At 47.2% G+C, this 57,671-nt stretch carries 55 protein-coding genes (1 of these 55 running past the window's edge); 38 read left to right on the top strand and 17 right to left on the bottom strand.

The window, feature by feature from the left end; translation table 11 throughout:
- A protein-coding gene (locus A3849_RS13710; RefSeq protein ID WP_074111927.1) for an aldo/keto reductase crosses the window boundary here: on the bottom strand, positions 1-623 show its 5' portion. The gene continues 298 nt to the left of window position 1, outside the view; only the first 623 of its 921 coding nucleotides appear in the window; the start codon lies at positions 621-623; its stop codon lies beyond the left edge, outside the window.
- 162 nt (positions 624-785) lie between these two features.
- Here A3849_RS13710 and A3849_RS13705 point away from each other — a divergent pair, with 162 nt between their 5' ends.
- Complete coding sequence (locus tag A3849_RS13705) at positions 786-1,169, top strand: MerR family transcriptional regulator (RefSeq protein ID WP_074087182.1); 384 nt, start codon at positions 786-788, stop codon at positions 1,167-1,169.
- On the opposite strand, the gene A3849_RS13700 is transcribed toward A3849_RS13705, so the two are convergent.
- Positions 1,159-1,425 (bottom strand): hypothetical protein, encoded by a 267-nt coding sequence (locus tag A3849_RS13700; protein WP_074111926.1) that lies wholly within the window; start codon positions 1,423-1,425, stop codon positions 1,159-1,161. The genes A3849_RS13705 and A3849_RS13700 overlap by 11 nt on opposite strands.
- On the bottom strand, positions 1,418-2,029 hold the full coding sequence (locus A3849_RS13695; RefSeq protein WP_074111925.1) for a hypothetical protein: 612 nt from the start codon (positions 2,027-2,029) through the stop codon (positions 1,418-1,420). Before A3849_RS13695 ends, A3849_RS13700 begins: the two co-directional genes overlap by 8 nt.
- 212 nt (positions 2,030-2,241) lie before the next feature.
- Between A3849_RS13695 and A3849_RS13690 the strand changes: the two genes are divergently transcribed.
- From A3849_RS13690 to A3849_RS13535, 31 genes are all read left to right on the top strand, one after another.
- Positions 2,242-2,760, top strand: a complete 519-nt coding sequence (locus tag A3849_RS13690) for a hypothetical protein (protein WP_074111924.1) — start codon at positions 2,242-2,244, stop codon at positions 2,758-2,760.
- A gap of 208 nt (positions 2,761-2,968) precedes the next feature.
- Positions 2,969-3,412 carry a hypothetical protein gene (locus A3849_RS13685; protein ID WP_074111923.1) on the top strand — a complete coding sequence of 148 codons (444 nt, stop codon included), beginning with the start codon at positions 2,969-2,971 and terminating at the stop codon, positions 3,410-3,412.
- Between the two features lie 115 nt (positions 3,413-3,527).
- On the top strand, positions 3,528-4,370 hold the full coding sequence (locus A3849_RS13680; RefSeq protein WP_074111922.1) for a major tail protein: 843 nt from the start codon (positions 3,528-3,530) through the stop codon (positions 4,368-4,370).
- 84 nt (positions 4,371-4,454) lie between these two features.
- Entirely contained in the window at positions 4,455-4,916 is a 462-nt protein-coding gene (locus tag A3849_RS13675) for a hypothetical protein (protein ID WP_074111921.1), read from the top strand.
- Between the two features lie 167 nt (positions 4,917-5,083).
- Complete coding sequence (locus A3849_RS32880) at positions 5,084-5,254, top strand: hypothetical protein (protein ID WP_178382687.1); 171 nt, start codon at positions 5,084-5,086, stop codon at positions 5,252-5,254.
- A gap of 66 nt (positions 5,255-5,320) precedes the next feature.
- Positions 5,321-9,598, top strand: coding sequence for a hypothetical protein (locus A3849_RS13665; protein WP_074111920.1), 4,278 nt, complete (start codon positions 5,321-5,323; stop codon positions 9,596-9,598).
- 11 nt (positions 9,599-9,609) lie between these two features.
- Positions 9,610-10,251, top strand: a complete 642-nt coding sequence (locus tag A3849_RS13660; RefSeq protein WP_074111919.1) for an S-layer homology domain-containing protein — start codon at positions 9,610-9,612, stop codon at positions 10,249-10,251.
- Between the two features lie 51 nt (positions 10,252-10,302).
- The gene (locus A3849_RS13655; RefSeq protein ID WP_074111918.1) at positions 10,303-11,715 is read left to right on the top strand and encodes a hypothetical protein; all 1,413 of its coding nucleotides are present in this window, start codon (positions 10,303-10,305) and stop codon (positions 11,713-11,715) included.
- 15 nt (positions 11,716-11,730) lie between these two features.
- Positions 11,731-14,829: a M23 family metallopeptidase gene (locus A3849_RS13650; RefSeq protein ID WP_074111917.1), complete on the top strand. Its 3,099-nt coding sequence runs from the start codon at positions 11,731-11,733 to the stop codon at positions 14,827-14,829.
- Positions 14,829-15,248 carry a hypothetical protein gene (locus A3849_RS13645; RefSeq protein WP_074111916.1) on the top strand — a complete coding sequence of 140 codons (420 nt, stop codon included), beginning with the start codon at positions 14,829-14,831 and terminating at the stop codon, positions 15,246-15,248. Before A3849_RS13650 ends, A3849_RS13645 begins: the two co-directional genes overlap by 1 nt.
- A gap of 16 nt (positions 15,249-15,264) precedes the next feature.
- A complete protein-coding gene (locus tag A3849_RS13640) occupies positions 15,265-15,678 on the top strand; it encodes a hypothetical protein (RefSeq protein WP_074111915.1) in 414 nt (137 codons plus the stop codon).
- A gap of 15 nt (positions 15,679-15,693) precedes the next feature.
- Entirely contained in the window at positions 15,694-17,523 is a 1,830-nt protein-coding gene (locus A3849_RS13635) for a hypothetical protein (RefSeq protein ID WP_074111914.1), read from the top strand.
- Positions 17,524-17,590: 67 nt separating this feature from the next.
- A complete protein-coding gene (locus tag A3849_RS13630) occupies positions 17,591-18,670 on the top strand; it encodes a hypothetical protein (RefSeq protein ID WP_074111913.1) in 1,080 nt (359 codons plus the stop codon).
- A gap of 89 nt (positions 18,671-18,759) precedes the next feature.
- Positions 18,760-22,980 (top strand): hypothetical protein, encoded by a 4,221-nt coding sequence (locus A3849_RS13625; RefSeq protein ID WP_074111912.1) that lies wholly within the window; start codon positions 18,760-18,762, stop codon positions 22,978-22,980.
- Positions 22,981-22,991: 11 nt separating this feature from the next.
- Complete coding sequence (locus A3849_RS13620) at positions 22,992-27,545, top strand: hypothetical protein (RefSeq protein ID WP_083613496.1); 4,554 nt, start codon at positions 22,992-22,994, stop codon at positions 27,543-27,545.
- A gap of 13 nt (positions 27,546-27,558) precedes the next feature.
- The gene (locus A3849_RS13615; protein WP_074111911.1) at positions 27,559-28,692 is read left to right on the top strand and encodes a hypothetical protein; all 1,134 of its coding nucleotides are present in this window, start codon (positions 27,559-27,561) and stop codon (positions 28,690-28,692) included.
- A gap of 36 nt (positions 28,693-28,728) precedes the next feature.
- Complete coding sequence (locus A3849_RS13610; protein WP_143191812.1) at positions 28,729-29,433, top strand: hypothetical protein; 705 nt, start codon at positions 28,729-28,731, stop codon at positions 29,431-29,433.
- Positions 29,434-29,444: 11 nt separating this feature from the next.
- Complete coding sequence (locus tag A3849_RS13605) at positions 29,445-30,413, top strand: hypothetical protein (RefSeq protein ID WP_074111909.1); 969 nt, start codon at positions 29,445-29,447, stop codon at positions 30,411-30,413.
- Positions 30,414-30,430: 17 nt separating this feature from the next.
- Positions 30,431-31,240: a hypothetical protein gene (locus tag A3849_RS13600; protein WP_074111908.1), complete on the top strand. Its 810-nt coding sequence runs from the start codon at positions 30,431-30,433 to the stop codon at positions 31,238-31,240.
- Positions 31,241-31,676: 436 nt separating this feature from the next.
- Positions 31,677-32,081, top strand: a complete 405-nt coding sequence (locus A3849_RS13590) for a hypothetical protein (RefSeq protein WP_074111906.1) — start codon at positions 31,677-31,679, stop codon at positions 32,079-32,081.
- The gene (locus A3849_RS13585; protein ID WP_074111905.1) at positions 32,078-32,377 is read left to right on the top strand and encodes a hypothetical protein; all 300 of its coding nucleotides are present in this window, start codon (positions 32,078-32,080) and stop codon (positions 32,375-32,377) included. Before A3849_RS13590 ends, A3849_RS13585 begins: the two co-directional genes overlap by 4 nt.
- A 2-nt stretch (positions 32,378-32,379) precedes the next feature.
- Entirely contained in the window at positions 32,380-32,748 is a 369-nt protein-coding gene (locus tag A3849_RS13580) for a hypothetical protein (protein WP_074111904.1), read from the top strand.
- A gap of 13 nt (positions 32,749-32,761) precedes the next feature.
- Positions 32,762-33,748 (top strand): hypothetical protein, encoded by a 987-nt coding sequence (locus A3849_RS13575; RefSeq protein WP_074111903.1) that lies wholly within the window; start codon positions 32,762-32,764, stop codon positions 33,746-33,748.
- Positions 33,749-33,761: 13 nt separating this feature from the next.
- Positions 33,762-34,787: a hypothetical protein gene (locus A3849_RS13570; RefSeq protein ID WP_074111902.1), complete on the top strand. Its 1,026-nt coding sequence runs from the start codon at positions 33,762-33,764 to the stop codon at positions 34,785-34,787.
- 11 nt (positions 34,788-34,798) lie between these two features.
- Positions 34,799-35,584: a hypothetical protein gene (locus A3849_RS13565; RefSeq protein WP_074111901.1), complete on the top strand. Its 786-nt coding sequence runs from the start codon at positions 34,799-34,801 to the stop codon at positions 35,582-35,584.
- The gene (locus A3849_RS13560) at positions 35,584-36,021 is read left to right on the top strand and encodes a hypothetical protein (protein WP_143191811.1); all 438 of its coding nucleotides are present in this window, start codon (positions 35,584-35,586) and stop codon (positions 36,019-36,021) included. The genes A3849_RS13565 and A3849_RS13560 overlap by 1 nt, the downstream gene beginning before the upstream one ends.
- Before the next feature lie 5 nt (positions 36,022-36,026).
- On the top strand, positions 36,027-36,452 hold the full coding sequence (locus A3849_RS13555; protein WP_074111899.1) for a hypothetical protein: 426 nt from the start codon (positions 36,027-36,029) through the stop codon (positions 36,450-36,452).
- A 137-nt stretch (positions 36,453-36,589) separates the two neighbouring features.
- Complete coding sequence (locus tag A3849_RS13550) at positions 36,590-36,982, top strand: hypothetical protein (protein WP_074111898.1); 393 nt, start codon at positions 36,590-36,592, stop codon at positions 36,980-36,982.
- On the top strand, positions 36,972-37,304 hold the full coding sequence (locus A3849_RS13545; protein ID WP_074083714.1) for a hypothetical protein: 333 nt from the start codon (positions 36,972-36,974) through the stop codon (positions 37,302-37,304). The genes A3849_RS13550 and A3849_RS13545 overlap by 11 nt, the downstream gene beginning before the upstream one ends.
- 1 nt (position 37,305) lies before the next feature.
- Complete coding sequence (locus A3849_RS13540) at positions 37,306-38,043, top strand: peptidoglycan recognition protein family protein (RefSeq protein ID WP_074111897.1); 738 nt, start codon at positions 37,306-37,308, stop codon at positions 38,041-38,043.
- Positions 38,044-38,071: 28 nt separating this feature from the next.
- Positions 38,072-38,347, top strand: coding sequence for a hypothetical protein (locus A3849_RS13535; RefSeq protein WP_074111896.1), 276 nt, complete (start codon positions 38,072-38,074; stop codon positions 38,345-38,347).
- A gap of 87 nt (positions 38,348-38,434) precedes the next feature.
- On the opposite strand, the gene A3849_RS13530 is transcribed toward A3849_RS13535, so the two are convergent.
- From A3849_RS13530 to A3849_RS13500, 7 genes are all read right to left on the bottom strand, one after another.
- Positions 38,435-39,205, bottom strand: coding sequence for a sigma-70 family RNA polymerase sigma factor (locus A3849_RS13530; protein ID WP_256700767.1), 771 nt, complete (start codon positions 39,203-39,205; stop codon positions 38,435-38,437).
- A 197-nt stretch (positions 39,206-39,402) separates the two neighbouring features.
- On the bottom strand, positions 39,403-39,744 hold the full coding sequence (locus A3849_RS13525; protein ID WP_074111894.1) for a hypothetical protein: 342 nt from the start codon (positions 39,742-39,744) through the stop codon (positions 39,403-39,405).
- Positions 39,741-39,956: a hypothetical protein gene (locus A3849_RS13520; RefSeq protein WP_074083719.1), complete on the bottom strand. Its 216-nt coding sequence runs from the start codon at positions 39,954-39,956 to the stop codon at positions 39,741-39,743. Before A3849_RS13520 ends, A3849_RS13525 begins: the two co-directional genes overlap by 4 nt.
- A gap of 145 nt (positions 39,957-40,101) precedes the next feature.
- On the bottom strand, positions 40,102-40,647 hold the full coding sequence (locus A3849_RS13515) for a sigma-70 family RNA polymerase sigma factor (RefSeq protein WP_074111893.1): 546 nt from the start codon (positions 40,645-40,647) through the stop codon (positions 40,102-40,104).
- A 246-nt stretch (positions 40,648-40,893) separates the two neighbouring features.
- Entirely contained in the window at positions 40,894-41,091 is a 198-nt protein-coding gene (locus A3849_RS13510) for a hypothetical protein (RefSeq protein ID WP_074111892.1), read from the bottom strand.
- A gap of 247 nt (positions 41,092-41,338) precedes the next feature.
- A complete protein-coding gene (locus A3849_RS13505) occupies positions 41,339-41,602 on the bottom strand; it encodes a hypothetical protein (protein WP_074111891.1) in 264 nt (87 codons plus the stop codon).
- A 119-nt stretch (positions 41,603-41,721) separates the two neighbouring features.
- Complete coding sequence (locus A3849_RS13500) at positions 41,722-41,991, bottom strand: hypothetical protein (protein ID WP_074083723.1); 270 nt, start codon at positions 41,989-41,991, stop codon at positions 41,722-41,724.
- Positions 41,992-42,618: 627 nt separating this feature from the next.
- On the opposite strand from A3849_RS13500, the gene A3849_RS32425 reads away from it, so the two are divergent.
- Positions 42,619-42,996: a hypothetical protein gene (locus tag A3849_RS32425; RefSeq protein ID WP_143191810.1), complete on the top strand. Its 378-nt coding sequence runs from the start codon at positions 42,619-42,621 to the stop codon at positions 42,994-42,996.
- Between the two features lie 182 nt (positions 42,997-43,178).
- Here A3849_RS32425 and A3849_RS13495 read toward each other — a convergent pair whose 3' ends face one another.
- The 4 genes from A3849_RS13495 to A3849_RS13480 all read right to left on the bottom strand — a co-directional run bounded on the left by A3849_RS13495 (position 43,179) and on the right by A3849_RS13480 (position 46,308).
- Positions 43,179-43,748 carry a YdeI/OmpD-associated family protein gene (locus A3849_RS13495; protein ID WP_074111890.1) on the bottom strand — a complete coding sequence of 190 codons (570 nt, stop codon included), beginning with the start codon at positions 43,746-43,748 and terminating at the stop codon, positions 43,179-43,181.
- A gap of 29 nt (positions 43,749-43,777) precedes the next feature.
- Positions 43,778-44,323 carry a DinB family protein gene (locus tag A3849_RS13490; RefSeq protein ID WP_074111889.1) on the bottom strand — a complete coding sequence of 182 codons (546 nt, stop codon included), beginning with the start codon at positions 44,321-44,323 and terminating at the stop codon, positions 43,778-43,780.
- An 83-nt stretch (positions 44,324-44,406) separates the two neighbouring features.
- On the bottom strand, positions 44,407-45,324 hold the full coding sequence (locus tag A3849_RS13485; protein WP_074111888.1) for a helix-turn-helix transcriptional regulator: 918 nt from the start codon (positions 45,322-45,324) through the stop codon (positions 44,407-44,409).
- A gap of 69 nt (positions 45,325-45,393) precedes the next feature.
- Positions 45,394-46,308 carry an AraC family transcriptional regulator gene (locus A3849_RS13480; protein ID WP_074111887.1) on the bottom strand — a complete coding sequence of 305 codons (915 nt, stop codon included), beginning with the start codon at positions 46,306-46,308 and terminating at the stop codon, positions 45,394-45,396.
- Positions 46,309-46,471: 163 nt separating this feature from the next.
- Here A3849_RS13480 and A3849_RS13475 point away from each other — a divergent pair, with 163 nt between their 5' ends.
- The 4 genes from A3849_RS13475 to A3849_RS13460 all read left to right on the top strand — a co-directional run bounded on the left by A3849_RS13475 (position 46,472) and on the right by A3849_RS13460 (position 51,952).
- A complete protein-coding gene (locus A3849_RS13475) occupies positions 46,472-47,869 on the top strand; it encodes an MATE family efflux transporter (protein ID WP_256700766.1) in 1,398 nt (465 codons plus the stop codon).
- Positions 47,870-48,320: 451 nt separating this feature from the next.
- Positions 48,321-49,187, top strand: a complete 867-nt coding sequence (locus A3849_RS13470) for an ABC transporter permease (RefSeq protein ID WP_256700768.1) — start codon at positions 48,321-48,323, stop codon at positions 49,185-49,187.
- 36 nt (positions 49,188-49,223) lie between these two features.
- Positions 49,224-50,117, top strand: a complete 894-nt coding sequence (locus A3849_RS13465) for a carbohydrate ABC transporter permease (RefSeq protein ID WP_074111886.1) — start codon at positions 49,224-49,226, stop codon at positions 50,115-50,117.
- A 227-nt stretch (positions 50,118-50,344) separates the two neighbouring features.
- Positions 50,345-51,952 carry an extracellular solute-binding protein gene (locus A3849_RS13460; RefSeq protein ID WP_074111885.1) on the top strand — a complete coding sequence of 536 codons (1,608 nt, stop codon included), beginning with the start codon at positions 50,345-50,347 and terminating at the stop codon, positions 51,950-51,952.
- Between the two features lie 307 nt (positions 51,953-52,259).
- Here the strand turns inward: A3849_RS13460 and A3849_RS13455 are convergent, their stop codons facing one another.
- The 3 genes from A3849_RS13455 to A3849_RS13445 form a co-directional block, all read right to left on the bottom strand.
- The gene (locus A3849_RS13455) at positions 52,260-53,780 is read right to left on the bottom strand and encodes a DUF4179 domain-containing protein (RefSeq protein WP_074111884.1); all 1,521 of its coding nucleotides are present in this window, start codon (positions 53,778-53,780) and stop codon (positions 52,260-52,262) included.
- A gap of 20 nt (positions 53,781-53,800) precedes the next feature.
- Positions 53,801-54,310, bottom strand: a complete 510-nt coding sequence (locus tag A3849_RS13450) for a sigma-70 family RNA polymerase sigma factor (RefSeq protein WP_074111883.1) — start codon at positions 54,308-54,310, stop codon at positions 53,801-53,803.
- Between the two features lie 197 nt (positions 54,311-54,507).
- On the bottom strand, positions 54,508-56,739 hold the full coding sequence (locus tag A3849_RS13445; RefSeq protein ID WP_074111882.1) for a helix-turn-helix domain-containing protein: 2,232 nt from the start codon (positions 56,737-56,739) through the stop codon (positions 54,508-54,510).
- Between the two features lie 299 nt (positions 56,740-57,038).
- Between A3849_RS13445 and A3849_RS32420 the strand changes: the two genes are divergently transcribed.
- On the top strand, positions 57,039-57,671 hold a 633-nt coding region (locus tag A3849_RS32420; RefSeq protein ID WP_143191808.1), incomplete at its 3' end, for a response regulator.

Here is a 57,671-nt window from a genome sequence, read left to right as displayed (position 1 = left end):
TGCAGCCGGCTGTACTCCAGGATGCCTCCATCATGTACCACGGAAGCGGAGTTGGTCATATTGACGTTGAAGCCGGAATCAATCATGCCGGAAACCATAATGCTAAGCTGCAGCTGATTGAAGAGCAGTGGCTGTTTGACATTTTTTTTGAGCAGCTCAATCTGCAGCGGGTTCAGGTTGCTGACACCGAAGTGTTTAACCATGCCTTTTTGCTCCAGAACATCGAAGGCTTCAGCCACTTCCTCAGGCTCCATCAGGGTGTCGGGACGGTGCAGCAGAAGTACATCCACATAGTCGGTTTTGAGACGTTTCAGGCTGTTCTCTACGGATGACACAATATGTTCTTTGGAGAAGTCGAAGAAACCTTGCCGAATCCCGCATTTGGTCTGAATCATCAACTTATCGCGCATGCCCGGGCTGCTCGCTACGACTTCGCCAAATACTTCTTCGGCTTTGCCGGCGGCATAAATGTCTGCATGGTCAAAAAAGTCAATGCCTGCATCCAGGGCACTGTGAATATGAACGTCCGCTTCTTTGGCCGACAATTCGGCAATCCGCATACATCCTAATGAAATTTGGGCAACCTCCAGCGTACCGTTACCCACGTTAATTGTTTTTACCATGAATCATTCACTCCTTAAATGTAAGGTACAGTGTAAAGTGTAGACCTTAGAGCTAGGTGTAAGTCAACAGTTTTGTTAGCGCTCTTTTCATAGATTCGTATTGGTGGTAATTTAGATGTAGATCAACTTGCCGGAGCTGAAGCGGCGGAATGGAGCAGAAATATGGGGTACAGCATCAAAACAATAGCACAAAAAAGCGGACTAAGCCAATATACACTGCGTTATTATGAAAGGGAGGGCGTCCTGCCTGTTGTAGCACGGGATGAACACGGAAACCGCTGTTTTCAGGACGAGGATTTGGAGTTGATCTCGCTGATCTGCTGCTTGAAGGACACGGGAATGCCGATAGCCGAAATTAAGCAGTTCATCGCATTATCCCAAGAAGGGACAGGAGCACTGCCCGACCAGCGGAAGCTGCTTCAGGCGCATAAGCTGCAGATCGATGAGAAAATTAAATTTTTTCAGAGCTTTGCGCAAAAGATTGAGCATAAGATTGCTTATTTTGCCTCGCTAGAGAGGGAAGCGGAAGCGAAAATCAGGAAATAATATCTGCGCGCTCAGCGATACGGTACAGTGTGTCATTTTCTAACCCGGTGTGGGGATTTTTACCAGTGTACTCTTCTACAAAACCACGCAAAATGAGATTTTGAAGATTCTCATTGATTTCCGATGTTTTTATGCCCATATTGTTACATTTAAGAGCAGCGAGAATTTGATTGAAATTTCCACTACTATGGGATAGGCCTGCTTTTAGTGCATAATATACCGGATATGAAGAGTCTCCCATCAATGGTCTATTCATGTTCAGCCTCCCTGTCTAAATACTCTACTACTATTACTTGGTGAACAACTTTATTAAGGCGCTCATAGATCAAAGCAGCATCCTCCACAAAAAAACGGGTGAGCTGTTTGGGCATCACAATTTTCAGGCTGAAATTTTTATCATGACTTGTATTGTAAGTATCGATCTTGAATTTCTCCTTTTCCAAAATATCCATATACTGAACTAAGCAATTTTTAAAGTACAGATCGTCATCCTTGCTAGCTGGCAGATCACAGGGCTGGATGTCGAACAGGACCCCGGTAAATTCACTGTCGTTATGGTTATGGTTAAACTGGATAATGTGATGGATAAGATCCCCAATGAGCCAAAGTCGCAATGGATTAGCCCAATCTGGCTTACGGACATACACATTGGGTTTATACTCCAGGTTATGTGCTGTATGAGTAAAACTATTTAGATATTGTGATCGGGAGCTTTGCAGCTGATAGCTATCGGTCTCTATATACACATCAAAAATACGATTGTAAGCCAAGGTTTTCACGAAGAAGGGGCATATATCCAATAGGGCCGTGTTTTTTACACCTAGTCCACGTCCGTCTGCTGTTTTAAATATCAATTCCATAGTGTATAACTCCTTCATAAAATAGACTGAAAAAGAAGGCGGGAAGAGGTCCCGCCTGGTGTGGGCGGCCGGGAGGCCGCTTATAGTGAAACAGTCTTGGGAGGACTGTGGAAAGGGGACGAGGCTTTTACTGCCTCACTATCACATACGCAGCCACTCTCTGATTGTTTAGTACCGATTCGGTATATTCTACAACCAAGAGGTGAATGCGAATGCTTGATAAATTCAAAGAGTTTCTCAGCAGGCAAATAACTGTGGAGATTAAGCATCCAATGACGATAGTTGCTCTATTAGAAGGAGATTATAAGGCTCCTGCGAACAATCGAACCTACACATTAATGGAGAACTTGGCGCGTATGGGGGGAGATCAGGTTGTAATTATTTGTTTGCACCAGGGGGGCGAAAGCGGGGCAGCAGCGCGTGTGAAACCATTCAATAATTTTACGGTTGCCAAAATAGGTTTAGATGTTCGTTCTTTATTTCAAGGACGTATCATTATGTGGACTGATTCATCAAGGTATGCTGACACACTTAGATCTGCTCACCCTAATTTAATTGTGTATGACGATAGAGAGGATCGTCAGGAGGAAGATATGTACGATTTAGCCGATATTGTCTTAAGGTATGATGTGGACCAAGCAGATAACTATATTCCGGCTAATGCAGCAGGTGCAGGAAAAGTGATTAGAATCATACAAAATACACCCAGCAGAAAGCCGCCACGTCAATAATCGTCTTTGCAGCTCGGTTGAAGACTTAAACCCAGTACCGTTACGGTGCTGGGTTTTTAGTTATCTGTGATGAGGAGGAAAAGCGTTGAGCTTTTGCAGTGGACGGAGGGCGGGCTGGTGACATCCATGATTTGTTTCTGTGCGCGGGCATATCTGGGTTTTGGCCTAATCTATTTGAGCAGGGAAAATCCAAATTAGGGAGGTTACTATGGTCACTGACCTTTATGCTGAGATTCATCGGATACTTCGTACAGATTCACAGCTCTTAGAGTTAATGCACATTAATCCGGCAGATGTATTAAGGGTAGAGCAGCGGATTCAAAAGCGATCGCAGCCCTTAAATCTTATTGAAGGCAACCTGCCTTTAATTAGCTTTTATGCGAGCCGGAAGGGCAAAATCAGCCGAGAGAATGATCTGGTATATCATTCGTTCATCAAATTCAATACTTACACGGCTAATAATGTGGATTTGGCGTTGAAGATCTCTAAACGGATTGGTGAATTATTTCGGAATGTCATAAGTCCGTTTGAGAATGTGGAGAACTTCGAAACAACGCTGTATAAGGAACATGAAACGCCAACCCTTATGTCAGATGTGTATTGTTTCACTACGGTACTTCACTTTTCTCTATCTTTGGACGGGGAGTGTTAGGGATTACTGCAGCCCGCCTACTCTATTCAGGAAGAATAAATAAGAGCCTCGGGCTTGCTGATCAGCTCACAGATTAGACAAGCTTGATGTATCCATTAAAGGAGTGAATTTACGAATGGCTAAAAAGATGATTATTAAGGGTGTTGGACAATTTCTTGCAAAGAAATATGCAGCCGATGGTAAAGGTGTTGAGGTGGTATCGCTCGGTACGCTTCAAAATCTGAAAATTGATCTTAACGTAGAGCTGGAAGATGTGTTCGGTTCGGACGGCCTATTCGCGATCGATAATCTTGTGAAGTCAAAATCGATTGAAATTACAGCTACAGACGCAAAATTCGACTTGGCTCAGCTATCCCTAATGATGGGATCTACAGTGAAAGAAGATGTAAATGGTTCTCTCTGGGTACTCAATGAACAGCATGAACTGATTAAAGGAGAGCTTGACCACAGTGCATCTTCCGGACCGGATGTTGCTCTAGCAGAAGTCACATTCGGCAGCACCCTTTATGGCGACGGCAATTTCACTGTGAAGCTGAAGGATGCCAACTCGCTCCTTGAGAAAGTGGCGTACAGCTCAACTGTTGCGCCAACAGACAAACAGTTCATGGTGACTTCCGATGCAGGAAAAACCTATGTGATTCTAAATACATCACATACCAATAAGGATGTTGTACTGAGCTACCAGCGTACAGAGATCATCGATGTGGTAGATATTCTGGTTGACGAGGTTCCTTTCCCGGTTCATATCATTCATCATGGATCATTTTTGCAAAAAGATGGCACGTTCCAAGGCATTGAAACAGAGTTATACCAATGCCGGGCAAAAGGTACGTTCTCTATCGATGCTGCCCGGGCTACTGCATCTACTTCTCAGATCACCCTGCAAGTGCTTGATCCGGAACGTGCGGACCGCAAGCTAGGGAGTATCAAGCGTTATTCGGCAGCCTCGAACGTGTAACTTCTGAAGCTTGCTGCGGATGAACGAGGCCCGGGTCCCCACCCGGGTCTTTGTTTTTTCAATAAAACACAAAGGAGAGGGATTATGAGCAAGTCAGTCCAGGAACTACTGCATGCGAAAGAAATGAATGAGGCTGCACTAAGACGGATTCAAGCAGAGAGCACAGAAGAGGAATTACCAGAAGACAAGGAAATTCGTTTATCAGAACGTGTGTGGTTTGAAGAGGATGAAGAGATCATGTTGCGTAATGGAGAACTGTACCGGATTCCACCAATGACATTTGGGGATACGCGAGAGTTCATGCAATACCTGAAAACGGTCAATGTAGGCGAAATCATTCTTAACTTTGCACCGGGCCAGGAAGCCAAGGAAAAAACACTTCATGATATTTTGGGGCTGGCTTTTCAAATCTATCCGGAAATTGCTTACCGTGATAAAGCGGGGAATCTGGTAGTGGATCATTCATTTATTGACCGTAATGTGGATCTTCGCACGGCTAAGCGTATTCTGGATGTCATGATGGATCTTAATGGACTAAAAAAGTAGAACGGGCTGAGGGAGAAGAGCCGACAGGGGTAGAAGTCCGCGATACAGAGACAGGAGGACCTGTCACATGGAGCGAAGTTTTTTTCTATCTTCATAAGCATTGTAACCTCGATAAGTGGGCAATCAGGAGATACACTTACCCGCAGATTCAGGAGCTCCTGAAGCAGGTGCATAAATATATTCGTTTTGAGGTAGAGATTGTAACCGCGCCTCTCCGGGCAATGTTTGGCGGAGGCAGCGGAGAGGAGAAGCAACCCGAAGGCTACAACGATGAGAACTACCATGAAATTGATGAAAACGGGGTTATGGCGCTGGCGCGTATGTTTGGCGGAGGGTAAAAGTGAAGTCCTGCCTATTCTACTTAGGGTGGGCTTTTTTTTATTTGATAAGGGGAGGGATGAACTATGGCATCTGATCATAATCAGGAGCAAAGTAATTCGTTAGAAGCGGAAATTCTGCTCAAAATGGGTTCTCTTGCAAGACAGACCGCCTCATATGCTGAGCAGGTGGATGCACTCGTTGCTTCTTTGGGCGATATCTCCAAGGAAGCGGGAGCAGTAGATACCGTTGGCCGAAGACTGGAAGCAATGGTTGATAAGATAAAGGGGATGAGTAGCAGCATAGACGGTGTTGAGGCTGCACCAGATGACTCCCCGGCTATTTTTTTGACCCAGAGGATGGAAGCTCTGCAACAAACCCTCACAGATAAGGTCAGAACGCTGCTGGATATTCAATTTACCGAGCTTGCCAAAGCATTGAACGAGCTGCAAGCTGTGCCGGTGAGCTTCGGTAACGCTGCTGCTGACATTCAGCTAGGCGGGTACCCTCAGTCCGGGCGGGATTCCTTGGGACCACAGCGGAAGCCTGAATACATGAGCGGTGAGCTGAACACTGCCGTGAAGATTCTGGCTGACCAAAGTCAAAAATTAATGTCCGCTGTTATGAACGCTATGCAAAATATCCTGGGGGATTCTTATGACAATGGTGCATCTCTGCTGCTCTCTATGGGATATGAAGCCAATAAAGCGTTTGAATATCAAATGGCACAGGCAGCTATAAACCTTAAGACGAAGGGCGGGGGGCTTCCGAATTCACCAGAGAAGCCGGTTCAAAATATGGCACTTGCCTATGGACTGCCTGTGGAAGATGCCGCTGTGGCCTACCGGTATGCGACTACGGCTGCAACTGATCCGCTTGAAGCACAGCAGATTGCAGCACAGGCTGCCAAGCTGAAAAATATTGGAGGCATGGATATCCAACAGGCCGCAAGTGGTCTTGCTTCTATAGCTGCAAAGTGGGAACTTGACGCAGCAGGTGTTGAGGATGCCGCCAATATGATGGTGGCAGGTTCAAAATTAGCTTTTACTCAAATAAGTGATCTGCTCGAAATGCAAAAATCTGCAAATACCGCCCCTGCATTCAATGGATCTAATGAAGACAAGCGGCAGACGATGGCCGACTCTATTGCTGTGTCTTCGATGTATCCCTCAATTCTAAGCAGGACAGGAGATCCAGGTAAGGCGTTCTTTATGAATATGCTGGACCCTCTGGATGATTCTTCCTCCAAAAAATTTGAAGAGATGTCTCAGCGGACGGGATTTAAGACTCTCGATCCCTGGAGCGGAAGCCAGAATGTGAATGGGGAAATAGGGAAATCGCAAAAATCTGAAATGGACATGCTGTTGGGGATTACAGATGTCATGGATAGACTCGATGCGAATGACCTTGATTATGTTCAACAGAACTATGCCAGCAAATTAGGGAATGACTCCGGTGCAGCTACGGCTCTATTAGAAGACATGACGCGGGTCAATAAAGCTCCAAGTGTCCAGGCAGTGGGTGGCGCTGCAAAGGTTGCAGAGAAATTGCAGGACAAGCAATGGACTGCGGATCAATCCAATCAGATGCTTGCAGAGAGTATGCTGACCTATGAATTCCAGGATCAGAAGCTAAAGACGATGTGGGAGGTTTCAACACAAGGGATATTTGATCATCTGAAGGAAGAGTTCCAAGCCGTAAGCTCGAGGATTATTGCCTTTTTAGATGTAATCCGCAGCCATGCCGGATTTTCTACTGAGGAGATTTCGAGTTCCGGGAAAGGTGGGCAGGGATCTGCTGCTCAGCAGGCTCCGAAGGCCGATCTGCAAAATCACATTACGGCTGTACAAAAACGGCTCGATCTCGTAAACAGTAAGCGCAGCGTTCTGAGTGTCGGCCACTTAAACGACAAGCTTGGCACCCAGCGTGAGGAGTATGAACAGCATAAACTGCAGCGGGCTGAGATCGAACGAAGTGGTAAATATGGTTCTGAAGAGCATATAGATGTTAACCGCCGGATGAACAAGAAGCAATGGGATATCGATCAGACCCGGCGGAGTCTCGTGTGGGCTCAATCGGTTGATCCAAGGCTGGACTTAGAAGCACAGCATTTGGAACGCACACTGACAATGCTTATCCGCCAAATGAAAGAGATGGATCATCAGGCCGACTCCGTAAACACCCGGATGGAACTGCTGGACACCGCCATGAGGGTTGACAGGCAGGATGGAGATTTGCTGGTTAACAGCATAGCAAGGATATCCGGGGAATTAATCAGCGGGACCATGAATGCCCGGAAATTTGAAGAAGAGCTGAGGCGGGTTAGTTCCAGTGCAGGCCATTCAGATCAACGTATCAAGCAGTTCATTAATGACATGGTACAGCTTAATAAAGAGTTCCAAGATACAGGTGATATTCAAAATTATATAGACGCTTTAGCCCGCTTAGAGCGTACGGGTAGACTGCAAAATTCAGGGACTGCCCCAGGGCAGGCGACTGAAACTGAAAGTAAGTCAGCCTCCGGAGACAAAGGCAAAGGCAAAGGCAAAGACAAGGACAAGGACAAGGACAAGGACAAGGACAAGGATGAGGATGAGGATGAAAAGTCCGCCTATGATGTAGCAAAGGAAGTCCAGGAATTTTTCAACGATGACTGGTATGAGGATGAGGATGAGGAAGATAACGGTGGCAGAAGAAGCGGCTCTGGCGGCTCGGATGAGGAAGATAACGGTGGCAGAAGAAGCGGTTCGGGCAGCACGGATGAGGATCATAGCGGGGGGAGAAGAAGTGGCTCGAGTGGCTCTAATAGAGGTAGAAGAGGAGGTAGAAGAGGCGGATCTGGCGGGGGCAGGAGGGGAATTGTAGGAAAGCTGGCAGGCCTGACCAAAGGAGCCGGGAAGCTATTCTCTAAAGCCGGGAAGTTTGGAAAGCTTGCTTCAACGGTGGGTAAGGGGCTGAAGATCGGGCTGAAGAAGGTTCCATTGATCTCGGCAGTTGAAACCGCAATGGACTTTTATAGTGATGTTGTTGCTCCGCTCAGCATGACTAAAGAAGAAAGGGCAAAGCAAGATGCAAGCGGGCGGGTTGATCTGCAGAAGAAGGCCCAAACAATCGGCGACGGTAATTTTTTGACGAAAGCTTTTGGTATTGGTGAAATGATTCTGGATGGCGGTATCCGAGGCGGGATTAATCAAATCTTCGGTGGCACCGGGGTTAAATGGACGGAATATGCGGACGCTCTGAAAATTTCGTTTAGCGGAAAAAAGGGAAAAGATCTTACTAAAGCGCTGGAGCAAAAGTTTAAAGGGAATGCAGACTCTGAGAAAGTAACCAAAAAGGTTGAGGAAAAACCAAAGAAGGCGGATGATCCGCTTGATTCGAATGTAGATAGTAAGAAGGACGATACAGAGTATTCTGATCGTAATCAGGCTGTCAGGTATGAGGACGCACAATCGATGATGTCCAGAACGATGAGTCTCCAGCAAAACGAAACCGCAAAAATTCAGGCAACCCATGATGAAAGCTACGCCAAGCTTGTCATGTCCGGCGTTCGGGAGGATTCCGCAGAAATGCGTGCGCTCTTCGAAACGTACTTTAAAAAGAATATTGAAATGCTGGACGGTATCCTAAATGGAACGAAAAATGCGGACGGGAAAATCATTGATGAGGGCTTAATCGCCAAACGCGACCGGCAGCCAGCGGGTTCAGACTCCTATAACGAAATAGACGCTCAGATTGCTAATATACAGGGACAAATCTCTTCACTGAAACTTCAAGACTACCAGATGAGCGCTGATGGTGAGTTCAATGACATCATGGGGCAGCTTAATCATGACTTGAAGATTTCAAATGCGGACTGGAGCATGAAGAGAAGTGATGCTATTCTTTCAGGCGCCAGAGAAGACTCAAATGGAGTCAAACAGATTCAGAACGCGATGGCTCAGGATACTAACTCTCGGATTGGCATCACCCTGGGCGATTTGCATAGCCTGCTGGATAAAAATAAGGATAACGAAACTCAGCGTAATAAAATACTGGAGCAAATTAAGGAGCTGGAGGTTCAGCAGAAGAATAATCTGGTAGACATTAAAAATAGCCTGCTGCAAGGGAAATCCACATTCAATCTTCCAGATGGCGTACAGGCCATGAGTTATTACGAAATGAAGGTGAGTGAAGGGACAGCCAAGCAGGTATCCTTTGGTTCTGGAGATGTGAATGTCACCATTCAGGCGAATGTTAACGGACAGCAGGATTGGACGGCTGTAGGCAATCAGGTGGCAGGCATCGTTAAGAATGCCAACGTCAATGTCTCTCGCGAGCTCTCGCAGCAGGTAAAGACAGGGATGCAATACAATCATAGATAGGGGGAGAGACAATGCCTGCACAGTATCCTTTTGGAACAGCAAATGATCGCTATAGGAAGCGGTTGTTCGTAGAATCAGGACTGAATTTCACAGAAGTAGACGCTAAGATCGTAGAACCCTATGCCCCGCCAAGTCCGCAATTATCGCTTAAAGAGATCAAGATCATAAATGCTCCGAGCCATTTTCACCAGATGGGCATTTCTAGCTACAAGGTTCAATTGAGCCTGCTCTTCAAAGATAAAGAGGCTTACAATAATTATCTTACCTACTGCGGCTGGACCCACAAGTTTTATGATGAACGCGGAGTTCTGTATTTGGGATCGCTGGAAAGCATCAACCCCTCGCCAGTATGGCTCAATAACGGTTTGGACAGTAATCAAGACCGCAACAGGGGATATAAGTGCGTGATTGAGCTAGTGCTGATCAAGAAGGACGGGTATGACAAGAAGCACCGTTTTGAATATCAGGATACTGAGGGTCACTGGGCCGAAACGGATATAGAAGAAATGGCTGACGCAGGGCTGGTTACGGTGGTACAAGCAGACGGCACTCCGGTCCTTTACTTCAGGCCGAACGGCTATATTACCCGGGCAGAATTTGTTTCCTTTTTAAACCGGACCCGGCGGTTCGTCGAACGGATGTTGAGAGAGTAGCCTGCAGGCTATTCTCTTTTCCGTTCTATACTATAAGTGAGGTGAGCTGAGATGGCGACTTGGGTAGATGTTACCCCAAATGATTGGTTCTACAACGAGGTTATGGAAGCGTCCGGGATTGATCTGGAAGATGGGAATCCTATGATTTCCGGGATTGAGTATGGAATGTTTATGGCTGATGCCCCCTATTTGTACGAAGAACAGAGCGGTTCAGAGGGGAAAAAGCTATTTACGCTCTCGAAGAAAATCGTTCCCACTCCGGCAAATCCACTATTTGTATATGTAGATGGTGTGCAGACCGTATATAAAAAGGTAAGCAATCCTTCGGCAACAGCGACTCTGATTGAATTCTATAGTGCCCCGCGCAAAGGGTCTATCGTGTCATTTGTCAGCCAGGGAAAAGTTCTTACAGACCGTTTTGGCCGTCCGCAGGACCCGACAAGCTGGTCAGGATTCGGGCATCCGAAGCATGTGCTGGATAATGGGGAGGATTACGTCTGGGACCCGTTCAACAGAAGCTATCAGGAATATTGTTATGCGTTCGGACGACCCTTGAAGCGAATTGTAATTGATGAAGAGCTGTGGGGAGTAAGTGTACCCAGCGCGCTTGTCGCTAAATATCTTGGAAACAAAACGGATTCCTATATGGTATCCCCCGCCCCCAATGCCTGTATCTATCTCCCCTATAATCTGAATGGTGTGACCTGCAAATTTGACTATATTGTTTTTAAAGACGGGTACTACCAGCTGAAGGGTGGAGAGTTCAAGGCGACAGCCGGAATGACTTGGCGTAATGACCGTTTTTTCCCCAACGCATACATCACCCGGGGAGAGGCCTTCACCTTAATCGATAGAGTGCGCAAGACGCTGTATAGCCGATTTAGTGATATTGATGCCCCAACTGCCAAGCTGGATCAATACATGTATGCCGAGGAGGGGCAGCGGCGCTTCCGGTTGAATGGCACATACCCGGCAGGCCAGGGGCTGCTGAAGGTCAAACGCAATGGTGTACTGCTCACTAAAGATGTGAACTATCAAGAGACGGACAACCATACCATTACTTTTGTGAACCCGCAGCCAGCAGGAACTACTATATATTTTTACTACGAAAAAAAGGTATCTACTAGATTTCTGGATGTGGGTACACTTACCGCACTATATAACAATGAAACTAAAGAGACGATCACCGTAGATGGACGGGTACCAAATGGGTCCTGGTGGGCGGAGCCGGTGCTTTCTATGGAAGGTGAAACCTTTCAGGATGGCCGGTATTTAATTGAAGGCTATGAGCTCTCCCGGTTTGTGAATGGAAATCCTGTAGTGGATAACATGTACACACCGATGGATGCGGTTTCGGAAGGACAGAAGAAGCCTTATTTTCTGCCATCCACACTCTTAAACCGGGCCCAGGCTGTAACATTTCTTAACCGGTTCAGAAAATGGTGCATTGAACGTTTTAAATGAGTAAGGGGGATAAAGATGCAGTATGTGACCGAAGAAATGCAAAGGCTTCTGGCTGATCGTTTAAAGCTCGGAGAATATGCGAAACCCGTGTGCCGGGTTGAAGTAGACCGCATGGCCTTTATTCCTGGACGAACAGAAGAGATTTCCTTTGTGACCGGAGAGGCGTCAAAAGAAGTGAGTCTTCAGCAGACGTTCATTGAAGAGGGATCAGCGGGACAAACGCTGGTGAACTATCAGGCTATCGTGCCGCCAGTTCCAGCCCGGGGGTCTTTCTCCCCGGACGATATCACCAGTAAATTCGGCATGAGAAATGGGAAAATGCATACCGGTATTGATATAGGTGCATCCGTGGGAGAGACGGTTGTCGCAGTATGGTCTGGACGTGTGTCAGCAACCAATCATAACAAACCCTATACCGGATATGGCTATTATGTTGATGTGCAGCATGACAATGGCGTAATGACCCGGTACGCCCACCTTAGTGAGATCCTTGTCCGGGTAGGCAGCGTAGTCCAGCAGGGCGATACGATTGGGCTTTCCGGGAATACGGGACATGTGATGTCTGGAGGAAAGGATGTTCAAGGGAATTATGACGACCCTAGCTCTGACCGGTCGAAAGGCAAGGGGGCTCATCTCCATTTTGAAATCAGAGTAAATAATGATCCTAAGAATCCGCAGCCGTACCTGGAAGGCACCTCCAAAATGTTCATTTCCTCGACGAATACAGGTGGAGGTCTCACCAACGGAGCAACGATTAAAGGAACCGTAGGGGCGCAGGTGTTCAATCAGCAATTTAAGGATAAACAATGGATTAATGTCCCGGGTATCAAAAATATAAGCCCCGATGCGGTTAACCTAAGCTCTATACAGTATATGCAAAGGCCAAGTTATGACAGTTACCTGGTTTACGATTTTGTAGCCAAGAAGGTGAATGCCCCGCGTTCGTGTTCGTTCGACATCGAGTTTGAATCGGCGAAGGATTGTCTTCTAAAAGTCGGGTATTTCAGCAATGTGACGGAAGGTCTGGAGCTCAATATTTATTTCAATACACAGCTGCAGGTGAAGGTTAAGAAATTCGATGCCGGGAGTTCTATAGAATCTGTTGAAGATGTCCCCTTTCCAGCCGGAACTTACACCATCAAAGTCGAGGTTCTATGGTATGGCGGGGTCAGCTGCAAGCTGGGCCTGAATGATATAAGGATTAATGAAGTGAAAGGCGGCGTGAACACGGACAAGCTGTCCGCTGCGGATCCTGCGCAGAAAAACGGATACTATGAGACCGCTGAAATCGAGTCTATTGTCTTCAATGAAGTGAAGAAAGAGAACTCCTTGCAGGTGGGCCAGTTCGTGTATATGGATACACTGGTTCTGGATAATATTATTTCGGTTGATATAGATGATCAGCTTGAGATGGAGTCGCATGAAGCCCGAATTGTCATTTCGAACCCCGATGGATACTATTCCCCCGACTATAACCCTTTCTATTTCCCTGAAATGTATCAGGAGTCCCCTTGGAGCTACTATATAAATGGTTATCATGTAGGCGTTCTTTCTGAGAATACGCCAGTGCGTATTTATTACGGGTATGGTCAGAATTTTATTCGTGTCTTTACAGGGCTAATTGACAAAGTGGATGGCGTGGCAGAAGACCATCAGCTGACCATTACATGCAGGGATATGTATAAAAAAGTACTGAATCATGTGCTGCTGGAGGATAAAGCCTATCCTAAGGTGAGTGTGCTGGACACTAAAAAAACGGAAACGAAAGTAACGGACGCAGGCAGTGTGACCGACGGATACAGTGGTTCCCGCTTTGAAGAAATTGTGGCGAGGGCTAAGTACAATGCCAAACACCCCAACTTCAAGGGGGCTGCTGTAGATTACCTCTTCTTGCTGGCTATTGCAAAGCATGAAACGAATATGGGTACGGCAGGAGCGGGCCGGGAGTCCGGCGGAAGCTATATTCTGGGATATGGTGTACCCAGTGGCTCAGCCAAGCAACCGGAATATGCGGGGATTAACAAGCAACTGTATTTTGGAGCCAAACGCTATGCAGAGGCGTTAAAAAGCCGCGGTTGGAGGATCAACTCGCTTGAAGACGTGAAATACTTCTGGCGGGGAGGAGACAAGGGAAGCTATCAATGGTCTAAAGACACGAACTGGCCAAATCCGGTATGGAGTATTTATCAGAGTTATGTGGCTGACCCTTCACCCTTTGCTGATATACCGGCATATCCGCAGACTACGTCTTCCACAACTGCAGCAACAGGTACGGGACCAGATGATCTAAAGGCCGCATGGCTGAAATCCGCAGTCGTGACAGATCTGATTGTTTCTGCTGGAATGACCGGCTGGCGTCAAGCTCCAAACGATATCCACTATCCTGACTATGTGATTGAGGAATCGTATTTCATCAGTACTAGCCAAGCTTCTGGTAAAGTTATTCGTGCTGTCCCGAATAAGGAAGGCGAGTTTGAAGAGGTGGACATTAATGCTGTCTTGACACCGAATGGCTGGCTTAACCCTTATATAGAGGAGTATGGCAAGGAGTTCGAGGCCTTCGAGAGTAAAGCTGGGGATGCCATTTCGGAAATTACCAAGGATACCAACTACCGTTCTTACTGTGACCGTTACGGGACATATCGCCTGGAAATGATTAATATGAACAAACCCATCGCCGGACAGTTCACCGAATATGACAACCTGGTTTCCTTGGAGAAGTCTACCGACTGGAGCCGGGGCCGCAGCCATCTTGCTGTGTTTGATGATGAAGGGAAATATATGCACTTTGTAGATACGGAGATCCTGCTGGAACTCAAGGGTGAGGTCCGGACAGCCGTCCTTAATGTTCCGTATGCCAAAAGTGAGGTGGAGAAGCGTAAGATTGCTGAAAGATTTTTCTTTGACAATAAATGTATATGTCGTACCCTCCAAATCTCTGTTCCGGGAAATCCTGCGCTGGAAGTAATGGATAGAGTATACATCTCCGACCGCAATACAACGACAAGAAGTGTCTACACTATTAAAGGGATCAGATCATCGTTCTCCGTCGAGAATGGCTATCTGCAAATCATCGACCTAACCTGGTCGAGCGGAGAGGGGGCTATTCTCTAATGGCCGGTGTAGCCAACGACTATTTAATTTACCCGATTATGGATCTGATCAAGGCGGAGACAAAGAAGGCTGCTACGAATACAACGGCTGCCGATCCGTTTGCAGGCACTCCTTCTGTCCTGCTGATCCGAGAACACCCTCTTGACGCAGAGAAGGTTACCGGGGCCCACATGCTCTATGAATCAGGGTATGTTACTGATATTTATATGACGTTTGGGTGCGGTGATGATATGGCAGGGGTTCCTGTTAACGTGGACTCGGAGCATGCAGACTGGGAATACTACACGGTCTGGCGGCTGGGAGCAGTGAACGTGGTCCGCAAGAATCCGGCGGGGGCAACGCTAGAGAATTTAATTATCGGTCTAAACTATGATGAGGAAAGCGGACACTTAAAAGGGACAACCTTAACGCGTATATAGGAGGGGGTGAAGCAGAATGTCTTTTCAAATCACACACCCGGCAGGAGGCACGATTGATAAAGTCCGCGAGCTGCCTTATCCGCACTTTAGTAAATTCACCCGGCCCTTTATACGCGGGAGAATGATTGATGTGACGGGTGTGGCGAAGATCTATGAGGACACGTACAGTCTTCCTTATGCAACAGAGTTTCTGTCCGTGGCCTTTGCGGCTAGCGAATATTGCATCGGAGATTTCTGGGAGCTGACTGTCAATGGAGATAAGATATGCGAGACAGTGTACACCAAGGAGCTGCCGGAGAGTGTGTCCATGGGCAATTCCTTCGGGATCGTTTATCCACTCCCGGACAACGCCGAGATCAAGTTCGAGTACCACAATCTCAGCGGCTCCGCGAAGCAAGTCTGGTACAACGTGAAGTTTTTGCGTAAATAAGGAGGGGTGTGTAAGATGCCAAGTAATAGAGTTGCTTGGGTTGAGGGCAGCGCAAATGCAGACAAGATTGTCTTTGAGCTTTCAAATCAAATTGTAAATGCTAAACTGCCGAATGACGAAGAAAACGGTTGGTCTGAAGCCTATCGTTCTGTTCAAGACAAATGGGTAACTTATACACCTGTAAGCACACCGTCTACGGCGGGAATGTATCTGCACACGGATGGAAAAAAGTATCCGGTGTATAAGTTGAGTGACTTGACGGGAGTGAAGAATCCGGCTTCGGAAGCTTCACTTGTAGATTCCGACGGATACGTAAAAGAGGTCAACACTATTAACTATAGCAATACTCCAACAGGCAGGAAATTGCTTGTGACAAAGGTTGCATATACGGACCCTGATACAAACTTGCCTGTAGTGCGGCCTGTCGCTGATTTACTTGTAGTTAACGTAGATGATGCGACTAGAGCATCTAAAAAAGCGTGTTACATTGTAAAACAGGGATATAGTAAGGGTTCTAATTTTACCGACCATGCCCGGTGGCAGGACTTTAAGATCGTAGCTCCGATGCCCTCGGATTATGATTCCTTTTTGGCAAATGGTCAGCTTAATATCTATCTGTACATCAATTATAATTTTGGTTCTGTAAACCCATCCTTTGCTTCACCCTACAGGTTCGACCAACTCACATATAAGGCTGATCTAACACATTATTCAGATACGACAGTGGTGCTAAAGTCGGTCAAAAAGCCTCCAGAGGAACAGGCGGCAAAAGACTTCTATGTGATGCTGAAAATGCCTGCGCAGCAATTTAACTATTTTGATGTGTACTACGGTGGGAACTTTAAAGTGGTCGAAGCTGCGGGGAGTTCGCTCAGCACATATAATTTGGCTTGTGATATAGCCACAGTAAAGATAAACCAAGTAGCTACAGTTACGAGTCAGGTAGAAGCTCATTTAGCTTATCTGAAGTGGAATGACCCTAATACATCTGAGGGTAAATATACCCCTGCGTATATAGAGTGGCTGTATGACTACGACGGAACAACCCAAGTTACCAGTCCACCGGCTCATTTTTTCTTTGGGGCAAATAGTACTGTAAGCTGGCTTGCCAATAAGAAGCGACGCCCGGACTATGGAGTGAACTATTGGCTGTCTGTCAATAACAACCGGGTGGCTCTGGTCCTCGAAGGAGATCCGGCTCCCGATATTGAAGGCTATTACCGTAGTTTTGGATACATCGGACGGATTATTCCGTTCAATGATACAGACTATGCGGGTAACTTCGGGGTGACTGTAGGCATGGGTGACATGACTGTGGAAAAGTCCGGCTTTACCATTGCTGACATTCGTGTAGACCAGAACCCTGCCTATGCCGGATTTGGGCGAAATACCTCGAACGGAATGTATTCCTTCTCTATGTTCAGAACGGCCTCAAATGTTATGTACCAATCCTACTACCCCGCATTTATCACACAGCTTCCCTCCTACAGTGGAGTTGGTAGTATCCCTTCCGATCTGTCTAAACTAATCCTTGATAAGACTAAAAACTTCTTCCAGGCATCGGTTTGGACCAAGCGTTACCATGCCAGTCCTGTCTACCTGGTACATCAGTACGAAGGGTATCGCGGTTACATGGATGGTGTTGTAGCCATCAATGATTTTAACTTAATTAACAAGGATGAGCTGATTGTAGACACTGAAGAGTGGAAAGACCCGGCGGACCATTCCAAAGGAACCTGGACGGAAGTCTATAAGTTTTTCAGTGTGAATTCCCCCATTAATTTTTTGAAATTCTCTGCTAACCCTGATGAATGTTCTATTGCGATTCTGAAAGAAGTAAAGTAACAAACTGCTAAACAACACCCTTTCTTCTCCCCGCTTTACATTTCCCATTCTAAGGAGGACTCCCCGCATGGCAAATTTTAAGTACGCTGAAACGATTACCACTTCCCGTGAATTACTGGATACGATCAAATCACAGGTGATCGGAGCATCATACCCCTTCAATGCAACGGCAGGAGAAACTGCGGTTACTAACACTTGGGCCCTCGAATCAGAAGTTGTAGACGTAGCAACCGGCAAGATTAAAGAGTTAGTTCTAAAGGGAACGAGCAAGATCAATGCGCTGACCCGTGAGTTCTATGTTAAATTCACTAACAGTGGATTCGGAGCTTCTGCAAAGCATAGCTCAATGGTTGTACAGGTTCTTTTTAATAAAACAGGTACCGGCGGTTCAGCTACCTTCGGAGAGGCAGGACAGCCTGTCAATATTGAATGGGCAAAGCAGGATGCAAGCCCTGCGACGGACCGTACCCATGATAAACCGGTGTATCTATATATGAACGTGATGAATAATCGGCTGGCGATGGTCATCGTTGGTGATCCGGCGGTAAACTTTGATGATTATCGGAAGTCTTTCGTTTATATTGGAGCGCTGAAGCCGTTTAAATATAACGAGGATGATGTGGATGGCAATATCATGGTAACCGGTGGATCAGTAACCAACGAACCAAGTACCGTTCCGGGGGCACCTTATAACTTTGGCGCATATACCAGCTATGGAAACAATACCCTTCAAATGTTTAAGACGAGATCAGGAATCAAATTCCAGCAGCACTTTGCGTCTTTTATTACTCAAGCTCCGGGACCGGGAAAAGCATTTGTTGATACTCAAATAGGTGACACAGGCCTGAAACTAGAGCCGCAGGGTTTCAACGCCTCTTCTTGGACTAAGAAATATCATCTTTCTCCGATTTATATTGTTCACCCGTTTGACGGGTACCGCGGCAGCCTGGACTACTGTATTGCTGTTTCGAAGAATAATATTCTTCATCTGGATGAACTGATTGTGGATATCCCTGAAAATACAGAAGGAAAGGCCTGGAAGCAGGAGGTCTATCGTTACTTCGATCACAACACCGAAAACCATTTTATGAAAAAATCAGCGAATGTTCAGATGGGGATCGCTTTTCTGAAGGAAGTTCGTTATTAAAAGATTACCCAATCAAATCGTATAAGTGCTTATAGGGAAATTTCAGACAGCCCTCTGGATTTCCCTTTTTTCTTAGGACGGAGGATATTATGCCTAGCCAACAATACAGCTTCAAAGTATCCGACTATGCAATATCCAAGACCGGATACATCCTAAAGGCAACCACTCTGCCGCCAGCCATCCAGCCGTACTTTTTTGTCTATGTTCCGTTCGGAAGATACAACAGCGTGTTAATGCTGGATTTCCTTATGGCTACACGAAAAGAAGTTCCAGCTCTGTTGCAGCAGCAGATTTCACAGGCTGTTCGCGATGATCTGGCTGGGATTGAGAATGGAATAGTTATTTTTGGGCAAGAGCCTAATCGGCCTGCTGAACTGATGCAAGCAGCGCACGCCACGCATGATAAAAGAATGGCTTTCTTTCTAAGGAATATGCAGGCAAAAATGCCCGAACGAGCCGGAGAGCTTACTGACCTGAGTGTTGCTAAGCTGAGTGAGAACAGCCGGAAAGCCGATCATCTGTTCAGTACAGAAGCTAGTGTAAATGAGCACAACCGAGAGGGATATATCCTATTGGATGCTATAGGCAATCGCGACGATTATGGAAGTTCTATGTTTAAGGACGGTCTGCCTGGAACCATTCTCCCCAAAATATCTGAAAGCCTGCAACCATTGAATGAACTATGGGCTGAGCGTCCCATTGATTGGGACTTTAATGTGTTTCGTAGTATTTTTATATCCAATCGTGTCGCTGTCTCCGATCTTGAGCGGCTGCAGATGAAGGATCTGGCCTTTCGCGTAGATAATCATGATCTACTCGTTGATCTGCAGATTGAAGCAGCGTTCCGTCCATATACGCCCCAAGGAACAATTATGCGTGAGAGATTTGAGGCTAAACGGAGCAATATTTTCGACCTGCGGGTTAACACAGAGCGTTTAATGGGGCGCCGGATGTTCAACTGGGATGGCGCTGTGAATCGTGACTACTTGTTAAGCAGCCGCATTATTAATTGGATAGGGAACGTACTAAGTGACCGGGAAGAAGGGAAACGGCTGTTTACCTGGGATGCAGCTCCGGTTACTACCCGCCAAATGTTGGCTGGGCGTGTTAATGATCCACGCACTATAGTCGATTATAACAGGATTAAAGGTGCCCGCATTGGAGATAATCATTCCACATCAAAAGTTCCGAACGTCTTTTCCGCAGATAGAGATGATGCAATTAGTGAAGCTATTGTCCATAAGGACTATCACTGGGCGGAAATCAAAACAAGACAATATAAAGCGCATTTAGCAAAAGAAGTTCAAGCTCAGCGTGAGGCTGAGGTTATCACCCGCCGCTTCATTGATAATATAGTGGGCAGTCGGAATATCAATCATGCTGCACATGTAATACGAGAACGTGGAGAAGCCGAACGAGACATATCGTTTCAAACCTATACCCTACGTATCCGGCAGGCTGCGAGGAATGTGCTGAAGGATTGTGGATTCTTCGTTCACTCGGTTGCTACCCGCAAGCACGATGCACTTCTCGCGTTGGAGCGAAGCGTGCAAGGGGGAATGAAAAATATTAATCGCTCAGCGATCCGTGGAGGGGGAGCCTTAGGGTCGCGCAACTGGGATGGCCGGATCTATCGGCATACGACAGGTTCTGGTAAACGTTCAGTGGATCTGGCACTTCACCTGACTTCCTTGGAGCAGGCAGAGCTGAACCGTAAAGTGGTCGTTCAGGTTATTCGTGAGTTTGGACAGGCTCAGCGAAATTCAGCAGACTTATATCTGTCTCAGAACTTGGAGGCGGGTTATGGTCAAATCCGTAAGCTTCAACTCTCACATGATGAACTGGCATCAAAATCAATTGAACTGAAAACAAAACTCGCTCGCTCCATTATAAGCAGCAAAAACCCGCAGCAGCTTGTAGCCCTCGCCCGTGCAATCGAAGGCAATAGGTCAAGTGCTATACCTGTTCATTTAACAGACACACTAAATAGCTTCAAAAAAGAAAAAGACCTCTACGTGTCTGGGGGAATTGCTGGAGCGAAGGTGCGTCAGGGAGGTATACCTCTCGCTGAGCTTACAGATTCACCTACTTTTGCAAATGGTATTGCGATTCCACGTGCAGGGGATATGGTCGAGGAATTTGAACGCTTTTTTAGTGAACTTCGTGAAGGAGACAAGTGGGGAATACTGCCGGAGGATCTGGATGTAGGCATCATTGACCGGGAATTCATGAGCACAATTCTGGATGTTATTTTTGCCTGGAAAGGATTCTTCTCTGATTTCTTCGATCCGATGATGTTTGCGGACCGCCTGCATGACAGCCACTCTCTGTTTGATTATGCATTGCAGTGGGCTAACAAGGAGAGGGCTGCAGAGTTAATGTCTCCGGATTTTCTGGTAGGAGCAAGAGGCCGCCTGGATGCTCTTATGGAATCCAAAGTCGTGTTTGCTACCGATCAGGCCCATAACGGTCTGCTTGTATTTGATGTCGGCTTCGCAGATCGGGATAAGCTTAGAAGCGCCTTAGAAGCGCCAGTAGAAGAGTTGGCATCCGGGATGGAGAAGCCTGGTCACGTTGAGGAAGGTCAGCACTTCGATAAGGAACGTCTTTCTGCTGATTTGTCTGAGGCACTGCTGGCGGATGATATGCTGCGCCCCGCTATTATCCAGGTCCAAAATCCTTTTGGATATTTTGAACCTGACCCTTCTTATCTAGGTGTTCACACCGAAGGGGCGCAGCCCGGCCGCCTCACCCATTTTGAAGAAGGGAAGATTGCCGGTAAACCCCAGAGGCCATCCGAATTAAGCGCCGGGGACACCGGGAAGCAGGAAGGAAGGCCTTCTGAAAGAGATGATTCCAAACAGGGGCGTCTCGAAAAACGAATATCACACTACGAGGAAGCTATCCAGGGAACAGAACCCATTCGTTCTGGCGATATGCTGGATACTGCAGAGATGGATCGTTCCACTAAACCGTCAGAGGTGGCTGTAGGACTGGAAGGAGTACGACCGGATATCCGTCCTGCCTTAGATGCCCTAGAATCCATCTTTGCTCAACAAGAAGAGCGGCCTGCGGAGCACTTGGAGAGAGGGACTCTCGGGCAACAGGAAAAGCGTCCAGCACAAACAGGTGAGGGAGCATCAGGAAGTCAGGTGTCAAGGGCTGCTGCTACTGAAGAGTCCATGCTTGCAGAACTTCAGGAGCGTCTAAGCTATCTGGCTTCTGGGTATATTTTCGGAGAACATCAGGATCGGGCAGGATTTATCGCAGAGATGTACTACGAAGCAGCCCGAATGAGTGAACACGGAAGTTCGCTTGGAGATGGCCTGCTGGGGTATATGCGTCTCGCATTTCATCAAGCTTTCTTGGAAGAGCACATGTTTGCAGTTAGACCTTCGGAAGCAGCGGAGTTGTTTGAGGATATTGTAGGGAGAGTAGAGCCATTTCCGGCCATGCTTGAGGAAGACAAGCACGCAGAGCCTGAAGCCCAGCCGTCCTATTATCACGATGTACTTATCGCTGACAAACGGGAACATTATACCGAGCTATTAAGCGTCATTACCGGTACGAAAGAGGCTGCTGAATCTATCATTGAGGATTACCTGGCAGCCGTAAAGAAACTGAAGGACAGTACTTTTAATCAAGAGCTAACGGCTACCGAGAGAATTAAGCAAGCCTTCATGGAGGCTATCCAGACCGAGGGACAAGGACTTGTGTACGACTACAATAACGATGTATTAGAAAACGGTATGGACCCGGAAGAGTGGACGGGGGGCTATGGGGTGCCAGAAGACTATGATCCGCATGATCCGTCAAACCCCTATTATCCTTGGGTAGAAGACCTGAATACGCTGGAACTCGGTCAGGATGACTGGATTCGATTCGACAATCAGAGTGGCACAGCTTGGAGCAGGGATAAGAATCAGGGGTTGTTTATATGTGAGCAGCAACTGGAATCCCTGACAGGACTATACCGAAACGATTTTTCCCACACAGACTACATGTTTGAGGCGGATTTTAGGGTGGGAGCGGAACAAGGGGATCATGCAGCAGGGATTTTGTTCCGGTACATTAACCCGCAAAACTACTATATGTTTGTAATCCATGGCGGCGATATAGACGGAACGCTTGGGATGAGTCGCCCTATGCAGCTCTACAAGGTAGTGGATGGCAACCAGCAGCAGATAGGGGCACCTATGAACCCTTTTGCCTGGGAGAAAGGCAAGTGGTATAAATTTCAGGTTTCTGTCGAAGGTTCGAGGATCAAACTGTCCGTTAGCGGGCGGCTTCAATATGATTTTACAGATTAGAGGTGCAGGTATTGAAATCAACATTTGGTATTTTCACGAAGGGGCAGGGGCAAGTGTCCTTCGGGCGGATGAAGGCATCGCTAGTGAACAATATTAACGACCCTAATCACCCGGACAACCCAGCAAGTCCAAATAGACCAAGAGTAGGCACGAGAGAACCGGGGGAGGTTAATCCCGTTATTGGTGATCCGGGAAAAGGACAAATAGGGCGCTGGCAGACGGTGAATCTGGATTCCCTGGAATCTGTTATTGACCAGATTATTGAACAGTACCTTCGGGATAAGACCTGGTACTCTAACGTTCGCTGTCGTGAAGCTCTTTGGAATATGTACAAACGGCTTGCGTGGTGGGTGAAGCAGCAGGTTGACCCCAACCGGAGTGATTATCAGCGGGCTTTATTGTTAATTAAAGACTGCATAAGGCACATTTTGGAGGAAGCGCAGGACCCTGAACTTGCCCACAATACGACTCTCCCTACATGCCCGGCCCCGTTTTATTTCCCATTCAACGCAGATTATTTTAATCACTTTGACGGGAATGACGTGGAGCGCACACTGTTTGATATGACAGCACTGCCTAAGTCTGACGATTTCCATGGACTTTTTCGCTATGTTTCATCTGTCGAGGATCAGGAGTGGGAAATTGTCCATTCTGTGGGTTCGAACGAGACTAAGGGAAATGAAAATATAATGAAAATAGCCCTCAAGCAGTTGCTCCCTGGCAATTCTTCTAAAGTTACTTTCAACTGGCGCTGGAAGCGTATGGGATATATCTCGTTTAAATACTGGGCTAGCGCAGCGAACGGTAACGGACTTAACTTTTTTATAAATAATAACCAGGTGGGCGGGGAATGGTCTGACGGGACCGGGTGGCAGGAAGTGAAATTTAATGTGGCTCCTGGACAAACGTATAAGTTCGACTGGCTAGTACGTAAGCAGGTCGGGGATCGGTTCGGACAGGATGCTGTCTATATCAAAGATGTGAAATGCATTGAAGTGATCCGCAGCCTGGGCGGAGATACCCCGCCTGACTTTGACACCATGGGTTCTGAGGCTTACGGTATACCGGGCTTCGAATGGATCACCCGCTCAAAGAGCAGTGTGGTGAAAACCCATTTTAACGGAGTGGTTACAGACGAAAACAGAGCCCGGACCCTCCTTTACCACCTGGACAATGAATGTGACGGTACTGTTCGTTTTGCTTACAGAATGGGCACTGCACAGCCTGAGGTGGCCAGCGAGCATTACTGGATGTTTTCCGACAACCTAAAAGATCACTTTCAGTACAGTCAGGGGAAGCGGGGCAGTTCAGTTTCGGCAGCACACGACCCGTCGTGGACTTTGAATGGAACCAGCTCCATTACGCAGGCGAATCAAGCGAAGATCGCTTATTCTCTAGTGGTTGGGGAAGGGTGTACAGTAGATGCCCGCGGCACAATTGAAATGGTCTGCCCCCCTCTTGAAATTGACCACTATGAGGACTCCGTACTTCAGACGATCGAAACCGCAAACTGGAGTCAGAGTGGTAATCTTCACTGGCAGGAAATAAACAGTACTTACCGCATTGACAATCCTACTGAAGGAAGTGGTGCTCTCCAGACGGTTCTCTACCTGGAAGATGACGGCTGGTTTGAGTTTAGTTTTGATCACTCACTACGACCTACAGAACGGCTTGAGGTTCTGGTTGACCAGAAAGTTGTGTTTGAATCCGGGAACACGAACTCTGGACAAAACATTTATATCCCGTTAAATCAGGGTCAGCGCTTTATTTCTTTTCGGATTACAGATACCTACACTGAAGAAGGGATCACTGCCACTACAAATCTTGATTACAGCTATGGTTCAGCAACGCAGGGGAAATCATATACCAAAAGGGGCCCGTTTGGAAGTGAGTTCGCGATTACACGAAACTGGGAGATGAGCAATGCTGGAACCTTCACAAGCCAGGATGGGAACCAAATCAATTACACGGTCACCCTGAATCCAGGGGCTTCTTTCGAGATGGAAGAGATGCTTCAGCTCACCGCTCCCGTGAATGAGAATCCGGACGCATCTATTTTCGAAGAGGATTTTAACAAAAGTGATGGCAAGTATGATCCAAGAATCAGCATGACTCCCCATTGGAAGTGGAAAGACATCCTCGATTATGCTGACCCAGATAAAGGGGACGGGGTGTACAAGGTTGTAGGAAAGGACAACTCTCCCAACACTATCACGCTTTCCGGTGTTCCTTTAACGAACGATGGAGTCCTTGAATTTGAGTATGGAGGGAAATTCGGGCTAAAAGAAAGTCTAGTTCTTACCATCGATGGGAATGTAGTCTGGGCTGATGCCAAGACTGAAACCAGTACCACAGGAAACACCGTAAAAGTTCCGGTCAAAGCGGGTAACCACACGTACCAGTGGATATATCAATACCTTGGAGGAACAACATTCATTGATCCCGAAGCCGAAGGAACCGGAGCTCCCGATTCAGGAGAGGTGAGCTACCTTGCAGGCTCCTTTAAACAGCCTATTGTATATGGTCAAAGCGACTGGACTTTACTAACAGATCGTCACTCACGGATGCGCAGCGGAGGCACACATTTCAACACTCCTTTATCACAGCAGGAGCAGGCATCAAGCACCAACGGAGCAACCATAACGCGAAACTTCTCTTTTAACAGCTATGCGGACGTGAGTTTCTACGAAAAGCTGACCATTCAGGCTGGGAAGGATATACCTCAGGCAAGCCGGATTAAGCAACTATCTGTTGGTATTTCCCGTAAAAACGACCCGAACGGAAATTTGTTCGAAGGTAATGGGTATTACTGCTTAAATATTACAGGGGTAGACCCCGGAGAGGGTTCAGGCTGGGCCACTGCTTCCTTTTATACCCACGGGTGGATCAATATCACCTTTGATTTACTGGCGTATCTGGTTGACGCGACAGGGGGCCATCTCTCATCGGATAACAGAAATAAATCGGGGCGTGATACAGATCATCGGGGAGAATTCAGTGTACACATTGTCCCTGTCGGGGGAGAGGCTACAAAGAGTAACCAAGTCTATCAACTATTGGAAAATATAGGACCAAAGGATTCCTATAAAGATATTACGGTCTGGAATAAAGCATTGTCCGTTCCCCTCATTAAGAAAAGTGTTCCTCCAGGTTACTACTATGTCTATTTCAAGATGTATGATGCCATCGCAGACTACGACAAGGACATTAATGATTTTCCATACTATGCAGCATTTAAAAATTTTAATCTTACAGGTTCAACAGCCCCCTCAACAATACCTAATCGTGTAGACGATACAAGCGTAAGAGTTGATCTCCTTGATATCTCAAATGGATCTTTGGTGGAATCACACACATACGGAACAGAAGGTGCAGCAAGCCGGGATATAATAGTGTCCTTTGGCAGCTTGCAGCCGGGGCGTGCCTATCAAGTGAGATATACTCTGCTCAAGGGAGAAGGGACAACTGGAGGATTGAACGGCAAGGGAGGGAGCATGCAGCTCAGCTCCGGCTGGTTCTCCGAAACCTGGTTCCCCTATTGCCGGGATAAGAACGGGAGCTTTTACTCCCCAGGCAACAGCCCGTACCCGCCTTCCCCTAGCATCCCCCCTGTTCCACTACCCGCAACTGATGGTTCGTATTGCTGGATTGATGTCATCAAACTCTATCAGTCTAACCGCACCGTCTGCCCAGGTACTGGGCTTGATGTGGTGGTTACAAGTGGAGGCAGTCTTATTTCCCAGCAGGTCTACAGTTCACCAGTGCAGCAGCAAGTGGCTGTGAAATTAGGTAATAGCACCGAAACAGTTAGGACCTATGAAATCTCAATGCGTTTCTTGGCCGGATGCAGCGGGGATAGTGCTTCTCTGTACAAAGGAAAGTACAAACTAGTGGATAAAAGTATTATTATGCCATCCTATGCACAAATTACAGACTTTCAGGCTATTAACCATAAACCGATCTGGATGGGAGGGTGTTATACAAGCAAGATACACGTCAGGGTATACAACGAGGCAGGAACTATGGTGTACAGTACTGACTTCATTGGTGGAGGACTGGATTCATTCCTTGTTAGTAAACTACCCTTTTCACCCTACTCTAAGTATAGAGTTGAAGTTGAGACAGAGCAGGGTGGACAGATCAGTACTGTGACTGGGAAGCATTATATGACTACTTTCAAACTACTTGACTTTACAGCCTACGAAAATTGGGTTTTTGTCCCTGATCCGTTCAAGGGGAAGCTGGAGTTTTTTATAGACAGCACACTAGTAGACACGTACACAAATCAAGGCGGTTTTTATGAGGTCTCGTATCCAGTCTCTAAAGGGGCCCATGAGTTTAAGTGGGAGTTCACAGAGCTTGGCAGCGGGTATAGCTGGGACTATTGTGATATTGATCTCCTGCAACTAACGAACTGGATTTGTGATAGGGTACGCGTTACACCGTACTGCGAAAAAGGAGGAGGGGACAAATGTGTTGAGGAGCTCATAAAATGCCTGCTGAAATTGTGGCAGGACAGACCAAAGGCTTGCTCGATTGGTAGAAAAATATGGCTGTTTACGTAAGGAGGACTCTGTTATGGGTGTCGTGGCGCTCAAGAAGAGCGGATTGATTTACCGGGATACGTTCGAGGCGGTGTCCTTAGATGAAAGATGGGAGGTATCCCCGAACGACACATCACGTTATGAGCTGCTTGGGAATGCACTGCGGTTAAAGTCTGGTGTTGATCCTCTGTTCGCATTCTTTTCTCCGCTTACTGCGACTGAAGAGTTTGTGATTGATCTGAAAAATCTATACAATCCATCCGCCAAAAATAATCTGGGTGGGCTTACGGTGTTCGGAACTGCCGAGGACCGGCTCGATATGGAAGAGTACTACGATGAAGTTGAAGGCACAGCTCGGTCCTACCCGTGGATGCGGCTGGTTCGCAGGTATAACGCATATAGTGCGTATTGGTCTGAGGATGGAGTAAACTGGAATGTTGAAGGTACAGATCAGTTTGATGTGGCAGCGCCTAAGGTTGGCCTTTATTTGATGGGCGAAGAGAGTATGGATGTGGAAGAAGTTCGGATATTTCATTCAACTAAAATAAAGGTGTCTGGACTCATAGAGGGCAGTCATGTCGAGCTGGTTCAGGCGGGAAAAGTTATCTCCTCCGCCATTTGCCGCACTGGAATGTCTGAGGCGGAACTGGACGTATCGGGGGTGCAGCTACCCTTTACCGGGAAGTTCGTTGTCAGGCTGCCTGAGAATAACACCTTTACCAGTACTGAAGTGCAGCAGATCTGGGCAGGTGACGAATATAATTTTGAACCTAACGCTGATCTGTACCTGATTGACGGGAGTGGCAATGAACTGCCCTTAATCGAAAATATGGAGAAATTCTTAGGGTACGTGCAGTCTACGACGCAGGACTATAAGGATTTTCGAATATTGATCCGCAACAATATGGCCAGCGGTACAATCAAGAGCGTGAAAATCAACATTACTTGGCCGGACGGGACCCCGGCGGATATGAAGCTGGCGGATCTGTACCGGGATATTAACGGGGAACCCGCTGTGAAATATGCTGTTCTTGATTATCCTTCAATTGCTGCAGGTACAGTTACTCCATTCTGGCTACGAGTGCGCCGGATTACCGACTCCATGGCCTCGAAGGGAATCTCTGATGTTAATTTTGGGATAAGTATGATCTCGACCTATATTAACTAAGCAGTAGCTCGTATATAAAACAACAGGCGGGTGGGGGTGAATAAGTTGGCCGTTCGCTTTACGCGTACCGGAATGAATAGCAAAGTTACAGACCATAACCAGTTGCTGAATAAAGGCACTCATACACATGCTGAGATTGATGCCGCCCTTTCGGAGCTTGATGCCGCACGAAAAGATTTCAACAGCTTGGATGCCCGATTAATTTATATTCAGGAGAACTCAACTGGCGGCTCTGGAGGAGGGGGGACCGGAGGCTACGGAGGCCTGAAATACCGCTATGAGTCAGCTCCAGGAACCCGAACCTCTCCACAGACAGATTTTACAGTCCCCGCGTACACCGTTGGAAATCACTCATTGCTTGTGTTCGCGGAAGGTATTCTAATGTCCTCGCAGGAGGATTATCACGAAATAAGCACGACCAAGATTAAGTTTAACGAAAGTATTCCTATGGATCAGCGGATAACCTTTATCTGTCTTGGTGTCGGGGATGGGGATGCGGAGTCTCCATCAGAATCAGTGGATGTAGATATTAAGTATGAATATAACGAAGACCAATCCATAAAAACGGAGCGGACATACAGTGCTGGCAGTGAACCGTCCCTGTTGAGAGAAGTAGCTTACACTTATGTAAGCGGCCGGGTTCTGACAGAAAGTGTGACCCAGGGGAATGTCACTATCCGAAGAACATTTCAGTACGATGCTTCCTTCAACGTTGTACGTGTAATATCAAGAAAATTGTAAGGAGTGAAAAAATGGCAGCACCTAATAGATATAATTTAGGCAGGGTATATATTTACAACCTGGCTAGCACAGTTGTAACCGCTATGGCAGACGATCCTTACTGGTCAGTTTCGTACTCTGATATTGTGCCAAAGCCTTTTAGTAGTATAAACCGTGGAAGTATGATATTTAAAAATAAGATGGATCCTTCCTTGTACTTTATGCTTAACGTCAACTCTTTCAACAATCATTTTATTCAGCCCGGTTTTTATGAATCCGAAGCAGGAACTATTGTTGCCGATATAGTCAGAGATGCCCAGTATCCAGGTGTTTATGCGTCTACGCCTATAACAGCATCAAATGTAAGTAATATATCTTATTTTCAGCTTACAGTTCTTACAACGAATAACTTTATATATTTAAACGGAGAGGGGGACGGAACAGCCGACCAGTATCCATTACGGCTATACGCGGGCAGATTAAAGCCCTATGAATCAGAAGACCCCCTGATTGCAAATGATTTTGTAGGGCTGTTCACTCACTTCCCTGTTGGAAATAATAGTTCTGATTACACAGCCTATGCCAATGGATCCAAAAATGTAGGTCGGGGATTTGTAAGAAGATCAAGGAACGGGACAAAGAACCACATCTACAATTTTACAACTAACAGCCAGCTTGTATCCCCAGGAGTAGGAGGGCGTTTTTTCATCTCTCCTTTTTATATTTACGATAATGCCGAGGGTGTCCGTGGTGAGTTTTTCGATATGTACACCGTCTGCTTTAGGGATGGAACTGCCTATCCGGATGGTTCAGTGCTTTCAGTTGGAAATGATAAGTACTATATATTTCATGTTGTGGATCAGATACCTCCTTCGAATTTCCAAACTTCTGGAGCGCAGTCAAATGGTGCAACTACTCAAGGTAGATGGTATTTCTTTGATACTGCGGTTCTTCATACCAGTAGCGATAAACCCCAGCGGGCGATCCTCGTCAAAATATAAAGGGAGGCGGTGATAATATGGCTTTTTTCAGCAAAAAGATCAAAATCAATCTACTGTTCAGCTTTTTGGTGGCGAATTTTAAAAGCATTAGCGATGGCTCATGGACTGTAGTATTTGAGAGTGCTACTATGCTTGTCGTGAAATCTGTCGGCTCTTCCGGAAATGAAAAGATGTACTTGAAAATCGAACCGGATACCAGTAAGAGTGCCACGGGAAATACTGTGAAAATGACGATATCAGATAACATGTCTTCTACGGATGGCAGTGTTCCTTCCCCCTCTATAGCAGTAAGTAGGTTAGTTCAGTTTCACACCGCTGCTGTGGATACTAACGGACTGATTGACTATCATATGTCTGTACTGGCAGACCGGATTTTTCTTTGGGTGGCAGGGGATGCCAATTCTACAACGGGTCTATCTGTAATGGCTTTCGCCGGACGTATTTCTCCCTACAAACCGGAAACTTCGGTAACCAACGGCTTTTCAATTGGCACAAGTTATAAGTCTCCAGAAGATGGCTTCCGGGCGATAAAAGATTCTTCAGGAGGCACAGCGAGTTCTCTTTACAAGTCGTATTCCACACTGGTTCCTGCAAACCCAGGCCCTGGAGGGGATTATAATGTATTTCCTCAAGTGCTGGCTAATGCGGTAGATGGGGCACGTGGAGAGCTTCCTGATATTTACCATATTCCACCGATCGGAGTCGGTCAGGGGGACATCGTGAATGTAGGGGGTAAAGCCTACACGGTGTATGCGCTCAGCCCTCAGCCTGCTGGGAGTGGTTATAGTAACTTCGCTGGCCCAAAAGTTGCGGTATACATGGGATAGGTGGTGACGGACATTGCCTTCATTTGACGGTAAAGCAATACAAGGCCGGATCGGAACCCGGACCTACTCGAAAGAAACTAAGGTATGTTTACCTCCGCTAATTCGCAATAAATTCTCCCTTAGCACTTCCAGTGCCCTTGTAGGACTGACAGAGCATACAGTGAACATCCTCAAATGTAATTTCTTTGTATATCAACCCCTACAAGAATCAATGCTTGCCCAAGTACCTATTGGTACTTCCGCCATTCTCAGGGGATTGACAGAGCGGGCTGCCGACATTCACCAACGTGCCATTCCCCTCTATCAACCCCTCCTGATCTATAATGCCATTCAAAGGCCGGGACTGCCGGGAGTTGTTCTGGGTGGCAGCTCAAAACAGAAAAAGTACCGCCGGTTTCCGAATCCCCATATCCCTCTTACGAAGGGAGTGAAGTAATTGAATGAGGTATGGATGATGCTGACGCATGATAACAAGCCCCTTACTATTGAGTTTGAATCAAGGCTGGAGAGTGGTGAGGTACAAATCATCTCCGCTCCCTTTGATGCCCGAAACCTCAATATAAAGACTGTGAGGGTGGTCCCTCAAGTAAATGCCTGTGACGTTGAGCTAACGATCCTAAGCAGCAGCTCAGAGGCTCAGGCTGAAGAACTCTACCAAAATGATACGACCTTTAGCACAGGTGACCCTGAAGAGGGAATTTACGACAACATTGATATGCTGTACATCGACGGGGATGGCACCTCGAAGCTGCACTGCCGGATCAAGAATACCGGTGCACTAACAACCACTTTCAAAACTAAAATAATGGCCTTAACAGTCCGATCGGAGGTGCCTAATTGATTGCCTTATTAAACGGCGGGACACTTAGCACTCTTCAGGCAGGACTGGCTTACCTCTCTGAAATGATAGATGTTAGCGTGGAGTATGAGTACGCCGGTGAAAACATCTCCAAAGAAACTGTCTACGATAAGCTAACACCTCGCAGCATCCTGAAAACTACTGCATACACGTATAACCAAGAAGGCCTTCTGGAGACGGAAACGGTTAACAAGGCTGGAATCACAGTGATAAAGGCCTTTTTCTATAATCTGGACGGTAACTTAACTAGCGTAGATATCACCAAAATGGAGGGATGATCGTGGATCTGTCCGATACAACAGCCGTGTCTGTGGCACAAGATGAGCTTAATATTTACACCTTGAAGAGTAATTACCGGCGTATTTTTAAAAAGCTAATGGGTTTGTCATTTGACTATGATGCCCCGGGTAAAGAGGGAGCAACCTCAGAATCCACTGTAAACAAAGTGTTAACCCGTCAGGAGTTCGAGATTTTATTATTTGGACTGAACAGCCAAATTCTGTTTCCCAATACAGGAGCGATGTTTGCTGCTTCCTTCGGTTATTTGGCTGATGATCTTGAAGCAAATGCAGAGGCTATAGCTTTTACGTTTGGAACCTTGGTTGAGGAAGAGACAGCCTATCAAATGCAGATGCGCTTTGGCGTCTAGGAGGAGGGGAAAAGTGTCCTACGATTTAAATGCTATCCGGCGTTACACGCTTGCCAGTTATGCCAGGGCGCAATTTGTGAATCAACTGGGGATTCTGCTTGCTAACGATCCATTCTGGACAGTGATTAGCCTGACAACGACTAATGGTGTTACAGGTGCAACGCATGGAGTCATTAAGCTAACCAATAAAGCAGATACCAATATGGAGTTTTTAGTAGGGCTGGACTGGAGTGTAAACTATGGGGCTGCTTTGCGGTTCGGTCTTAAAAAACAAGGTGCAACGCCATCTCTTGACTGTTATACAGAGAGTGGAAAGAGCAGCCAGTACGATATGGCTTTGCAGCTCCAAAATCCTGGTACCCCCGCTAAACATATGGCTGCTGGTGCGTTATCCCGAATGGATGTAATCACACAGAAAGAATGTATTTTTGTAATGACTACGCCAATAACCTACAACGATACAGATGTTCCTGTTCGTCTCTATCTGGGGCGTTGCAAAGCCTTCGAGGTGGAGGACAACAGCTACGGGAGAGAGTTCTATGGCGTGTTTGGGCATGTTCCCCTGGGAGTGGCTGATGCTGCCTCGTTGGAATTTTCTAATGCAACCGGATATGTGGTTAGCCGTGGCGTAGTCAAGAAAAATCGGTCAAATCAGCTTTATGGTGAGTATGACTTTGTGGGAAGCTCACAGGCACTATCTCCCGGGCCGGGTGGACGGATGATCATGTCTCCCTTTTTACTGGGTAATGCACAAGAGGGTGTTCGCGGCACTTTCTGGGACGTGAATACCGCTGTGCTGCGAAGTACACAATTCTTCCCGGATGGCTCTGTCATTGACATTGATGGTGCCCGGTATTATGTGCTGCACTGCAATATTGAAGCGGGCAGCTGGTGGCCCCAAAGTGCTATAGCTACTCACACTGTCGTTCAGTACGGATATAACTTCTTTGACTCCGTAGCCGTTCCGTTCGGGACAAGAGTGATGTTATTTAAAATCTAGGAGGTGAACCACAATGCCAATGTCAAGTATTCGGAGGTATGACATTCCTTCAATAGCCCTTTCAGGCCTCTTGCAAGGAGTTAGTACCGCATTTGCCGATGATCCTTTTTGGTCTATTCAATTCTTGGCAGGGAATGGATTGGGAAACGGAGTTACCCATGGAGGCATCGTTTTTACTAACAAAAATGATCCCAGTATGGTGATTACAGTAGGAGTGTGTACACCTAACACGAACTATCCTTCGTCTCTGCGGTTTGGTTTGTTTAAGAACGCAACACCAAAGCCTGATTGCTTTACTAATACTACAGCGGTTGCCTCACCCAATGCTCCTTATTTTGGGGGATGGGGGGGACAGTATCTGGATGCCGGACTTGGTTGTTACAACTCGGCGGGGCAGTCGAGTATTTCTGGAACTCAAAAGATAGTGGTAGTATCACACAAGGAATATGTCATGATTCTCTCAGAGCCTATTACCTATCCCAACGTGCATTACCCTATCCGTTTGTACCTTGGCCGCTGCAAGGCCTTCGAGATAGAAGATCCGGCTGTAGCGAAGGATTTCTACGGATATTTCCCTCAAATTCCTGTAGGGGTGAATAGCACTTATCAGACAAATATTCCGAACTACCTAAATTTTGGACGGGGTGTAGTCAAGTATTCTCGTGCAAAAGAAGCGTACCAGTATTACAGCTTCATGCCGCAGTCCCAGCAATTATCTCCGGGTGTAGGAGGGGCTATCTTTGTGTCTCCATTCTATGTTTACAACTACAACGAAGGTGTTCGTGGCGAATTTTATGGCATGCGTACCGCTGTGTTAAAGTCATCCTCGCTATCCTCTTATCCGGACGGCTCCATAATGAATGTTGGAGACGATGAGTATTACGTAGTTCATGTTAGCACTGCTGCGAACATCAATAAAGCATCCTACGGTACTTGGTATAGCGGTTCTAGTTCTGGAATGAATGCCTTTCCCAAATTCTTCGATTCTCCGGTTCTTCCCAACAACGGCCAGCGTATTTTGCTGTTCAAAATTAATTAAGGAGGCGAACTATGCCTGCATTCTCTGGAAAAGTTAGAATCAACCAGCTTTACGATGCCCTTGCCAGTCACTTGAAAAGCTCTGCTGCTGCAGTGCTATGGACTCCGGTTAACGAGGCGGAGACGGCCCTCTCGCTGACCTCTACAGGCATAAGCGGCACGGATAATCTTTTTGTTAAATTAGATGCGGGTAACTCCAAATCAGCAACAGGGAATCAACTGGTACTGACGGTAACGGACCTGATTAGCGAGGATGGTATGGTCAGTGCTACGAGATGCGACCGGAATGTCGTTGTTTTTTCGGCTGCTGTGGATACCAATCTCCTTTGCGAGTATGATTTATCCGTTACCAAAGACAGAATTATCCTCTGTGTAAAGGGGGATCCTTACGCCAACAACAATGTCAGTATGATTGCTTACGCGGGTCTTTTTAAACGCTATAGTTCTGAGATGAATTCGATGGCTCAAGGCATCGGCGTATCTTACCAGGGGGATAATGGATTCTATTGTCTACAGGACATTACCGCGCAGCAATACTATAACGTGTATCAGGGAAGAAGTGTCATTGTCCCGTTAAATCCTGGCTGGGGTACATTATACAATGGCAATCCTGTTATTCTTGCGAACATGTACGAAGGTGCAAGAGGCGAACTGCTGGATATTTTGGCGCTGCATTACTCAGGTGTAACTGCGGGAGACCAAATAAAGATGAATGGTAAAGAATATAAGGTTCTACAGCTCACCACAAACGGCAGCAGCTTCCTCCCAAGTACAACAGTTGCTGTTTGTCTGGCCTGATGGATGCTTTGCAGGTAGGACAAGTTCAGGTGCGCCGGGATCTGGCTGGAAGTCTGAGCAAACCACTGCCACTCACACTTTCATATGATGTTGCAGTTCCGCAGGATCTGATTTTTAATCGCTCATCACGGCCATCTGCAACCCTCGGCGGGGTGTACACCACTTTCTATGTTGGGAGTATTCCAAACCCGATCGTCCCCGCACAAAACCTGATTTTCAACGATAACTTTCGTGCCATGCTTGATGCAAAAGGATCGACCAGTGAATATAAAAACGGTCCCAGAACGTACGCGCAGTTTATCCCGCAATATATCATCATGGATTCACACCAGCAGGACGCAAAGGAGCTAAAGGGGATCTCGCTCAGCGGAACGGGGAGCGCAAATACCAAACGGCCCCGAAAGTATCCTCTGGAGTTCCTGCCAAAAAGGAGCTGAATGCAGTGAACGGAGATTTTTTCTTATTGCAATATCAGAAGACAGCAGGTGGCGGGATGAAGCTGGTAGACCTTGATTTCAGAATCAATGCAGTTGATCCTGGGAGTACAGCCCGGAAATCCTTCTACACTGGAAAGGGCAAACTGCTGCTCAAGACAGTCAAAGTGATTCCGATAGGTGGATCTTCCAGCTGTGAGCTGACAATCATACGAAGTGCGACGGCAGAAATCAGTGATATGAAAGAAGTCGTCTATGCGAATACAACGGAATACAGTACAGGCAATACGGCAGACGGTATTTATGATCTTGTAGATATTCCATATGTAGATGCAGACGGAACAAGAAATATCCATGTCGCCCTAAAAAATACGCTGAGCACAGGCACAGCCGTAGACTTTCGCATCATCATTGAGGCCATAGAGTTGAAATAAACCTGGCAGTCCTTTCTTGTATAAGAATGGGCTGCTTTCTTCATGTAACAACAGGAATCATTCTGGTATTGAATATGAGAGCAATCCGCCCAATCGGCCTATCCTAATCATACTAGAAGATCAAAGGAGTGGAGCCGTTGCATAAGCAGCTCAGGAAGTTCATTCACCGGTGTAAGCCTGTAGAGTCATCTCTGGCGTTCATAGCGGGCTTTTGGGGGCTACTGTTACTCACCCCGCTAGACACTTTTGGTGCCGGTGCTGACTACACCAAATTCTTAAAAACTCTGCCCGAAAATACATGGGGATGGATCATGGTGATCCTCTCCCTGGCAACCGTGGCGGGTATGCTCGGTCGGTATTACCACATCAGGAGAGCTGCGCTCTTGGCGTCAACTTTTATATGGTTCTTCATCAGCTCTCTGCTGTTTGCAGGGAATCAAGCATCTACCGGGTGGGGTGCTTACTTGAATTATGCATTATTATCTTCATGGGCTTACGTGAAAGTGGGGGAGCAAAGGCATGGACGTTAATGCGCTAGTAGCCCTGGCGGGCGTGCTTGTTACAGCGCTCGGCAGTGTCGCTGTGACTAAGTTTAATAACCGTAAGGACCTCACGCTCAGCGACCGCCAGCAGCTCTCCCAGGAGCAGAAGCAGATTCGGGACGAGCTGAGAGAAGAGATTAAGTCTCTGCGTGATGAGATGAAAATTTGGCGTGACCGCAGTCTGCATCTGGAGGACGAGCTGCGGAACTGGAAAGAGAAATATACCACGCTGGAACTCGATTATATCAAGGCGACTGCCAGAATTGAAGAACTGGAGAAACGTCTGAACCAACGCGAAGGAGGTGATTAATTTGTTAACGATCCAGCAGCAGCGAATACCGGTCAATCCGTTCTCACGGCCAGGTAAAAAGCTTGTGGCCAAGCGGGGCATCGTCATGCATTACACGGCTGATCCTGGTGCCTCAGCGCAGGCTATCGGCAAATATTTTACCAGTCTGAAGGATCAGAATCCGGATGACGGAACAGTTGACCGTTACGCCAGTGCGCATATTCAGATCGACCGGGCATCGATTGTCCAGTCCCTGCCCTTTGATGAGATGGGCTACCATTGTGGCAGCAAGCAGCCTTATCTTCCAGAAGCCCTTTCCAAGCTTGGCTCGTACCCGAATAATTCCACAGTAGGTATTGAGATGTGTATAGAAGCAGACGGATTGATCCATGAAGATACCTTCAACAATGCCGTGGACATGGTAGTGTACCTCATTCAGCATGAGGGGTTCCCTGAAGTGATTTTTACCCATAAAGAGATTGTCGGCTGGAAGGACTGTCCGCTCCCGTGGGTCAGGAACCCGAGTGAACTTGAACGCTTTAAGCAGGAAGTACGCAACCAGCTGAAATCACAAGAGGAGGAAGAAGATTTGAACTTGTCAGCGAACCAATGGACGATACTCACTTCTCAGCTCAAAGAGCTTTATGATAAAAAACTCATCACGGATTCAACCTGGATCGACAAGGCAGCTGTAAAGAAACTTACGGTTTCCGAGCTGTTATTCATCAATACCGCTATTCTAAACCGGGGTATCAAGTAAGAAGCTTCTATAAAAGGAGGGATAAGACATGAACGTAATCACTTTAATGGCGCTAGTGGCCTTTTTGTCCGAAGCCTTAACAGAGATACTGAAACAGGCGTTTCCGATTCAAGACAAACAAACCTATCTGCTGTCCATTGTTATCGGTGTGATTCTGGCCATTGTTTTCGAGGCGGATTTATTCAATCTTACCGGGCCCGGGCACTATGTATCTATCGTTCTGTGCGGTATTCTTGCCTCACGAGGCTCCAACTATATCAACGGATTATTAAAACAAATAGGGATTATCACAGGCAGGTCATAGGGTTGCTGCCGATAAAAGCGAAAAACCGAGCAGAAGTTCTCTCGGTTTTTTTGCTTTGGACCACAGTATACTCAGTTATTTCTTATGTTATTGTCTACTGCCCGAAGAGGAGCGGTCAATGTAGTTGTTCAACACTTCTTGGGAATCCAGGTCGAGAAGAGTTACGCTTAATTTAGAATCCAGCAGCAGCTCCGCTACTTTTTTCATAATTCTCCCGGCCCGCATTTGTGAGATGTTTTCCTTTTCTGCTGTCTGGGTCTGATTTAAACCAGCGATGCGATGCTGAAGCACCCGCAGCTCCAACTCGGAAAGATGTTTTTGAATGGAGTTGACTATATCTCTGACATAACTGCTGTCGGTAGCCTCTTCTTCTGTATTGTCGCTGCTGGTGAGAAAGTCCATATAAGTAGGATCTGAGTCTATGCTGGAGCCATCGGTTACCTTCTCCTGCAGATACTTCACTCTTGATCCAATAAGCATCGCTTTTTTGATCTGTTCTTCGGGTTTCTTCAGATTTTTGGCCAGAAGCTCCACAGATTCCTCTTCGGAACCGTTACCAGTCCGGATGTTAATCTGATTCATTAATTCATGGGCCGTTCGGGTAGGACGGATAATCGGGGCGTTGTCCCGGAGGTAGCAGCGGACTTCGCGAACGATAGAGGGTACTGCGTAAGAGGAGAATTTCACTCCCCGTCCGGTGTCAAAAGCCAGGATTGCCTTAATAAAACCCAGACGGCCTAGTTGAACAATATCATCTTTTTCCACGCAGTAGTTCTGAACAAGCTTTTGGGGCTTCCCGATGTATTTGTGTACGCTGTGCCAGATTAAGGTTTCATGAAGAATTAAAAGATCACCCAAAAAGTCTGAATCTCTTTTGGCAAGTTCAATATTGGACATACTAGTTAAGGAGTAAAAGTTCTTATCATATTCTAAGTTATTGCGTATATGTTCGGGGTAGCTGCTCAAGTGGGGACACCTCATATAATATGAATAATTTCCTGGAAGGCGGTATTGGAGGGGGGATTATTCTAAGCTTCGTTCTATAGAGAAGTCCTTCATTTATCAATGACTTGATTCGCCAGGTGCTCTGCAAGAATATTGTCGAATTCTTCTTTAGTGATGATTTGAATTTCCAACTCCTCTTTGGAGAGTACCCATCCTGCACCGTCTGTCATAAGCAGATTGATATATACAAGAGGATCACTCATAAATTCTCCGTTCAAGTAGTCAAATGAGATGACAGCCTTCTCGTAACCGGCGATCTGACCTGTAAACCAGGCATTTACAGATTCTCCGTCCGGGCCTGTGTGCGTATTCTGAGGCACAGAAATATACTTACCAACTAGGGGGATTACCTCTTCTTCCGTTATGGTCTGATTGTAAATTTGTCTGCTCATACAAGTTCATTCCTTTCATCTGGATGGTGCTCATTTTGCAGTTCCCGCAGTCTTCGGGTGATCGAGCCGGCTGGAGTGGCTTGAATCAAATCCCTTGGCTGCTTCAATTCATCGAACATTACCCAGTAAGCATGCAGAAGCTCATTCTCTCTTTCGACGAGTGAAGGCATGAGCGATACAAGCAGCTTGACGTTTTCTTTAATGGTTCTCATAATAACCTCCTATCAAATAAAAAATCCCTTCCAATCACTATATACGTGAGGAAGGGATGTGAATTTAGGGAGAATATAAAGTAATTACAAGTTCCGGGGAAAATAAAAAAAAAGGCCCCGGATAGGGCGCAATTAAGCAAATGAATTAAATGACTACAGCACACTTTGCTGTGATGCCGCTCCAGATTTGAGACATCCGTCCACGGCTAATGTCGAACACCTGTGCAATTTCTTTGAATTCATATCCGGATATACGAAGACGGAACATCTCTTTCTCGCGTTCTGTCAGTCCCAGATGATCCATAATATCCATCATTAGCTCTGCATTCTCGTAGCCGAGATCCTTTGCTCCTGCCTCGTAGGTTACTTGTGTATCGTCGACTCCTTCAAATATAGCCAAGGGAATAGCATTGACGACCTGTAAGTTGGACTTTGCTCCAGCCTTTTTCAGACAATCCCGGATAGCACTCGTTACGATGCGGTCAAGATAAGTCGATACTTTTGACTTGCTGCTATCATATTTAGGGAGATACCGGTAGACTTTAATCAGCGCTTCCTGCACAACATCCTCACCATCAGTCCCCGCAAGGCGCATTCCATGTACTCGCTTTTCCACTTTCTCCTTGCTTTTTTGAAAAAAAACATCCATTTCCCCCAGCGCGTAAAGCTCGTCCAGTGTTTCAGTCCCCATGTATATCTACTTCCTCCCAAGTTGATCACTTGTTAATTCAATATCAATATCTATTGAAATTAGGTATAACGTAGCAATAAATCTGTTCGTATACCTATTATATTATACGAACTAGTGTTCGTATATGAAACTATAGTCATGCTTTTTTGCCCTTGATTAACTAAATATACCACTTGCTAAATGTCGATAGCTGTCGTAAAATGATGTATTTTTATAAGATTGAGCATTATTCATAATCCATACATCTTATTGCAAGGAAGGGAGTCGGAAAATGCTGAAACCAACCATATCCTCCACCTGTTTGTAGTCGAACTGTTCGCTCCTGATTCTGTTCATAGCTTCGTCAATAATATGCGCTATTGGGCTTGGGGGACTTGTAAATTCAAAAACGATAATCTCCGTTCCGTCAATTGTGTAGGTTACCCGGTATGTCTGAAGGCTCATATCCCACCTCCAATGAAGTTAAGCTGTTCTGGTGTTCCTTGCGTAGTCATGTATTCTGGATTTGAGGTCACTGAGTAATTCCTCCTGATTCGCGGGTTATCATTTGTACCGCTTCCTGTTGTTTTATACGCGAGGTACTGGACGGAATTTAGGGGAGGGATGATTTGGATTAGAAAAAGTTGAGCTGTATGTGGAAGAATGAAGCCAAGTTGAAGCATTTGAGGGGAAGTAGTGTTGGAATTGGGGGTTAGCTTAAGGGGATACTGTTCTCTTCATCAATTATTTCATTCATTTCTGCCTGTGTAACATGAATGGCTGCAAATTCACTGCAAACCCTTTGGATTGCCTCGAAAAATGTATAGTTTTGCAGAAGGTCTTCGGCATTTAACCCTGCAGCCTGCAGTGCTTCCAGCACTTCGTCAAGATCTGATTCACTTGTCAAAGTCTGTGCGGTTTCGATCATCTCTTGAATTGTAGCCATGAGTAAAAGAGCTCGTCTTGCTGGTTTCATTCATTCTCCTCCTTTAATGTAACGCGTTGAATTTAGGAGCGGATCAATTTGGGCATCTCAGTATATCTGCATAATGGTCATTTGGCAAGTAAACAATAGGGCAAATCAAAAGGCCACGATTAGGTGGCCCTGACTTCGCTTATGATAGAATTGACCAAATCCTCGTTCATGACTTTCTGTGCTTCAATTAAGACTGCTAAAATTTTCACCTTGTCGCCATAGATCGTAAGCAGAATTTTATTGATATGCTCCGAACTTAATCTACCCGCTTTGGCCATGGAAATTAAAGTGACGACAACAATGTCACCCTCAGCTTCACCAGAATGGACCCGGCGTTGTAGTTCATTAGCGATGGCTGTTACCTGGGTTTCACTCATCAAATTGTCCATTTTAGCAAATCCCCTCGCTATTTATAACTTCTTGTAGGCTCGGCTTTTCAGATGGATTAATATCCACCTCCGATGAAATAATATTCAAGTGACAAGGATCTTCCGTAATGAAATCGTCTCCTTCCAACATAGTATCATACATCTTCTCTAAATTTTACTCTTGTCTTACTGGTTAATTATTGAAATTATTGGCTCTCGGGGTTTGATTGAAAGATTATTACGAAATCCGGAAAATACTCATAGTAGTATATTTATATAAGAAGGCGGGGAGGGAAGGAGAGGTGATTAACTGAAGCATTACAAGGCAAGATTATATATGTATATATTATAATTTTAATTCATACAAAAGTAATGGTAGCAAGTTTAAAATTATAAGAATAATGGGCTTGTCCTGGAAAGTTGAGCGGACAGCTCTTTTTTTGTGGCCATATATGCCTATGAATCTCCCCGTTATAATTTATGCAAATAAAGGAGCGGGAAAAACGAAAAAAATGCTTAATGCAAATTTGGATCTTTTACAGCAAATACGAAAAATTGTATAGTAATTCCCTGTATTGCGAATGTATGTTCGCATGTTATAGTGTAATTACCTAATTATTATGACTACAGCACTTGGAGGTGCGCACCTTGCCTTATGAATATTTTCCAGTATGTAGCGTATGCGGAGCTGTGGATGAATACGTTGCAAAAACGTCCCAAAAAGACGAAAATGGTAATCATTTCATTCAGACGCTATGTTCTGTATGCGGTCATCCGATCTCAATAGTTGAAGCACAATACCGTTCAGAGAAACAGCTTCAATATTGTCCAGTAAAAGAGCGTTCAGAAAATTTCTTTCGTGAATTATCCGGTGATGCTTTGATCAAAGAAGCATTTTTTTTAGAGAGCTTATATTTAGAATGGATGAGGCTTGAAGAAACACAAGGGAAAGTTGATCGGCGGCTAGTTTTAGCTAGAACCTTCTGTCTTAAAGAACTCCGGCGGCGACTTATGAGCCCTGAATAACATAGATTCAGAATAACGGGAATCATCTGAAATTCTTCAACTATGTGATCATTTATGAATTGAGACAATAACAGCTGAACAAAGGAAAGGATAAAAGAGAAAACAACAGGCTATTACCCGGTACAACCAGATAATAGCCTGTTGTTGTATAGAGTCAGATGACCGCTATTGGATCTGGCCTCTTAATAATCCAGAAGGCGTCCATTATCATGCCAGTAACCGTACATTTTATTTTCTCTAGTGTTTGATATCAATTTGTCTAATCTGCTCTTGAATACATCCGGCTGATTTTTATGGCTTTGTATCGTGTCGATCCGAACTCTTTGGTAAAGAGCCGGAAATGCCAAGAAATGCTCATATACTTGTCTTTCCTCTTGTAACCTTTGTTCTATGACCCTATCTATTGTGAAAGATTTGTAATCCATATCAGGAAGCACCTTTCTTCCTTCGTCTGTCATGAACCCCAACTTTTCGAGGCGGCGGACACGTTCTTTGTTCAATTCAGTCCATCCGCTTCGTTTGCTTCTGGGAGACAGTCTCTGCGCCAGCTCTGATTCAGATATTTTCTTTTTGACCCCGTCAATCCAGCCAAAACACAAGGATTCTTCGACCGCATCCAAATAGAGCAGCGCATCCGGGTGTGGTGTCATACCTACTACGACCCAGCAGGATTTCTCAGTCTTGGAATTTTCCTTCAGCCAAATCCTCAGCTCCTCTCTCGATACGGCTGTGAGTAAATTTTCAATTTCCATAAAAAGTTAAACTCCTTTCTGGCAGAGTGTCAGTCTGAGGATTCCAGGCGTCTCTCCGCCAGGACGGAATCATCATGGGGTTCCTGATACCAAAAAAGGGCATAGTCGTTCATCGTGGATGCGTGCCCCAGTTGACGCAGCATTGTAGAAATATTGCCTCTGTGATAGGTTCCGTGATTAACCAGATGCAGCACGATTTCGGACAGGCGAGTCTGGCGGATTCTTGCGAACGGATTGTCAAGCAGAATGGTTTGCTCCAAATCCGTTTGGTTTCGGAACCATTCTCTGTATTGTTCTGATAGCTGGGTAAATAGCTGGGAGTATTCATCTACAGAATGCAGGAGTTTCTTATTAAGCGGTAGGGTTGCCTGCAGCGCCTCTGGCATACCCGTACCAGTAACAACCAGATACCACATTGTATCTACCGCATAAATGTGACTGAGAGCATGAGCAAGGGTGGGGAACGAGCTGTTCACTTCCTGACTCAGCACAGAGGATGGGAGTTCCTTGATCCTCCCCAGGATCGTCTGGTTGGCCCAGGTGTGGTAATTCAACATTTGTAGCAGATGATTCATTCGCGATCGTCTCCTTTGGGCTTATCATGAATTTGATTTGGTTTCTGTTGTAATCATAAAAAAAGAAGTTTGACAACAGAGTGTCATACTTCTTCATAATGTTTGAGTGTATTTTGCAGCTGCTCTTTTATAATGGCTCGTAGTAGAGGGGGTTCTAGGACTTCGGCACCGCTGCCAAAACTCAGCAGAAGGGTCCAAAGCCATCGTGCGCTCAATGGTTTGTAAACTGGAATTCGCATCGTCATACTCCCATCGGCATGGAATTGCTTATGGACCAGATGAAACTGATCCATCGCTTCCGCCAACGCCTCCGGTCCTATCCGGACCACTACTTCCTCCAGCTCATCTTGCTTATCCTTGTTAGAACAAGCAGCCACCTCCGGCACGCCGTGATGCGGTTCAAATGACTCCTGTGTCAGGCGCAAATTCATCAACCGGGACAGCCGGAACTCCCTGTAATCCCCCCGGGTTCGGCAAAATCCATAAACGTACCAATTGCGGAATTTAAAATGAAGCCGCAGCGGCTCCATATCGCGGGTAGTACGCTCATTCTCCGCATTGATATATTCAAAGCGGACGATATTACGCTTCGCAATGGCCGTACGTAAATGAGGAAGCACATCGGGCTCCATCCGGAGAGTTTCAAGGTCCACTGCCAGGCTTGTGGTCAAGTGCTCCGGTCCGATCGTCTGAAGCCGTTCGATGGTCCCCTGCGCACGCTCATCTTCAAATACGGAGGAAAGGCTTTTGAGCACGGTAATCAGGGAATTGACATCATAAGAACCCAGCAGGCTTTTATCCATTTTGTACCCGTTCATCATGCCATATCCGCCTTTAGTCCCCTGATAAGATACGACCGGAAAGCCGGCAGCACAGATCACATCGATATCCCGGTAGATGGTTCTTTGGGAGACCTGGAACTCATCGGCCAGCATGGAGGCAGACAAAACCTCGTGATTCAGCAGCTTATAGATTATAGAGATCAACCGCTCCAATTTCATAAATATCCCCGCCTGTTAGTCCGTTTCGTATTCCTTACTTGCCCGTTATTATATCACAGGATACAGCAGTCAAGAGAAGCGCTGACGGTATTGGCGCGGGGATATGCCCTCCAGCTTCATGAAGCTGGAGCTGAAATAAGGAGCCTGGTTGAAGCCGACCTCTTCGGCAATCCGCGCAATGGGGAAGCTGGTCTGCATCAGCAGCAGCTTGCTCTGTTCAATGCGGTAGCGGAGCAGATACTCTATGGGGGAGCAACCGTACTCCCTGTTCATGCAGCGGGCAATGTAGACCGGATGGAAGTTAAGACTCTCCCCGAGCCTTGCAGTCGTGATTTCCTCGCGGTAGTGGGCCCGCAGGAAGGAGGCGGCCTGTTCAGCACAGGCGGTGGACTGGGAACCGGAACGGCCCTGCTCTATGGAAGCCGCGAGCTGCTGGAGGATTTCCTGAAAGAGGATTTGCTGCCTGAAGCGGACAGAGGTCAGATGGGCATTGCTTTTGAGCATCTCCAGCTGGAGCAGCAGCTCCTCTATTCTGGCAGGCTGGAGCAAGGTGATGAGCTGGGAGAGGCGCAGGCTGAACGGACCGATCCCGAAGTAGGCTGCGGGGAGCGGCTCAGCAGATACACTGGCTTCAACAGCTGGCTTCATCCTGGCTTCATCGGCTTCACTCCAAACAGAGGAGGATGCACTGTCCACACTCCAGCTGCCGGATGTTTGGAAATGCAGCCAATAATAGGCTGTATCTTCACGGCAGCCCTCACTTCCATAGTGATGGCAATCCGGCCGCAGGATTAGCGCTTCGCCTGCGTTCACTGTAAAGCTTCGGTCTTCCTCGCCGATATAGAGACAGCCCTGGCGGACGATCAGCAGATCGAACACCTGAATGTGCTGGCGGTTTGGATGAAGATAGCCAGTCTGGAATTGATTCAGCCCGCTGATAATGTAATGAGGCAAAGGCGGGACGGAAAATTGTAAGATATCCATGGCGTTTTCCTCTCTATTGAAGGTTTGGATATTGAAAGTTTAGGTTTCGTATGTGGTACATTTTTCAGAGTATATCACCTATAATTTAGTTCTGACAAGATGAATTGTATCGAAGTGGGCGCAGGATTCGAGTAAGGGCGTCCACCGGAGGAGGGTTGATTTCGTGAAAGCTATAACCGGAAAATCCGGTCTGTGGATGCTGGCCTGGCCGATCTTCATCGAAATATTTCTGCAGACGCTGCTGGGAACGGTGGACACGATTATGGTCAGCCGGATTTCGGATGACGCGGTTGCGGTTGTAGGAATTTCCAATCAGCTGTTCGGTGCGTTGACCACGCTCTTCACCACCTTGGCCGGAGGGGCGGGAATTCTGATTGCCCAGCGTCTAGGGTCGGGGCGGTCAGGGGAAGCGCGTACGATTGCTATTATGGGAGTAACGTCCAGCAGTATCCTGGGCTTCGGAGTTAGCCTGCTGATGTTCCTGTACTCGGACCCCACGGCCCGGCTGCTGCATATCTCCGAAGAGCTGCTGCCGCTGGCGCATATCTATCTCACCTATGTCGGGGGCGGATTGTTCATGGTCGGGATGACCGTTGCGCTGGGTTCAGCGATCCGCAATACCGGAAATACCCGTGGTCCGATGTATACGGGAGTGGCGGTGAATATCATTCATATTGCCCTGAACTATCTGCTGATCTTTGGAGTGTCCGGGCTGCCGGAGCTGGGCCTCGCCGGAATCGCGGTGTCCAATATGATCAGCCGGCTGCTGGGTGTCTTCATTCTGCTGTATCTGTTCAGCCGGTCGTTCGAACGTACGGTCCGGCTGCGGGATTTCCGGATCTTCAACCGGAGGCTGTTCGGGGAGATCGTCCGTATCAGCTGGCCGCTGGGCCTCAATTCTTCATCATGGGTACTGTCACAGCTGGTGATCTATTCGTTTATGGCAATACTCGGGGCAAAAGAACTGGCAGCCCGCACCTATCTGAATACGCTGGAATCCTTCTGCTTCACGTTGGGTTATGCCGTCGCGATGGCTGGACAGATTCAGCTTGCTCATCTCTTCGGAGCCCGGCAGATGCAAGAGGTCTATAAAGGGGCTTACCGCACGCTCTATATCGGGTTGGTTATTGTCGGTGCCAACGTGCTGCTGCTGTTTGTGTTCGGGAGAACGCTGCTGGGATTTTTTACAGACGATGAGGTGATTATCTCGATAGGGGTCTCGCTGCTGGCCCTGAATCTGCTGCTGCAGCCCTGCAAAATGCTGAACATGGCCATGGGTAATGCGCTCAATGCGATTGGAGATACCCGCTATACTATGTATGTCTCCATCTGCTCTATGTCGCTCATCGGCGTGGGCTGCTCTTACTTCCTCGGGATCAGTGCCGGCTGGGGTCTGACAGGCATTTACTGCTGTATGATTGCCGATGAGGCGACAAGAGGGCTGCTGGTGCTGCGGCGCTGGCGGAAGCGGAAGGTGCTGAGTGAGGCAGAACGGCGAATGGATGAGGAAATACCGGGGCTGGCGGCGAAACGGGGCAGGGCTCTTTTCGTGGAATCTTAGATTAGTGATGCATATGGTCTTCTATATAATGCTCCGGGGCTGTCCTGATACAGGAGAGTTTACGGGGCTTTTTGCCGTTCAACCTTTGTTTACTCCACAGAAGTCAGAAATGTTCACTAGTCGATAGTCCACAATATACAGGAATACCCTTAAGCTGCACTATTCACCCTGGAAGGTGTCTTCTATACTCAAAACATACATTGGACGGTGCCGCTGAACACAGCTTCAGGCGTCCAAGCGGGGGAGCAGGCATATGCTGCCGCAAATTATTTTATAGGGGTATAGGAGGGTGAAGGCTTTGAGATACCGCAAACGCAAGAGTGGAATACCACTCGCCATTGAGCTTCCTATTAAGGGGGCGGGGCTGCCGTCCGAGACGGGGGCCTGGACACAGAAGAAGAAAAAGAAAGGTTTCCTGCATGAGCTGGTCCATAACCGGATTCTTTTTCTGATGCTGCTGCCTACACTGCTGTTCTTTCTGGTCAATTCGTATTTCCCGATGGTCGGCGTGTATTACGCGTTTACCCAGTTTGATTTCAATTCCGGTTTGTTCGATGCACCCTTTGTGGGTCTCAAAAACTTTGAATTTCTCTGGAAGTCGGGCACGCTGGTGAAGCTTACTCTGAACACGATTGGCTACAACCTGGCGTTTATCCTGCTGGGGAACGTGCTCGCGATTGTCTGTGCGATTCTGCTCAGCGAACTGCGTATCAGATGGTTCAAAAAACTGACCCAATCCATCATGTTCCTGCCGTATTTCGTCTCCTTCGTTATTCTGAGTGTTATCGTATACAACGTGTTCAATTATGATAACGGTTTCTTAAATACGCTGCTGGCCCAGTTCGGGGCGGGACCTGTCGATGTCTACAATAAACCGTCGGCCTGGATTTTCCTGATCATTCTATTTTATCTCTGGAAGAATCTTGGCTACAGCATGGTCATTTACCTCGCTTCCATTACTGGAATCAGTGAAGAGTATTATGAAGCGGCCAAAATCGACGGTGCCCATATCTTCCAGCGGATCTGGTATATCACCGTGCCGATGCTGAAATCGACCTTTATAGTGCTGCTGCTGTTCTCGCTGGGAAGCATTATGAAAGGGCAGTTTGACCTCTTTTACCAGCTGATCGGCAACAACGGGGTCCTCTACAATACCACAGACATTCTGGATACGTATGTGTTCCGTTCACTGAAGGTTACCTTTGATGTCGGAATGGCAACGGCGGCGGGGCTGTACCAATCGCTGTTCGGTTTCATTCTGATCATGACAGTGAACTACATTATCCGCAAAATAAACGATGATTACGCTTTGTTCTAGGATGTGCTGAACACGATACGGAAGGAGAAATAGAGCATGCATATCAAAGACGATCATTATACAAGGCTGCTGCAGGGTCTTGCCTACACGGTTATCATTCTGGGCTCTCTGGCCTGCCTGATTCCGTTCCTGCTGATTATTTCGGCATCCTTGACTGCCAATGATTCGATCATTAAGGATGGTTATCATCTGATTCCGGCGGTATTCTCGCTGGAGGGCTACAAAACGGTGTTTACCTTCCCGGACGAGGTGCTGCGTGCATATGGCGTTACACTGTTCACTACGGTGACGGGCACGATACTGGGACTGTTTTTTATGACTATGGCCGGATATGTACTGGCCCGCAAGGATTTCAAGTACCGTAATACCTTCTCATTCTACATTTACTTCACCACCCTGTTCGGTGGGGGGCTGGTACCCTGGTACATTATGATGACCAAATATCTGCATCTTACCGATTCGTATGGGGCGCTGATTTTTCCGGGGCTGATGACACCATTCCTGATTATTCTGATGAAGAACTTCATCCGTTCAGCCGTTCCTGAGGAGCTGTTCGAATCCGCCAAGATCGACGGAGCCGGTGATTTCAAAATCTATTGGAGGATTGTCCTCCAGCTGTCGATGCCCGGCATCGCTACGGTCGGCCTGTTTCTCGCCTTGGCCTACTGGAACGACTGGTTCTCGTCTTCGCTGTTCATCAATGATCCGCATAAATATCAGCTGCAGTTCCATCTGTACAATGTAATCAATTCGGCAGCCTTCATCGCCAACATGGGCGCGGGTACCGGTGTCAGCCTGGGCAGTGATTTGCCTACCGAGTCCACCAAGATGGCGATGGCCATCGTCGTTACCGGACCCATTCTGTTTCTGTACCCGTTCATCCAGCGCTATTTTGTAAAGGGCTTGACCATCGGGGCTGTAAAAGGTTAGAACCAAATGGCAGAAAGCACCATTACCGTGCCTCTGATATTCGGCTAACATAGAGTCATACAAGATAAGGGTAGCTCACCAAACGTAGCGTATGCTTCCAAAGTCAGTTTTGTACGAAGCCTGAACAAGGGAGCTGTGCTCACAAAACTTAGCGTATGCTTTCGAAGTCAGTTTTGTACGAAGCTGAACAAGGAAGCTGTGCTCACAAAACTTTTAGGAGGGTTCATATGAAAAAGAAAGCAGGCAGAAAAACTCTGGTAACGCTTACAACAACTGCGCTGGCCCTATCGCTTCTTGCAGGATGCGGTGGTAACAACAACAGTAACAGTAATGCTAACAAAAACAGCGCTGGAACAGAAGGCAAGACCAATACTGCCGCCACAACAGAGGGTAGCGCAGCCCCCGCAGCTGAAACTGGAATCGACACCTCAAAGAAGGTTGAGCTTCAGTTCTACATGCTTGGAGACGCTCCGAAGGATCTGCCGATCATTCAAGATGAAATCAATAAGATGGCTCAGGAAGATCTGAATGCTACCGTGAAGTTCAACTATACAAGCTGGACGGACTGGGATCAGAAATACAAGCTGCTGCTGTCCTCCGGCCAGGCCATTGACCTGATATTCACAGCGGACTGGACCCAATATCAATCCTATGCCAAACGCGGCGCGTTCCTGGCTATCGATGATCTCCTGCCCAAGGCTGCACCGGAGCTGCAGAAATTCGTCCCTGAATCGATGTGGGAGGATGTGAAGGTAGACGGTAAGATCTATACGGTTCCTGCGACCTTTAAAGAATATGTAACTAACGGTTTCGTATATCGCGAGGATCTGCGCAAGAAATATAATCTGCCGGCTCCAAAAGATCTGGCTACCTATGAGGCCTACATGGACGGAATCAAGGCCAATGAGCCGGATATGATGCCTATATCCCTCAACAGCGACATCGGCAATAATCTGCATTACATTTATACAGAGCTGAATAAAATGGTCGGTGCTCTGCCTTATGGTATGGGCGTGAAATATGAAACACCTACAACAGTCTACTCCTATTGGGGCTCTGATGAGCAAAAAGAAGAGCTGAAGACCATGAAGCGCTGGGCGGACAAAGGGTTTATTCCCAAGAACGTGCTGAACATCAAGGATACGATGCAAGACCCGATTACTTCGGGTAAAGCGGCCAGCATGTTCGGAGATAATCCTAACCGCTTTAACGATATGAAGATGAAGATCAGCACAACACATCCTGAGTGGGAGCTGGCCTATTCCCCATTCGGTAGAACCACAGGTTATGCTACGCCGGTACATCCGATACACAATGGCTTTGCCATTCCGAAGAGCAGCAAAAATCCTGAGAGAGCACTTGCTTTCTATCAGAAGCTGGTCCTGGACAAACGGTATAACCAGCTGACGCAATACGGTATCGAAGGCAAGAACTACACTGTAGAGGGCGGTTACTACAAGCTTGTAGGCACTAGCCAATCTAATGGCTTCTCCCGTGAGGGAATGAACGGCTGGGCTTGGAGAAATCCGGAATTCATGTTGTTCGACAAGGGATTTGACGGAGTAAAGGCGATCTTCGACGAGCTCGACAAGATTCAGAAACCAGATCTGTTCCTGGGCTTTGCGGAGGATTACAGTTCGTATCAGGCTGAAAAAGCGGCTCTGGAGCAAGTTGAGAAGCAGTACCTGTTCCCGCTGGAAGCCGGGCTGGTAGATGATGTGGATAAAGGGCTCGAAACCTTTATGCAGAAGGCCAAGCAGGCTGGTCTGGAAAAGATTCAGGCGGAATGGACGAAGCAGTGGAATGCTTATACTGCTGAAAAAGGGATCAAATAATAGAGAAGTGCCCCGGCAGCGGTTGCCGGGGCTTTTTTGCTGGAGGTTAGAGGAAATGGAGGAAAACATCATCGGTACTAGACGTAACTGCGGGGAATGTTTGGACTTCCGGCCGCTGTTGTCTCCAGATGTTTTGGAATGTACCGCTTATAGCGGATAACATCCGGAGACAAAGGCGGACGCTATCGCTCCTCCAGTTCCAAACTTCCCCTCCGTTACTCTAACCTTAATGGTTCCGCCAAGTTCATCTAACCAGAGCGGGAACCCCTTTGCCGCTTCCGGGACAAAGGGGGAGGAGAAGGCGGGGCTATTTCTTGGAGAACAGCTCGATACTCTGCTTCTCCAAAATTGGATTCCAGATGCGTTCAACCGGTATGGTAAGCGGCTGCGGGTAGTCTGCAGCTTGACTGTCAAAAAATAAACTCAGCTCATCTATTCCCGTACCATCTCTAGAGATCGTGCTGCCGCCGAAATTGTGTAGTGCAGTTTCTCGATTCGTTCTTTCATGCACCTGGCCGTTCGCATCCGTGAATTTGTCGGACAGTCTTGCGCCGGTGTACTCTGCCTGAACCGCCCCTTGCGAATCTGTATAATAAGACAGGTTGGCTACTTTGCGCCGCAGCAGAATCTCATCCTCTGTGGCATTATGCTCTTGCTTGGATGTGACCATTTCAAAATCGTCTGTCGGCGCTTCAATAACTTGCTGCTTGTTCAGATCGACCACAAATTTCATGCGGTCGGGCTCTAGAGCCGAGATACCGGCAACCGTCAGCGTGGTGGAGTCCGGGTGGTTAAGCCCGGTATACCTGAACACCAGCGTTACCTGCGAGTAGTCTTTGTACACCTCGGAATTATCGGCCGTGATTCTACCCGGATAAACCAGTTTGTCGGTTTGACTCCCGGTTGCTGCGATCAGAACGGGGTTAAGCAGGCTGAACATCTGTTTGGTGTTCGCCTTGTCATACTCCAGATCAACATAGGTATTCAGCGGAGTATATTGCACTTGGCGCACTTTGATCTTTTGACCGTCCACCGTCAGCGTACGATTCACAGACAGTGTACGCTCCTGGTCTTTAAACCTTGCCGGGTCAAGCTCGAACGATACCTCCAGGGCGGTCCGATACTTGTTGCTGCTGGAAGTGAGCGCCTGATCGGACGTTCCGGTGAGAATCAGAGTGAACTTCACATCCTTGGAATAGGCGATGGAGGCCGGATAGTTGGTGGAATAAATAAAATCCTTGCTTTGGCCGGGCGGAATCCGGGAGTCACTATCGTACGCCATTTCCAGGGCTGCGCCTCGATGCGGATATGGAACCTCGAAATTCCCGAATTGAATCTTTGTATCCGCAGGAGTAACTTCTTTATCCGTATCGTTTTGCACGCTGAACAGGATATACACTTTACGGCCATCCGTGACGGCGCCATCCACATTCATGCGGTAACCTTTGTTTGTTGCGCTTTGACGGACCGGCTGGATCAGATCCCGTTCCAGAATGTCAGCAACCAGCCGATTGTGTAAGGGCTGGTTGCGATAGGCCGCAAAATGATCCCAGCTTTTGGTGTTGGCCACCTGTACTGAACCGCCGGGGTCAGAATCGCCTGTATCTCCGGCTGGAAGGCCGATAGAGAAGAAAATCAGAAAAATGGCTGCGGCCGTGGCGAATACGGCCCCGGCTCCATAGGAATAGAGACGGCGTTGGCTGCGTTTTTTGCCTTGCGCTACTCCGCTGCGCATTGCATTATAAATTTTCATTTCCCGGATCGTCTCCGCGTTTTGATTGACCTCTCGGGCATCCTGTTTCAGGATATCTTCTTCTTTTTCCAACATCTCAGCCACCTCCCATATGCTCACAAATAATTCCGCAACTGCCCCAGTCCTTCACGCAGCCAGGTTTTGATCGTGCCTTCGGGCTTATTCAGTACCTTGGCAATTTCGGCGATCGTCATATCCTGGTAATACTTGAGCATTACGGCATGCCGGTATTTCGGCTTCATCCGGTTCATCGCCCGCTCCAGATCGAGACGATCGCTGCTCCTCATCTCCTGGGCTTCCTTCTCCTTCAGCTTCTCCGCCGGAATGACGCGTTTTTTACGCCGCAGCTCATCCATACAACAGTTGATGGTAATCCGGATCAGCCATGGTGTGAAGGCCTGTTCGTTATTGAGCTTTTTGTGCTTCATCCAGGCCCGGCACGAGGCTTCCTGCACCGCTTCCAGGGCATCTGCTTCAGAACGCAGATAGCTGTACGCGATCGCATACAGTTTACGGTGCTCGCCCGCAAGCCGTTGAAAGAACACCTCATCATTCATCAGCGTATCCTCGGCTGTTTTGGCCTTGTTCGTTATCTTCTCCACCATTCACCATCCCCTCTTCCTTGTTTGTGTCGGTCTATGGAAGAAGTCGCCCCGAAATATGTTTTCACAAGTAAGACGGAGTTGACCGGAAAAACGATTGATTAATTTACTAAATTAAAACATATACAAGAATAGGCCAACCAGTAGTTCTGGCTGACCTAATAATACAAAGACAACCCTAAAGGTGTCTTAAGAGGATATTATGCATGCTTGGAGCGGCGGTAATCGGTAGGTGTGGTGCCAAAGCTGCGCTTGAACATCCGGTGCAGGTAGGAGCTGCTGGTGAACCCGCAGCGTTCGGCGATGGTGGTCACAGGCAGATCGGTATTCTCCAGCAGGCTGCAGACTTCGCGCATCCGCACCTCCAGGATGACGTCCACGATGCTGGCCATTGTTTGCTGCTTGTATAGGCGGCTGATATAGATCGGCGACATATCCAGCTCGTCAGCAATCTGATTGAGGCTTAGGCTGGGTTCCATGTAGGTGTCATTTATTTTTTGATTGATCAGGCGGATCAGTTCGTGCTGCTTGGAGCTTTTTTTCTCCGCCAGCTGTTCATGCATTTCATTGAAAAGAGCGAAGAAGGCCTGCTCCAGCTCCGGGACCGTTTCGACCAAATCCAACGTAGGCATTTCGACAGCCCCCTCATTTTGCAAACGGTTACGTTTTTGGACGTTAATGATAATCTCCTTGATGGTCACGCTAAGTCTGGATACAGTCAGCTGTACCGACGAGAATGGATAGGCTGAGGTCTCGCGGATAATGCTGCTGAAATGCTCACGGGCTTCTTCCATTTTGCCGCTCATCAGCGCATCGACGAGTTTTTTTTCTTTTTCTGTTGGATAGTGATAAAGGTTGGCATGAAGGGCATGGATAGACTGGGCGCTGATCATGCAGCCATGCCCGTAGAACAGCCGATGGTTGGACGCTTCCCTAACCTGCTTATAGAGCTGGTGCAGCTGCAGGGGATTGCGGTCAATATGACTATAGGTAAGGGTAAGACTCACCTTCAGATAGTCAGAGCAGGCCTGCTGAATCTGGCGGAGCAGCGTCTCAATCAGTTCGGTGTCCGTGTATTCCTTGGGATCTACAATGTTCAAAAGCACCAGGATGCCGTCATCGTTCATGTCTACAGTCTCCACACGATAGGTCTGACCACAAATTTCTGAAGCGATATTCATAATGGCGAACTTGTAGGCCAGTAAATAAGATGAACGGGATTCCCGGAATTCCTGGTAATTGTCAATCCGCAGCAGAATCAAGCGGTAATCATCATTGAAGGTGAAATGGATACCGAGCTGGCGCAGCTTCTCGACCTGCTGGATGGATTGCAGGGGCTTGAGGCCGAGAATCAAATCGCGCAGCGTATTTTGCCGGATGGTGAACATGCTGTCGCGTTTTTCAGATTCCAGAATATTCATCTCCCGGACGATCCGGTCGATGGGCAGATACAGCCTGCGCGACATGAGCCAGGAGAAGGCAATACCTGCCACAAAAATCAGCGCAGCAATCAGCAGGGTGGCGTTGCGGATGCTGTTGGTCTGCTTGGTGATGATATCGTAAGGTGTGATGCGGACATACTGCCAGCCTAAAGCATCCTGCGAAGTATATGAGATCAGCGAGCTGACCCCGCCGAATTTCCCGATAAAAGAGCCGGAGGCCTGGCCCAGAATCCGGTGTTGAACCCAATTTGCTTCCAGCGGAGACAATTCTTTCGGCTCAAGACTGCCTACGGACAGAAATCTTCCTTGATCAGCGAGAATAAAGGTAGTGCTCCTGGAGTCCACGGGACTGGTGATTTCTTTGTTAATCCATGGCGCGGAAATGTTGACAATAACGGCAGAATTGATGGCCCGGTCCCAGCCAATGGCGTCGAAGCACAGGAAGGTATAGGCCCGGACCCGGTCATTCTCCGCGGCGCCGTTGGAATATACGCGTGGAATAGGGGTGAACGGCTTGTATTCCTGATAATGATTCAGAATATCCAGAATGCTTGTATCTACTAATTCCTGCTCGGTAAATACACCGTTCTGGCCGTGTGAAGAGGCGATGTACAGCTTTGCGCTTTTGGGATTGTAGACATAGATGGACTCGATATAAGGCATGGAGCTGAGGTAATTCCCCAGTTCGGACATGGCCGCCGTAACATCATAGATATCCGGTTTGTCGTAAAATACAATTTTGGAAACAGTGCTGTTGCGGTAGATCTGAAATGAAAGCGATTGCGCGGCATCGGTCATGTTGACCACCTCTTTGCTCGTTTGCGTGAGGTTGCCAAGGTCGGAGCGGAAAGCCTGCGTTTTTTCCACGCCAATATAATAGTTGTAATAGATGATGGTGGAGACAAGGAAGGTTAAGGACACACATAACGTCATACTGACCAATATTTTGCTGTACAGCGCTCTTTTGTTGCCGATCTTGTTCAGTCTCATAAGCATCCCCCTGATTCACTGTGTATGGGTGTGATGATCACGCCTTCTCTCTATTGTTCACAGTATCAGTATAAGCTTCACACCGTGAACAGAACAGTGGAGCAAGATGAGAATATTGCACAGGCTGTAGTTCAGGGGAGTGAACAAATCTAATATTTATGTACAAAAGCTACTTACCGCGCATTTTGATTTCTTGATAAAGTAAATGTACACAACATAATCCAATTGTGCTAGGCTAATTAATATTTATTTTGCTGGTATAACTTTACTCTTGTGGATATGAGAAGGGAGCAGGACGATTGCTGAAAGTAATGCTGGTGGATGATGAGCCATGGGTGCTCGAAGGATTAAGGACTATGGTGGACTGGAAGAGATATGGATTTGAAGTGCGCGGGGAGGCTCTGAACGGCCCGGATGCGTTCAGGATGATTCAAGAGCTTCGGCCGGATTTGGTGCTCACGGATATTAATATTCCTGTAATGAGTGGACTGGAGCTGATCACGAGGGTGAATGAAAGGATGGCTAAGGCGCCGCGGTTTGTAATTTTGAGCGGTTATGACGACTTCAATTATGCCAGGACAGCCCTGCGTGAGCGGGTCGATCAATATTTGCTGAAGCCGATCGACGATGAGGAGATAGGGATTCTCTTAGATAAGCTAGGCAGGATGATCCGAGATGAAATCGCTTCCGAACAAGGACGCTGGAAGGAACAGGCCTGTTTAACCAGCCATCTGCTCGGCCGTTTCATTCAGGGTGAGGACAGCGAAGAACTGCGCCAGCTCTCCAGGGATGTGCTGCAGCTTGATGAAGATGCTGAACTGGTGTGCATTCTGATTGCATCTGCTGCTCCTGTGGTCCATGCAGAGAGACAGAGGGATGGAGGATTTCCTTGGGAAATCAGTCATGCGTTTCTGGATGGGGCGGGCCGGGCG

Origin of the sequence: Paenibacillus sp. P46E (genome assembly GCF_001909095.1) — a bacterium.
GTDB lineage: Bacteria > Bacillota > Bacilli > Paenibacillales > Paenibacillaceae > Paenibacillus_AQ > Paenibacillus_AQ helianthi.
This window is presented reverse-complemented; position numbering and strand designations above follow the sequence as displayed.

Excerpts from the sequence above, each read along its gene's own strand:
- A3849_RS13705 (WP_074087182.1), top strand. The coding sequence starts at position 786 with ATGGGGTACAGCATCAAAACAATAGCACAAAAAAGCGGACTAAGCCAA.
- A3849_RS13700 (WP_074111926.1), bottom strand. The coding sequence starts at position 1,425 with ATGAATAGACCATTGATGGGAGACTCTTCATATCCGGTATATTATGCA.
- A3849_RS13695 (WP_074111925.1), bottom strand. The coding sequence starts at position 2,029 with ATGGAATTGATATTTAAAACAGCAGACGGACGTGGACTAGGTGTAAAA.
- A3849_RS13690 (WP_074111924.1), top strand. The coding sequence starts at position 2,242 with ATGCTTGATAAATTCAAAGAGTTTCTCAGCAGGCAAATAACTGTGGAG.
- A3849_RS13685 (WP_074111923.1), top strand. The coding sequence starts at position 2,969 with ATGGTCACTGACCTTTATGCTGAGATTCATCGGATACTTCGTACAGAT.
- A3849_RS13680 (WP_074111922.1), top strand. The coding sequence starts at position 3,528 with ATGGCTAAAAAGATGATTATTAAGGGTGTTGGACAATTTCTTGCAAAG.
- A3849_RS13675 (WP_074111921.1), top strand. The coding sequence starts at position 4,455 with ATGAGCAAGTCAGTCCAGGAACTACTGCATGCGAAAGAAATGAATGAG.
- A3849_RS13665 (WP_074111920.1), top strand. The coding sequence starts at position 5,321 with ATGGCATCTGATCATAATCAGGAGCAAAGTAATTCGTTAGAAGCGGAA.
- A3849_RS13660 (WP_074111919.1), top strand. The coding sequence starts at position 9,610 with ATGCCTGCACAGTATCCTTTTGGAACAGCAAATGATCGCTATAGGAAG.
- A3849_RS13655 (WP_074111918.1), top strand. The coding sequence starts at position 10,303 with ATGGCGACTTGGGTAGATGTTACCCCAAATGATTGGTTCTACAACGAG.
- A3849_RS13650 (WP_074111917.1), top strand. The coding sequence starts at position 11,731 with ATGCAGTATGTGACCGAAGAAATGCAAAGGCTTCTGGCTGATCGTTTA.
- A3849_RS13645 (WP_074111916.1), top strand. The coding sequence starts at position 14,829 with ATGGCCGGTGTAGCCAACGACTATTTAATTTACCCGATTATGGATCTG.
- A3849_RS13640 (WP_074111915.1), top strand. The coding sequence starts at position 15,265 with ATGTCTTTTCAAATCACACACCCGGCAGGAGGCACGATTGATAAAGTC.
- A3849_RS13635 (WP_074111914.1), top strand. The coding sequence starts at position 15,694 with ATGCCAAGTAATAGAGTTGCTTGGGTTGAGGGCAGCGCAAATGCAGAC.
- A3849_RS13630 (WP_074111913.1), top strand. The coding sequence starts at position 17,591 with ATGGCAAATTTTAAGTACGCTGAAACGATTACCACTTCCCGTGAATTA.
- A3849_RS13625 (WP_074111912.1), top strand. The coding sequence starts at position 18,760 with ATGCCTAGCCAACAATACAGCTTCAAAGTATCCGACTATGCAATATCC.
- A3849_RS13615 (WP_074111911.1), top strand. The coding sequence starts at position 27,559 with ATGGGTGTCGTGGCGCTCAAGAAGAGCGGATTGATTTACCGGGATACG.
- A3849_RS13605 (WP_074111909.1), top strand. The coding sequence starts at position 29,445 with ATGGCAGCACCTAATAGATATAATTTAGGCAGGGTATATATTTACAAC.
- A3849_RS13600 (WP_074111908.1), top strand. The coding sequence starts at position 30,431 with ATGGCTTTTTTCAGCAAAAAGATCAAAATCAATCTACTGTTCAGCTTT.
- A3849_RS13570 (WP_074111902.1), top strand. The coding sequence starts at position 33,762 with ATGCCAATGTCAAGTATTCGGAGGTATGACATTCCTTCAATAGCCCTT.
- A3849_RS13565 (WP_074111901.1), top strand. The coding sequence starts at position 34,799 with ATGCCTGCATTCTCTGGAAAAGTTAGAATCAACCAGCTTTACGATGCC.
- A3849_RS13560 (WP_143191811.1), top strand. The coding sequence starts at position 35,584 with ATGGATGCTTTGCAGGTAGGACAAGTTCAGGTGCGCCGGGATCTGGCT.
- A3849_RS13545 (WP_074083714.1), top strand. The coding sequence starts at position 36,972 with ATGGACGTTAATGCGCTAGTAGCCCTGGCGGGCGTGCTTGTTACAGCG.
- A3849_RS13535 (WP_074111896.1), top strand. The coding sequence starts at position 38,072 with ATGAACGTAATCACTTTAATGGCGCTAGTGGCCTTTTTGTCCGAAGCC.
- A3849_RS13525 (WP_074111894.1), bottom strand. The coding sequence starts at position 39,744 with ATGAGCAGACAAATTTACAATCAGACCATAACGGAAGAAGAGGTAATC.
- A3849_RS13520 (WP_074083719.1), bottom strand. The coding sequence starts at position 39,956 with ATGAGAACCATTAAAGAAAACGTCAAGCTGCTTGTATCGCTCATGCCT.
- A3849_RS13515 (WP_074111893.1), bottom strand. The coding sequence starts at position 40,647 with ATGGGGACTGAAACACTGGACGAGCTTTACGCGCTGGGGGAAATGGAT.
- A3849_RS13510 (WP_074111892.1), bottom strand. The coding sequence starts at position 41,091 with ATGAGCCTTCAGACATACCGGGTAACCTACACAATTGACGGAACGGAG.
- A3849_RS13505 (WP_074111891.1), bottom strand. The coding sequence starts at position 41,602 with ATGAAACCAGCAAGACGAGCTCTTTTACTCATGGCTACAATTCAAGAG.
- A3849_RS13500 (WP_074083723.1), bottom strand. The coding sequence starts at position 41,991 with ATGGACAATTTGATGAGTGAAACCCAGGTAACAGCCATCGCTAATGAA.
- A3849_RS13495 (WP_074111890.1), bottom strand. The coding sequence starts at position 43,748 with ATGGAAATTGAAAATTTACTCACAGCCGTATCGAGAGAGGAGCTGAGG.
- A3849_RS13490 (WP_074111889.1), bottom strand. The coding sequence starts at position 44,323 with ATGAATCATCTGCTACAAATGTTGAATTACCACACCTGGGCCAACCAG.
- A3849_RS13485 (WP_074111888.1), bottom strand. The coding sequence starts at position 45,324 with ATGAAATTGGAGCGGTTGATCTCTATAATCTATAAGCTGCTGAATCAC.
- A3849_RS13480 (WP_074111887.1), bottom strand. The coding sequence starts at position 46,308 with ATGGATATCTTACAATTTTCCGTCCCGCCTTTGCCTCATTACATTATC.
- A3849_RS13470 (WP_256700768.1), top strand. The coding sequence starts at position 48,321 with ATGCTGCTGCCTACACTGCTGTTCTTTCTGGTCAATTCGTATTTCCCG.
- A3849_RS13465 (WP_074111886.1), top strand. The coding sequence starts at position 49,224 with ATGCATATCAAAGACGATCATTATACAAGGCTGCTGCAGGGTCTTGCC.
- A3849_RS13460 (WP_074111885.1), top strand. The coding sequence starts at position 50,345 with ATGAAAAAGAAAGCAGGCAGAAAAACTCTGGTAACGCTTACAACAACT.
- A3849_RS13455 (WP_074111884.1), bottom strand. The coding sequence starts at position 53,780 with ATGTTGGAAAAAGAAGAAGATATCCTGAAACAGGATGCCCGAGAGGTC.
- A3849_RS13450 (WP_074111883.1), bottom strand. The coding sequence starts at position 54,310 with ATGGTGGAGAAGATAACGAACAAGGCCAAAACAGCCGAGGATACGCTG.
- A3849_RS13445 (WP_074111882.1), bottom strand. The coding sequence starts at position 56,739 with ATGAGACTGAACAAGATCGGCAACAAAAGAGCGCTGTACAGCAAAATA.